At 67.6% G+C, this 57,671-nt stretch carries 53 protein-coding genes (1 of these 53 running past the window's edge); 10 read left to right on the top strand and 43 right to left on the bottom strand.

Annotated features, from left to right (window positions below; all coding sequences use genetic code 11):
* Positions 1-4, top strand: the 3' end of a protein-coding gene (locus TU34_RS08915; protein ID WP_045822521.1) for a glutamate ABC transporter substrate-binding protein. Its footprint begins 1,049 nt before the window's first position; the window shows 4 of its 1,053 coding nt (coding positions 1,050-1,053); its start codon lies beyond the left edge, outside the window; the stop codon is at positions 2-4.
* Positions 1-684, top strand: coding sequence for an amino acid ABC transporter permease (locus TU34_RS08910; protein WP_045822520.1), 684 nt, complete (start codon positions 1-3; stop codon positions 682-684). The genes TU34_RS08915 and TU34_RS08910 overlap by 4 nt, the downstream gene beginning before the upstream one ends.
* Entirely contained in the window at positions 681-1,547 is an 867-nt protein-coding gene (locus TU34_RS08905) for an amino acid ABC transporter permease (protein WP_045822519.1), read from the top strand. The genes TU34_RS08910 and TU34_RS08905 overlap by 4 nt, the downstream gene beginning before the upstream one ends.
* Positions 1,548-1,577: 30 nt before the next feature.
* On the opposite strand, the gene TU34_RS08900 is transcribed toward TU34_RS08905, so the two are convergent.
* The 8 genes from TU34_RS08900 to pgsA form a co-directional block, all read right to left on the bottom strand.
* Entirely contained in the window at positions 1,578-2,231 is a 654-nt protein-coding gene (locus tag TU34_RS08900; protein WP_082080059.1) for a regulatory protein RecX, read from the bottom strand.
* Positions 2,200-3,240, bottom strand: coding sequence for a recombinase RecA (gene recA, locus TU34_RS08895; RefSeq protein WP_045822518.1), 1,041 nt, complete (start codon positions 3,238-3,240; stop codon positions 2,200-2,202). Before recA ends, TU34_RS08900 begins: the two co-directional genes overlap by 32 nt.
* A gap of 322 nt (positions 3,241-3,562) precedes the next feature.
* The gene (locus tag TU34_RS08890; RefSeq protein WP_045822517.1) at positions 3,563-3,757 is read right to left on the bottom strand and encodes a DUF3046 domain-containing protein; all 195 of its coding nucleotides are present in this window, start codon (positions 3,755-3,757) and stop codon (positions 3,563-3,565) included.
* 11 nt (positions 3,758-3,768) lie between these two features.
* Positions 3,769-4,977, bottom strand: a complete 1,209-nt coding sequence (locus TU34_RS08885; RefSeq protein ID WP_045822516.1) for a glycosyltransferase — start codon at positions 4,975-4,977, stop codon at positions 3,769-3,771.
* Positions 4,978-5,019: 42 nt separating this feature from the next.
* Positions 5,020-5,202 carry a hypothetical protein gene (locus tag TU34_RS08880; RefSeq protein ID WP_045822620.1) on the bottom strand — a complete coding sequence of 61 codons (183 nt, stop codon included), beginning with the start codon at positions 5,200-5,202 and terminating at the stop codon, positions 5,020-5,022.
* 171 nt (positions 5,203-5,373) lie between these two features.
* Positions 5,374-6,177: a PspA/IM30 family protein gene (locus TU34_RS08875; protein ID WP_045822515.1), complete on the bottom strand. Its 804-nt coding sequence runs from the start codon at positions 6,175-6,177 to the stop codon at positions 5,374-5,376.
* Between the two features lie 136 nt (positions 6,178-6,313).
* Positions 6,314-6,646, bottom strand: a complete 333-nt coding sequence (locus tag TU34_RS08870) for a helix-turn-helix domain-containing protein (protein WP_045822514.1) — start codon at positions 6,644-6,646, stop codon at positions 6,314-6,316.
* A gap of 171 nt (positions 6,647-6,817) precedes the next feature.
* The gene (pgsA, locus tag TU34_RS08865) at positions 6,818-7,417 is read right to left on the bottom strand and encodes a CDP-diacylglycerol--glycerol-3-phosphate 3-phosphatidyltransferase (RefSeq protein ID WP_203225431.1); all 600 of its coding nucleotides are present in this window, start codon (positions 7,415-7,417) and stop codon (positions 6,818-6,820) included.
* Between the two features lie 217 nt (positions 7,418-7,634).
* Here pgsA and TU34_RS08860 point away from each other — a divergent pair, with 217 nt between their 5' ends.
* Both TU34_RS08860 and TU34_RS08855 read left to right on the top strand, forming a co-directional pair.
* Positions 7,635-8,180, top strand: coding sequence for an amino-acid N-acetyltransferase (locus TU34_RS08860; protein ID WP_045822513.1), 546 nt, complete (start codon positions 7,635-7,637; stop codon positions 8,178-8,180).
* Between the two features lie 35 nt (positions 8,181-8,215).
* Positions 8,216-8,500 carry a YciI family protein gene (locus tag TU34_RS08855; protein WP_045822512.1) on the top strand — a complete coding sequence of 95 codons (285 nt, stop codon included), beginning with the start codon at positions 8,216-8,218 and terminating at the stop codon, positions 8,498-8,500.
* 98 nt (positions 8,501-8,598) lie between these two features.
* Here TU34_RS08855 and TU34_RS08850 read toward each other — a convergent pair whose 3' ends face one another.
* The 22 genes from TU34_RS08850 to TU34_RS08755 all read right to left on the bottom strand — a co-directional run bounded on the left by TU34_RS08850 (position 8,599) and on the right by TU34_RS08755 (position 35,778).
* Complete coding sequence (locus TU34_RS08850) at positions 8,599-9,603, bottom strand: TerC family protein (RefSeq protein ID WP_045822511.1); 1,005 nt, start codon at positions 9,601-9,603, stop codon at positions 8,599-8,601.
* A gap of 240 nt (positions 9,604-9,843) precedes the next feature.
* The gene (locus TU34_RS08845) at positions 9,844-12,813 is read right to left on the bottom strand and encodes a DNA translocase FtsK (protein ID WP_150116466.1); all 2,970 of its coding nucleotides are present in this window, start codon (positions 12,811-12,813) and stop codon (positions 9,844-9,846) included.
* A 124-nt stretch (positions 12,814-12,937) separates the two neighbouring features.
* Positions 12,938-13,558 carry a TIGR03085 family metal-binding protein gene (locus TU34_RS08835; protein ID WP_045822509.1) on the bottom strand — a complete coding sequence of 207 codons (621 nt, stop codon included), beginning with the start codon at positions 13,556-13,558 and terminating at the stop codon, positions 12,938-12,940.
* Between the two features lie 152 nt (positions 13,559-13,710).
* Positions 13,711-14,841, bottom strand: coding sequence for a hypothetical protein (locus TU34_RS23530; protein ID WP_150116465.1), 1,131 nt, complete (start codon positions 14,839-14,841; stop codon positions 13,711-13,713).
* The gene (locus TU34_RS23525; protein ID WP_150116464.1) at positions 14,838-15,437 is read right to left on the bottom strand and encodes an HAD family hydrolase; all 600 of its coding nucleotides are present in this window, start codon (positions 15,435-15,437) and stop codon (positions 14,838-14,840) included. The genes TU34_RS23530 and TU34_RS23525 overlap by 4 nt, the downstream gene beginning before the upstream one ends.
* On the bottom strand, positions 15,434-16,243 hold the full coding sequence (locus TU34_RS23520; RefSeq protein ID WP_150116463.1) for a hypothetical protein: 810 nt from the start codon (positions 16,241-16,243) through the stop codon (positions 15,434-15,436). The genes TU34_RS23525 and TU34_RS23520 overlap by 4 nt, the downstream gene beginning before the upstream one ends.
* Positions 16,244-16,990: 747 nt before the next feature.
* The gene (locus TU34_RS22670) at positions 16,991-19,060 is read right to left on the bottom strand and encodes a ribonuclease J (protein ID WP_045822508.1); all 2,070 of its coding nucleotides are present in this window, start codon (positions 19,058-19,060) and stop codon (positions 16,991-16,993) included.
* A complete protein-coding gene (gene dapA / locus TU34_RS08825; protein WP_045822507.1) occupies positions 19,057-19,962 on the bottom strand; it encodes a 4-hydroxy-tetrahydrodipicolinate synthase in 906 nt (301 codons plus the stop codon). The genes TU34_RS22670 and dapA overlap by 4 nt, the downstream gene beginning before the upstream one ends.
* Positions 19,963-20,024: 62 nt before the next feature.
* Entirely contained in the window at positions 20,025-20,777 is a 753-nt protein-coding gene (gene thyX, locus TU34_RS08820; protein WP_045822506.1) for an FAD-dependent thymidylate synthase, read from the bottom strand.
* Positions 20,778-20,873: 96 nt separating this feature from the next.
* Positions 20,874-22,100 carry a winged helix-turn-helix domain-containing protein gene (locus TU34_RS08815; protein WP_045822505.1) on the bottom strand — a complete coding sequence of 409 codons (1,227 nt, stop codon included), beginning with the start codon at positions 22,098-22,100 and terminating at the stop codon, positions 20,874-20,876.
* Entirely contained in the window at positions 22,097-22,615 is a 519-nt protein-coding gene (locus TU34_RS08810; protein ID WP_045822504.1) for a dihydrofolate reductase, read from the bottom strand. The genes TU34_RS08815 and TU34_RS08810 overlap by 4 nt, the downstream gene beginning before the upstream one ends.
* Positions 22,612-23,409 (bottom strand): thymidylate synthase, encoded by a 798-nt coding sequence (locus TU34_RS08805; protein WP_045822503.1) that lies wholly within the window; start codon positions 23,407-23,409, stop codon positions 22,612-22,614. The genes TU34_RS08810 and TU34_RS08805 overlap by 4 nt, the downstream gene beginning before the upstream one ends.
* 45 nt (positions 23,410-23,454) lie before the next feature.
* The gene (locus TU34_RS08800) at positions 23,455-23,856 is read right to left on the bottom strand and encodes a flavodoxin family protein (protein WP_045822617.1); all 402 of its coding nucleotides are present in this window, start codon (positions 23,854-23,856) and stop codon (positions 23,455-23,457) included.
* Positions 23,857-23,906: 50 nt separating this feature from the next.
* Entirely contained in the window at positions 23,907-24,410 is a 504-nt protein-coding gene (locus tag TU34_RS08795) for a hypothetical protein (RefSeq protein ID WP_045822502.1), read from the bottom strand.
* A 9-nt stretch (positions 24,411-24,419) separates the two neighbouring features.
* Positions 24,420-25,178: a 4-hydroxy-tetrahydrodipicolinate reductase gene (dapB, locus tag TU34_RS08790; RefSeq protein WP_045822501.1), complete on the bottom strand. Its 759-nt coding sequence runs from the start codon at positions 25,176-25,178 to the stop codon at positions 24,420-24,422.
* 24 nt (positions 25,179-25,202) lie between these two features.
* The gene (locus TU34_RS08785; protein ID WP_045822500.1) at positions 25,203-26,810 is read right to left on the bottom strand and encodes a GMC family oxidoreductase; all 1,608 of its coding nucleotides are present in this window, start codon (positions 26,808-26,810) and stop codon (positions 25,203-25,205) included.
* Between the two features lie 4 nt (positions 26,811-26,814).
* Entirely contained in the window at positions 26,815-28,365 is a 1,551-nt protein-coding gene (locus TU34_RS08780) for an APC family permease (RefSeq protein WP_045822499.1), read from the bottom strand.
* 103 nt (positions 28,366-28,468) lie between these two features.
* Positions 28,469-29,953 (bottom strand): aldehyde dehydrogenase family protein, encoded by a 1,485-nt coding sequence (locus TU34_RS08775; protein WP_045822498.1) that lies wholly within the window; start codon positions 29,951-29,953, stop codon positions 28,469-28,471.
* Between the two features lie 10 nt (positions 29,954-29,963).
* On the bottom strand, positions 29,964-31,112 hold the full coding sequence (locus TU34_RS08770) for an aromatic ring-hydroxylating oxygenase subunit alpha (RefSeq protein ID WP_045822497.1): 1,149 nt from the start codon (positions 31,110-31,112) through the stop codon (positions 29,964-29,966).
* Positions 31,109-32,341 (bottom strand): N-methyl-L-tryptophan oxidase, encoded by a 1,233-nt coding sequence (solA, locus tag TU34_RS08765; RefSeq protein WP_045822496.1) that lies wholly within the window; start codon positions 32,339-32,341, stop codon positions 31,109-31,111. The genes TU34_RS08770 and solA overlap by 4 nt, the downstream gene beginning before the upstream one ends.
* On the bottom strand, positions 32,338-34,815 hold the full coding sequence (locus TU34_RS08760; protein ID WP_045822616.1) for a GcvT family protein: 2,478 nt from the start codon (positions 34,813-34,815) through the stop codon (positions 32,338-32,340). The genes solA and TU34_RS08760 overlap by 4 nt, the downstream gene beginning before the upstream one ends.
* Before the next feature lie 165 nt (positions 34,816-34,980).
* On the bottom strand, positions 34,981-35,778 hold the full coding sequence (locus TU34_RS08755; protein ID WP_045822495.1) for an IclR family transcriptional regulator: 798 nt from the start codon (positions 35,776-35,778) through the stop codon (positions 34,981-34,983).
* Positions 35,779-35,924: 146 nt separating this feature from the next.
* Here TU34_RS08755 and TU34_RS08750 point away from each other — a divergent pair, with 146 nt between their 5' ends.
* Together TU34_RS08750 and TU34_RS08745 are read left to right on the top strand one after the other, a co-directional pair.
* Entirely contained in the window at positions 35,925-36,329 is a 405-nt protein-coding gene (locus TU34_RS08750) for a bifunctional 3-phenylpropionate/cinnamic acid dioxygenase ferredoxin subunit (RefSeq protein WP_052688820.1), read from the top strand.
* 10 nt (positions 36,330-36,339) lie between these two features.
* Positions 36,340-37,563, top strand: a complete 1,224-nt coding sequence (locus TU34_RS08745) for an NAD(P)/FAD-dependent oxidoreductase (protein WP_052688819.1) — start codon at positions 36,340-36,342, stop codon at positions 37,561-37,563.
* Positions 37,564-37,595: 32 nt separating this feature from the next.
* On the opposite strand, the gene TU34_RS08740 is transcribed toward TU34_RS08745, so the two are convergent.
* Positions 37,596-38,090, bottom strand: coding sequence for an Lrp/AsnC family transcriptional regulator (locus TU34_RS08740; RefSeq protein WP_045822494.1), 495 nt, complete (start codon positions 38,088-38,090; stop codon positions 37,596-37,598).
* A gap of 149 nt (positions 38,091-38,239) precedes the next feature.
* Here TU34_RS08740 and ald point away from each other — a divergent pair, with 149 nt between their 5' ends.
* Complete coding sequence (gene ald / locus TU34_RS08735; protein WP_045822493.1) at positions 38,240-39,352, top strand: alanine dehydrogenase; 1,113 nt, start codon at positions 38,240-38,242, stop codon at positions 39,350-39,352.
* A 2-nt stretch (positions 39,353-39,354) separates the two neighbouring features.
* Here ald and TU34_RS08730 read toward each other — a convergent pair whose 3' ends face one another.
* The gene (locus TU34_RS08730; RefSeq protein WP_082080056.1) at positions 39,355-41,193 is read right to left on the bottom strand and encodes a DUF294 nucleotidyltransferase-like domain-containing protein; all 1,839 of its coding nucleotides are present in this window, start codon (positions 41,191-41,193) and stop codon (positions 39,355-39,357) included.
* A gap of 177 nt (positions 41,194-41,370) precedes the next feature.
* Here TU34_RS08730 and TU34_RS08725 point away from each other — a divergent pair, with 177 nt between their 5' ends.
* On the top strand, positions 41,371-42,867 hold the full coding sequence (locus tag TU34_RS08725) for an amino acid permease (RefSeq protein WP_045822612.1): 1,497 nt from the start codon (positions 41,371-41,373) through the stop codon (positions 42,865-42,867).
* On the opposite strand, the gene TU34_RS08720 is transcribed toward TU34_RS08725, so the two are convergent.
* From TU34_RS08720 to TU34_RS08705, 4 genes are all read right to left on the bottom strand, one after another.
* Complete coding sequence (locus TU34_RS08720) at positions 42,868-44,187, bottom strand: M16 family metallopeptidase (RefSeq protein ID WP_045822492.1); 1,320 nt, start codon at positions 44,185-44,187, stop codon at positions 42,868-42,870.
* An 8-nt stretch (positions 44,188-44,195) separates the two neighbouring features.
* Positions 44,196-46,478: a polyribonucleotide nucleotidyltransferase gene (locus TU34_RS08715; RefSeq protein ID WP_045822491.1), complete on the bottom strand. Its 2,283-nt coding sequence runs from the start codon at positions 46,476-46,478 to the stop codon at positions 44,196-44,198.
* A gap of 420 nt (positions 46,479-46,898) precedes the next feature.
* Complete coding sequence (rpsO, locus tag TU34_RS08710) at positions 46,899-47,168, bottom strand: 30S ribosomal protein S15 (protein WP_045822490.1); 270 nt, start codon at positions 47,166-47,168, stop codon at positions 46,899-46,901.
* A gap of 132 nt (positions 47,169-47,300) precedes the next feature.
* Positions 47,301-48,302 (bottom strand): bifunctional riboflavin kinase/FAD synthetase, encoded by a 1,002-nt coding sequence (locus TU34_RS08705; RefSeq protein ID WP_045822611.1) that lies wholly within the window; start codon positions 48,300-48,302, stop codon positions 47,301-47,303.
* Positions 48,303-48,419: 117 nt separating this feature from the next.
* Here TU34_RS08705 and TU34_RS08700 point away from each other — a divergent pair, with 117 nt between their 5' ends.
* Positions 48,420-49,178 carry a metal-dependent transcriptional regulator gene (locus TU34_RS08700; protein ID WP_045822489.1) on the top strand — a complete coding sequence of 253 codons (759 nt, stop codon included), beginning with the start codon at positions 48,420-48,422 and terminating at the stop codon, positions 49,176-49,178.
* Positions 49,179-49,203: 25 nt separating this feature from the next.
* Here TU34_RS08700 and truB read toward each other — a convergent pair whose 3' ends face one another.
* The 7 genes from truB to infB form a co-directional block, all read right to left on the bottom strand.
* Complete coding sequence (truB, locus tag TU34_RS08695; RefSeq protein ID WP_275041742.1) at positions 49,204-50,133, bottom strand: tRNA pseudouridine(55) synthase TruB; 930 nt, start codon at positions 50,131-50,133, stop codon at positions 49,204-49,206.
* Between the two features lie 7 nt (positions 50,134-50,140).
* Positions 50,141-50,809: a 4'-phosphopantetheinyl transferase family protein gene (locus tag TU34_RS08690; protein WP_045822488.1), complete on the bottom strand. Its 669-nt coding sequence runs from the start codon at positions 50,807-50,809 to the stop codon at positions 50,141-50,143.
* Entirely contained in the window at positions 50,806-51,801 is a 996-nt protein-coding gene (locus tag TU34_RS08685; protein WP_045822487.1) for a metallophosphoesterase family protein, read from the bottom strand. The genes TU34_RS08690 and TU34_RS08685 overlap by 4 nt, the downstream gene beginning before the upstream one ends.
* A 59-nt stretch (positions 51,802-51,860) precedes the next feature.
* The gene (locus TU34_RS08680; RefSeq protein ID WP_045822486.1) at positions 51,861-53,213 is read right to left on the bottom strand and encodes an MATE family efflux transporter; all 1,353 of its coding nucleotides are present in this window, start codon (positions 53,211-53,213) and stop codon (positions 51,861-51,863) included.
* Positions 53,210-54,193, bottom strand: a complete 984-nt coding sequence (locus tag TU34_RS08675; RefSeq protein ID WP_045822485.1) for a DHH family phosphoesterase — start codon at positions 54,191-54,193, stop codon at positions 53,210-53,212. Before TU34_RS08675 ends, TU34_RS08680 begins: the two co-directional genes overlap by 4 nt.
* Positions 54,194-54,261: 68 nt before the next feature.
* Positions 54,262-54,798: a 30S ribosome-binding factor RbfA gene (rbfA, locus tag TU34_RS08670; protein WP_045822484.1), complete on the bottom strand. Its 537-nt coding sequence runs from the start codon at positions 54,796-54,798 to the stop codon at positions 54,262-54,264.
* 199 nt (positions 54,799-54,997) lie between these two features.
* Positions 54,998-57,658, bottom strand: coding sequence for a translation initiation factor IF-2 (gene infB / locus TU34_RS08665; RefSeq protein ID WP_082080053.1), 2,661 nt, complete (start codon positions 57,656-57,658; stop codon positions 54,998-55,000).
* Positions 57,659-57,671 lie beyond the last annotated feature (13 nt).

Genomic DNA, 57,671 nt, shown 5'->3' with positions numbered 1-57,671 from the left:
ATGAACGAACTGTGGTCCGACATCGGACCCGCGCTGTGGCCCGCCTACTGGGTCACCCTCAAGCTCACGTTCTTCGCCGCCATCGGGTCGCTGGTGTGGGGCACGATCCTCGCCGGCATGCGGGTGTCGCCGGTGCCGGTGATGCGGATGTTCGGGACCTGGTACGTCAACATCGTCCGGAACACCCCGCTGACGCTGATCGTCATCTTCTGCTCGATCGGGCTGTATCAGAATCTCGGTCTCACGTTGGCGCCGGAGAACGCGAACTTCATCAAGAACAACAACTTCTGGCTCGCGGTTCTGGGGTTCGTGGTCTACACCTCGACCTTCGTCTGCGAGACGCTGCGGTCGGGGTTCAACACCGTCCCGCTCGGGCAGGCCGAGGCGGCCCGGTCGCTGGGTCTCGGGTTCTCGAAGGTGTTCGGGATCATCGTTCTCCCGCAGGCGATCCGATCGGTCATCGGCCCGATGGGCAGCGTCCTGATCGCACTGACGAAGAACACCACGATCGCCTCGGCGATCGGCGTCGCCGAGGCGTCGCTGCTGATGAAGGAACAGATCGAGAACCACGCCGACCAGATCGTCGCGATCTTCGCCATCATCGCGGTCGGCTTCATGATCATCACGTTGCTCGAGGGCTACGTGTTCGGCTTCCTCGCGAAGAGATTGGCGGTCCGACGATGAGCGGCAGCGCGACAGTCCTCTACGACGCCCCGGGCCCCAAGGCGCGGCGTCGGTACCAGGCGATCGCCGTCGTGTTCGCCGCGGTGCTCATCGCGGCCGTGGCGTTCGTGATCGTCACCCTGGCCGGCAACGAGCAGCTCACGGCCGAGAAATGGAAGCCGTTCGTCGAGGTCAACACCTGGACGACGTACCTGCTGCCCGGACTGTGGGGCACGCTCAAAGCGGCTGCCCTGTCGATCGTGTTCGCGTTGGTCCTCGGTGCGGTCCTGGGCATCGGGCGACTCTCCGAGCACCGCGCCGTGCGCTGGATCAGCGGTGGTGTCGTCGAGATCTTCCGCGCCATCCCCGTCCTGATCCTGATGATCTTCGCCTACTACCTGTTCGCGCAGTACGCGGTGTTCCCGTCGCAGCAACTGGCGTTCGCGGCCGTGGTCACCGGACTCACGCTGTACAACGGGTCGGTGATCGCCGAGATCCTGCGATCGGGCATCAACTCGTTGCCGTCGGGACAGCTCGAGGCGGCGAACTCGTTGGGTCTGCGCAAGTCGCAGACCATGCGGATCATCCTGCTCCCCCAGGCCATCACCGCGATGCTGCCGGCCCTGATCTCACAGATGGTGATCGCACTGAAGGACAGCGCGCTGGGGTACGCCATCGGCTACATCGAGGTCGTGCGTTCGGGCATCCAGTCCGCCTCGTACTACGGCAACTACCTGCCGGCGCTGGTGGTCGTGGCCGTCGTCATGATCGTCATCAACTTCGGTCTGTCCGTGCTGGCCACCACCGTCGAGCGTCGTGTGCGCGAGGGACGCCGCAAGGAACCGACGGTCACCCCGACCCAACCCGATCCCCTGCCCGTCTGACGAACGAGTCCCCCGGTCTCCCCGACCTCGTCAGTCGGGGTCCGGGAGGTCGTCAAGCGCGGTGCGAACGATCTCGAAGGCGTCCGACGACCCGTAGCCCCGGCGCGCGAGCATGGCGACGAGGCGACGGGTCCGCCGGTCGCGGTCGTCACGGTCGGCGATGACATCAGAGGTCCAGCCACTGACCTTGCGCGCGACGAGATCGGCCGCACGCGAACGTTCGTCGTCGGCATCGATCGTGGCCAGCGCGGCCTCCGCGACGGCGGGATCGACGCCCTTCGTACGCAGCTCGTGCCGCAGGGCGGTACGACCGCGGCCGCTGTGCTCGTGTCGTGCCCGAACCCACTGCAGGGCGAAGTCCGCATCGTCGACGAGGCCGACGGCGGCGAGCCGGTCGAGAACCGAGTCGACCTCGGCGGGCTCGAACTCCTTGCCCAGCAGTCGGGTTCGCAACTCCGACCGGCTCCGCGCGCGCACCCCGAGCAGTCTCAGAGCACTGTCGTAGGCGGTCGCCTCGGGCCGCGACCCACCGCGTGTCGGCGACTGCTTCTCGGGACGGGCAGGGGCCGACGACGAACGGGAGAGGATCTCGCGGGTCGCACCCTGCAGGCGCGCCCGGACATCCTCCCCCGTTCGGGAGTCGTGAGACCGATCAGAAGTCAACGGGCGCAGGCGCCACGTCATCGGTCAGGACAGCACCGATGCCGAGCTTCTCCTTGATCTTCTTCTCGATCTCGTCGCGCACGTCGATATTCTCGAGCAGGAACTTGCGGGCGTTCTCCTTGCCCTGGCCGAGCTGATCACCCTCGTAGGTGAACCACGATCCGGACTTGCGGATGAAGCCCTCGTTGACGCCGAGGTCGATCAGCGAGCCCTCCTTGCTGATGCCGTGACCGTAGAGGATGTCGAACTCGGCCTGCTTGAACGGCGGCGACACCTTGTTCTTGACGACCTTCACGCGGGTGCGGTTGCCCACCGCGTCGGTGCCGTCCTTCAGGGTCTCGATGCGGCGGATGTCGAGGCGGATCGAGGCGTAGAACTTGAGAGCCTTACCGCCGGTGGTGGTCTCGGGCGAGCCGAACATCACACCGATCTTCTCGCGGAGCTGGTTGATGAAGATGACCGTGGTGCCCGAGTTGCTCATGGCACCGGTGATCTTGCGCAGCGCCTGGCTCATCAGACGGGCCTGCAGGCCGACGTGACTGTCGCCCATCTCGCCCTCGATCTCCGCACGGGGCACCAGGGCGGCCACCGAGTCGACGACCAGGATGTCGAGCGCACCGGAACGGATCAGCATGTCGGCGATCTCGAGGGCCTGCTCACCGGTGTCGGGCTGCGACACCAGCAGCGCATCGGTGTCGACACCGAGCTTCTGTGCGTAATCGGGGTCGAGCGCGTGCTCGGCGTCGATGAAGGCCGCGATGCCACCGTTGGCCTGTGCGTTGGCGACCGCATGCAGGGCCACGGTGGTCTTACCCGAGGATTCCGGGCCGTAGATCTCGACGACGCGGCCGCGGGGCAGACCGCCGATGCCCAGCGCGACATCGAGTGCGATCGACCCGGTGGGGATCACCTCGATCGGTGCACGCACCTCGTCGCCCAGGCGCATCACCGAGCCCTTGCCGAAGTTCTTGTCGATCTGCGCGAGTGCGAGGTCGAGCGCCTTCTCGCGATCCTGCGGTGCTGCTGCCATGGGGGTTCTCCTGTGTCTCTGGGAGGCCGATTCTGTACGTGTCGACAGGCCGGTGTCCTCGGTGTGCGCCACGCTAGGCGGGACCACCGACAACGACATCGATCGTGCGTGCCACTCTGTGCACCGACGTCATCTGTGGACCGATCCACCCGATCGGGATCGCCTCGCGTAGTCGAACAGGGTCCAGACTAGACGAACATCTGTTCGATGCGCGGATTCGCCACGCCGACACGCCGCCGGATCGGACGACGGGTCACCATCGGATCGGGTGACACGTCACTGTCGGATCGGGTGACACGTCACTGTCAGATCGGGTGACACGTCACCAGCGGTCGCGGGGGACGTCGAAATCGCGGCAGTAGGCCTGCCACACCTGTTTCGGGTCGTATCCCGCATCGACGGCGTCGGCGCCGTTGCGCCCACCGAACTCGGGGAACACGTGGTCTCGCAGCATGGAGTACGCGGCGGTGGAGCCGAACTCGGTCTCCATCAATTCGGTGAACTCGGTCAGACGCATCGTCGACCAGCCTAGCGACGATCCCCCGCCGGGTCGTCCCGGTGCGCACCGACCACGGCACGACACACCGCGACCGGATCGGTGAGGTCACCGGACGCACCGGCCGCGCGGGCGGCGGCGCGGATCGTCGGGACGTCGAGAACCTGCGCGACGGCGCTGCGCAGCGTCGCGGGGGTCAGCGGCCGCACGCAGACACCGACACCGGCCCGCTGGGCCCGGTTGGCGAGTTCCCACTGGTCGCCGCCACCCGGGACGGTGACCACCGGCACCCCCGCGGTGAGACATTTGGCGAGCATCCCGTGGCCTCCCCCGCAGATCGCCACCGACGCCGCCGCCAGCAGTGCGTCCTGGCGACCGGTCGTGGCGATCGCCCAGTCGGGCAACGGGATCGACGGCTCGGCGAGCGCGGATACGACCAGTCGTAGGGGTCGACCGGTCGCCTCCGGATCGAGCGCCTCGAGCGCGGTCTCGAGGAGGTCGGCGACACCGGTGTGGGCCGTGGAGGGTGCCACGACGACGAGCGGGCCGTCGCCGGCGGGCGGTTCGGTGGTGAGATCGGTCGGTTCCCACAGGAGCGGACCGACGACGTGGGCGTTGTCGGGCCAGTCGGGTCGCGGCACCTCCAGCGCCGGCAGCGTGGCGACCAGACGGGCACCGGGGCCCGGGTCGTCGCCCGGGAGACCGACCGACTCCCGCGCCACCGCCCGTTGGCGTTCGCCGAGCCGGCGCGACCGCGCGGTGGCCGCGCGCATCAGCGTGTCACGCACGCGTCCGCCCAAACCGGTTCCCGGTGCCAGCCCGCTGCCGATCGGCGGCAGTCCGCGCGACGGTTCGTAGAGCGGGTGCGGCGACAGTTCGATCCAGGGCAGTCCCAGCAGTTGCGCCGACCATCCGCCGCAGACGGTGATGACGTCGCACACCACCAGGTCGACGCTCTGCGCCTCGAGAAGCGGGGTGAGCGCAGTGGTCATCCGCGCCGCCCGCACACTCAGGCGCGCACCGGCATCGGTGTCGTCGCCGTCGCTGTCGACCAGGTCGAGCCCGGGCAGTTCCGCGATCGCGACGGGCGGGAGCCCATCGGCGCGCGCGGCACGGATGTCGGCCCACCGCGTGCCGGTGAAGACGATGACCTCGTCACCCGCGGCCGACAGTCTCTCGGCCAGCGCGATCGCCGGGATCGCATGTCCTGCATCGGGTCCCGCGACGACCGCGATCCGCACGTGAAGGCTCCTCGCTGTCGGTCCGTCGGTCGTCGCGCCTGCCTAGCGGTCGGCGGGCAGGTCGGCCGAGGGCTGTCCGGATCGGCTGAACCACTTGACCACCGTCATGGCACCCAGTGCCAGGAGGCCGAGGACGGCCAGCGCCGCCACGCCTTTCACGAGCGCCACGATCAACCCGAAGGCCAACCACACCACGACGATCGCCACCGCAATCTTCCACCACATGTCCCGCACCTCTCCATCGGATGTCCGGGCCGATCGGTGTGCCGGCCCGTCACCCTCGACAGTGCCGGTCACCACGGGTCCGAGTCACCCCTTCACGATGGAGTCGGGGGAAAGATCCGGGATGACCCCGACGCCGGAGACGGGGATCTCAGGGCACCGGCAACCCGGAGGTCAGGACTGCTCGGGACGCTTGTTCAGATCGGGGGTTGCCGGGTCGATGGCCGGGTTCGACGAGGCTCCACCGGGCAGGGCGTCGTTCTTCATGCCGGCACGGATCTGCTCGAGTCGTGAATGTCCGGCCATCTGCACCGAGGCCTGCTGGACCTCCATCATGCGACCGCCGACGGTGTTGCGCGAGAGCTCCGCCGAGCCGAGGGCGGTGGCGTAGCGGCGCTCGATCTTCTCGCGCACCTGCTCGAGATTGGGGGTGTTGCCCGGCGCCGAGAGTTCGCTCATCTGCTGCAGCGACGAGCTGACCTGCTCCTGCATCTTCGCCTGCTCGAGCTGGCTCAGCAGCTTGGTGCGTTCGGCGAGCTTCTGCTGCAACATCATCGAGTTCTGCTCGACGGCCTGCTTGGCCTGGGCCGCCGCCTGCAGCGACTGGTCGTGCAACGTCTTGAGGTCCTCGACACCCTGCTCGGCGGTGACGAGCTGGGCGGCGAAGGCCTCGGCGGCGTTGGTGTACTCCCCTGCCTTGGCGGAGTCGCCGTGGGACGCGGCCTGGTCGGCCAGCGTCAGGGCCTGACGGGTGTTGGCGTTGAGCTTCTCGACGTCCTCGAGCTGACGGTTGAGCTTCATCTCCAGCTGGCGCTGATTGCCGATCACCGCGGCGGCCTGCTGCGACAACGCCTGGTGCTGACGCTGTGCGTCCTCGATGGCCTGCTGGATCTGGATCTTGGGGTCGGCACGTTCATCGATCGTGGCGTTGCCCGCGGCCATCATGTAACGCCAGGCCTTCACGAATGGGTTCGGCATCTTTCCCCTGTCGTCGGTGCTCGTGCGTGATGTCCTGCCCGGCCGATCTCACGAGGATTCCGACCGTGCGGTGGACACCAATCTAGCCGTTGACGTCACCTCAGGGGGCGACGTCCGCCTCGGCGGGTGGTGCGGGTCAGGCTGCCGACAGGGCGGAGGTGCCCCGGGCGCGCCCGGCGCCGGTGGAGTCGGCGGGCGGCGGGATGACGACCTTGGTGTCCTCGGCGATGGTGGTGCGACGACGCATCGCGGTGCTGACATCGAGGAGGAGGTCGGCGACCTCGACATCGAGGGCGTGGCAGATGGCCGAGAGCAACTCGCTCGATGCCTCCTTCTGTCCACGCTCGATCTCGGACAGGTAGCCCAGGCTCACCCGCGCGTCGGTCGAGACCTCTCGCAACGTACGACCCTGATCCGTCCGGACCCGCCGCAGACTGCCACCGAGAGCCTCACGAAGTAGTGCTGCCATTGGAGTCCTCCTCACTTACTGACGTACAACGCGATCACACCCCGTGGAAGTTCCCGATTCGCTCGCACCGGCCGTTCCGACGACCCTAATCGACGTCCGACGACACCGCCGGTCGGATGTGCGACCGCGCGCCGTCACCCGTCGGGGGTGACACCGGAGGAGCCGTGACCCCTATGCGCGGCGGCCGGCCGATCGCAACTGGAGTGCGCGCCAGACGTAGTCGAGGCCGGTGACGATGGTCGCGACGATGGCGGTGACCATCACCGCGACCGCGACCCAGTGCACCGCGCCGGGCAGGGGAAGGATGTAGAGGCCGATCGCGATGACCTGCAGCAGCGTCTTGAGCTTGCCGCCGCGACTGGCCGGGATGACCCCGTGCCGGATCACCCAGAACCGCAGCAGGGTGACGCCGACCTCGCGGGCGATGATCACCGCGGTGATCCACCACGGCAGGTCGCCCAGGAGGGACAGACCGATCAGGGCCGAACCGATCAGGGCCTTGTCGGCGATCGGATCGGCCATCTTGCCGAAGTCGGTGATCAGACCGCGGTTGCGTGCGATGCGGCCGTCGTAGCGGTCGGTGATCGCCGCGATAGCGAACACGGCCCACGCGGCGATCCGCCAGCCCGATTCGTGGCCGTCGCCGGCGAAGAGCGCCGCGAGGAACACCGGCACGAGCACGATGCGGAACACCGTGAGGATGTTGGCGATGTTGACGACCGGGACGTTGCTGACCGGGTCGGCGATCGGATCGTCGGCCACCGGCTTCATGGAGTTGCGCAGCCGTTCGGCCACCGGCGAATCCTCTGCCGCAGCTCGTCCGACGACGCCGCGGCGCCGATCATCGGTGCGTCCTGGATCACCCACGCCCATGACGATATCCGTCACACGGCCGCGTCCCGAGCGCAGGTCACGCGAGCACGTCGAACGCGTGTCGCGGTGCCCCGCGACGACGACCGCCCCGGGGCCGTCGTACTACTGTTTCCCCATGGCAGCCGCCGAGGGGTCCGCCGACACCGGGGGCGTCACCGATGCCGTGCCGGTGACGATCCGGCGGGCCCGGACCTCCGACGTCCCGCGCATCAAAGCGGTCATCGACATGTACGCCGGACGCATCCTCCTCGAGAAGAACCTCGTGACCCTGTACGAGGCGGTGCAGGAGTTCTGGGTCGCCGAGATCGACGGCGAGGTGGTGGGATGCGGTGCGCTGCACGTGCTCTGGGCCGATCTGGGTGAGGTCCGCACGGTGGCCGTCGACCCGGCGTGGGCGGGACACGGCATCGGACATCGCCTGGTCGGCCGACTCATGGACGTCGCACGCGACCTCCAACTGACCCGCGTGTTCGTGCTGACGTTCGAGACCCACTTCTTCGCCCGACACGGTTTCGCCGAGATCGACGGGACGCCGGTCACCGCCGAGGTCTACGAGGAGATGTGCCGGTCGTACGACGCCGGTGTCGCCGAATTCCTCGACCTGAGCTACGTCAAGCCCAACACCCTGGGCAACACCCGCATGTTGGCCTCACTGCGCTGACATCCCCACCCACCACAGGTCCAGGAGCGCACACCATGACCGTCTTCGCCGTCGAGTACACCTACGTCGACGCCACCTCCGACACCCGCGACACCCACCGGGCGTCGCACCGCGAGTGGCTCAAGGGCCTCGTCGACACCGGGGTGGTGCTCGAGACGGGCCCCTACCCCGACGGCAGCGGAGCCCTCCTGATCTTCCGCGCCGACGACGCCGACGCATTGACGGCCATCCTCGCCGACGACCCCTTCCACGCGGTGGACGCCATCACCGCGACCCGGATCACGGAGTGGAAGCCCCTGTTCGGGCCCCTGTCTGACTGAGACCGGCGAGTCCGACTGAGACCGGCGCGTCGGCCTGATACGGGCGAACCCCGCACCACCGGGTGGGTGGGCGGGGTCCGCGACGTGCTGGGTGCAGGTCAGGCGCTCGGTATCGAGTCCTGCTCCTTCTTGTCGTTCGACTTCGCCTTGATGAGGCTGGCCACCGTCGTGACCACCAGGACGCCGACGATGATGCTCAGCGACAGGCCGGTCGAGATCTCGGGGACCTTGATGTGCTCGCCGCCGTTGAGGAACGGCAGCGTGTTCTCGTGCAGCGCATGCAGCACGAGCTTCACACCGATGAAGCCGAGGATGATCGACAGACCCCACGAGAGGTACACGAGGCGGTCGAGCAGGCCGTCGAGCAGGAAGAACAGCTGACGCAGACCCATCAGAGCGAAGGCGTTCGCGGTGAACACGATGTACGGCTCGGTGGTGAGGCCGTAGATGGCGGGGATCGAGTCGAGGGCGAACAGCACGTCGGTGAAGCCGATGACGATGAGCACCATGAGCATCGGTGTCGCGAGGCGCTTGCCGTTGGCCTTGGTGAACAGCTTGTCGCCGTTGTACTCGTCGGTGGTGCGCAGGTACTTCTTGACGAACTTCATGATCGCGCTGTCTTCGTCGTCGTCGGCCTCCTCCGAGGCCGTGGCCTCGCGGATGAGCTTGACGGCGGTGTAGATCAGGAAGGCGCCGAACAGGTAGAACACCCAGCTGTAGGCGTTGATCGCCGCGGCACCGACCGCGATGAAGCCACCGCGCATCACCAGGGCCATCACGATGCCGAGCAGCAGCACCTTCTGTTGGTACTCACGGGGAACGGCGAACTTCGCCATGATGATGACGAAGACGAAGAGGTTGTCGACCGACAGCGCCTTCTCGGTGATGAAGCCGGCGTAGTACTCGCCGCCGTAGGTGCCGCCCCACTGCCACCAGACGTAGCCGCCGAAGATGAGGGCGATGGTGATGTAGACCGCCGACCAGGCCCCGGACTCCTTGAGCGACGGGGCGTGCGGGGTACGGACGTGGGCGAAGAAGTCGAAGATGAACAACCCCAGGATCACCACGAGCGTGATGATCCAGGTTGTCGCGGACACGTTCATGTACTCGTAAACCTCCAGCTAACCGAACACGGGTGCCAGAGGTCTCTCCCGCCGTGTGGATGACCACACGGCCGACGTCCCGGAACGCCACACGAACCCGGTGATGGCACCGGCTCGGTGACGAACGTATTGACGAGATCGCCGCGACAGGGATACTCCCCTCGAAAGCAAAATTTACTTTACCTTTGCCGTGGGGGGCTCGCCATAGTCGCAGGTCAGCGAGTTCAGGTTCCGGGCAATTCAGTCACCGACCGTCGCGCCGTTGATCGAGGCGATCACGCCGGCGAGGTCTTCGGGCTTCACCAGGACCTCCCGCGCCTTGGAGCCCTCGCTCGGTCCGACGACGCCTCGGGTCTCCATCAGATCCATGAGTCGCCCGGCCTTGGCGAACCCGACGCGCAGCTTGCGCTGCAGCATCGACGTCGACCCGAACTGACTGCTCACCACGAGCTCGATGGCCTGCAGCAGATCGTCGAGATCGCCACCGATGTCGCCGTCGATGTCCTTGGAGTCCGACACCTTCTGGGCGGTGACCCCCTCCTGGTACTGCGGATCGCCCTGTTCCTTGGCGAACTCGACGACCGCGGAGATCTCCTCGTCGGTGATGAACGCGCCCTGCATGCGGATCGGTCGATTCGAGCCCATCGGGATGAACAGTCCGTCACCCATACCGATCAACTTCTCGGCGCCGGGCTGATCGAGGATGACCCGCGAGTCGGTGAGGGACGACGTCGCGAACGCGAGCCGCGAGGGCACGTTGGTCTTGATCAGACCGGTCACGACGTCGACCGACGGTCGCTGCGTCGCCAACACCAGGTGGATCCCTGCCGCTCGCGCCTTCTGCGTGATGCGCACGATGGCGTCCTCGACGTCCTTCGGCGCGGTCATCATCAGGTCGGCGAGCTCGTCGACGATGGCGAGGATGTACGGGTAGGGCCGGTACACGCGCTCGGATCCCAGCGGGGTGCTGATCTCCCCGGAACGCACCTTCGCGTTGAAGTCGTCGATGTGCCGGACCCGCGACGCCTTCATGTCCTGGTAGCGCTGCTCCATCTCCTCCACCAGCCACGCGAGAGCGGCCGCGGCCTTCTTCGGCTCGGTGATGATGGGGGTGATGAGGTGCGGGATGCCCTCGTACGGAGTGAGTTCCACCATCTTGGGGTCGATGAGGATCATCCGCACGTCGTCGGGCGTCGCGCGGGTCAGCAGCGACACCAGCATCGAGTTCACGAAACTCGACTTGCCCGAGCCGGTGGAACCGGCCACCAGGAGGTGCGGCATCTTGGCGAGGTTGGCGCTGACGAAGTCGCCCTCGATGTCCTTGCCGAGCCCGATCACCAACGGGTGGGAGTCCTTCCGCGTGCTCGGTGACTTGAGCACGTCGGCGAGGCGCACCATCTCGCGGTCGGAGTTGGGCACCTCGATACCCACCGCGGACTTGCCGGGGATCGGTGCGAGCAGTCGCACGTTGTCGGTCGCCGCGGCGTAGGCGATGTTGCGGGCCAGCGCGGTGATCTTCTCCACCTTCACGCCCGGGCCGAGTTCGACCTCGTAGCGCGTGACCGTCGGCCCACGGGTGAAACCGGTGACGGCGGCGTCGATCTTGAACTGCTCGAGCACCGCGGTGATGCGGTCGATCATGTCGTCGTTGGAGGCGCTGCCCATCTTCGGCGGGTCGCCGTCGATCAGCAGCGACGCCGGGGGCAGGCGGTAGTCACCCTCCACGGTGCGCTCGACGAGTTCGGTGAAGTCCTCGGCCACCGGTGCCGGGGCCGGCGGCGCCTTCTTCGGTACGGCGGCACGGCGCGGTTTCGCGACCACCTCGGTGGGGCGTGTCGCTAGGGCCTCGGCCGGGTCGGCGTCGGTGATGAGCGGCTCGGTCAGCGCCTCACCGGCGGTGACCCCGGTGGGTCGCCGCAGACGCGTCGTCGGTGCCGGGACGTCCTCGATGTCGTCGGGCGGGTAGTTCTCCCACGGGTCACCGCCACGACCCGCCACGTGTTGCGGGTCGTCCCACTCGTCCGGCATCTCGTCGAACTCGGCCGGATCGTGGGCGTCGTGACGCGTCCCGTGCCCCACCCCGAAGTAGTCCGATGCGAGCGCGACGACCTCACGCACCGTCATGCGGACGGCGAGCAGGATCCCGGCGACGATGCAGATCACCAGGATCGGCACCGACACCCAGGCGGTGAGCCCGGTCGTGAGCGGGCCGGCCGCGGCGAATCCCAGGAAGCCGCCCGCGTCGAGGCGGCCGTCGAACTTCACGGGGGCACCGGCGACGAGATGCCAGATCCCGAGCACGGGCAGGCCGATGAGCGCGCAGGCGGCGATGTTGCGCCCGCGGCTGCGCGGATCGGGCCCACGCCGCATGAGTCGGACGGCGACGGCCATGGCCAGGACGGGAACGACGACGGCCGCCCCGCCGACGACGGAGCGCACGGCGGTGTCGATGAAGGCGCCGATCGGTCCGGCAGCGTGGAACCAGACACCGACGGCGACCAGGATCGCGACGGCCACGAGCGCGAGGGCGGCACCATCTCTGCGGCGTCCCTCCTCCGACGACCGATCGAACGGGGCCGGCGACTCACGGCGCGAACGGCGGACGGGCGTGTCGTCGAACCCGTCGACGTCGTCGGGGTGGTGGTCGTCGGTATAACCGTCGTCGGCGAGATCGTCGGCGAAGTGGTCGTCCGCGTAGGTGCGATCCGGGTCGAAACGCTCCGGACCCAGGTCGTCGGGATACATCTCGTCGGCGTAGCGGTCCTCGTGCCCGCGTGACGTGCCCGACCCGACGCGGGCGAGTCCACCCACACCGCGGGCGAGCAGGACCCAACTGGTGCCCACTCCCCGACCGATCGCACGGACCACCGAACCGTGCTCGGCGGTCTCCTCCGCCACGGTGGCCCTGGTGGCCGCGGTCGAGCGCGACCGCGTGGTGGCCGTCGACCGCGTCGAGCCGCGACCCGACGTGGTGGACCGGGCGCCCGCGCCACGCCCCGCGGCCGCGGACTTGGTCGACGACCGGGTCGTACCGCCCCCGGCCTTGGTGCCACCGGACTTCCTGGCGCTTCCGGACTTCTTCGCGGCTCCGCTACGGGCAGGCGTGCGGGTCGTCGCGGACGACGTCGCCGCAGCTCGACGCGTCGAGGAACCCGACGAGGTGCGCTTCGCGGCCGCGCGGGAACCCCGGGCCGTGGACTTGGAGCTCATGCGCTCACCATAAACCGCATCAACCCCATAAGCCTCGTGCACCTCACCGGTCCCACCGAAGGCGTGTCTCTATCGTGACCGAGCCCGTGGTGACGGAGCCGAACGGACGTCGCTCGGGGCAGCGTCAGAGGCCGCGCTCGGCCGCCTTCACCGCTGCGACCGCGTCCGGATCGCCGTCGAAGGCCAGGTCGAGTTGGTCGCGGCCGAAGACGAACAGGACCAGATCTCCCAGGTCACCGGTGACCGTGACCGACGGACCCGACCCCGCGGTCAGCACCGTCGCCCCGTCGCCGGTCGTCAGCGCGACCCGCGCTCCTGCCGAGCGCAGGCCCTTCTTGCCGATCATCTTGAGGGGCGCCATCAGCGCCGACTCGAGCGCGGGGTCGAGTACTCGGGGCGTCCACCCCGGCGACGCACGACGGACGTCCTCGTGGTGGACGAAGAACTCCGCCGGGTTGGCGAACCGGTCGAGCACCGCGAACGGCGAGTACCACGGCGGCCCGGAGGCGAACTGGTCGACGAGCCGGCCGTAGTCGCGGCGCGCGTAGGAGTTCTGCACATGCTCGGTGTAGCCGGCCAACGGCGGGATCACGATGCCCGCGGACGCGTCGAGACGCGCCTCGCGGACCACCATGTGAGCGGTCAGGTCACGCGCCGTCCACCCGTCGCAGAGGGTCGGGGCGTCAGGCCCGACCGAACGCAGTGTCTCGGCCAGGGCGGTGCGTTCGGTGCGTGCAGCGGTCATCGACAGAGCCTATCGACTCCGGCGACACCCGCGGACCCGGCGCTACCGGGGCGACTTCGCGCGCACCGACAATGGTCGTAGCGACAAGGGCGCAGTGACCGACGATCCAAACCGCGACAGACCTGGTAACTCGGTTTTGCCTCGTCTGACTCCTACGACAGTCGCTTGCGCTCCAATAGCAATTGTCGAACCGAAAATGCGCTAGGAGCGCTGACCACTCCAAGTAGGCCCAAGAACCATCCCCAATCAGGGGAGAATATTGAACCCAAAACTACAATAAAGAGCATAGACGTGGCGAGTGACACGTAAAAAGAGATGCGCAAGAATGATCCGTGCGAAAAGGCAAGCAACTTCGCGTCGATAGTGGCCTGAAGTCCATCCGCCTGAGTTTCGGCGGCCTCAAATAGGTCACCTAGATCGTGGATACCCATTTCAATCTTCCGAATTGTTGAAACCGAACTGAGGGCCAAAAGCGCCCAACTACTTTCCCAGCTGTCGTGGTACCAGCTGCCGTCTTGGCGAAAACCATCCGAGAAGATCTCCCCAACTCTCACCGACACATACGTTTTATGATTCGGACGTAGACTTGTACCGAGCCCCATCAGGGCAGCACAGAACTCCACGAAATTTGCCTTAGTGACCGTTGCTGAAGACAACCACTGATACAGATCATCGTATTGAGCACGAGCCGAGGAGTCCGCATTAATCGCTAAGACCGAACGCGCCCAAACTACCTGGCCAAGTGAATACGCGGATGTCGTCTCCAATGATTCGGACGAGATCTCTCGGATCCAGTCGGCGCAGGCAGCCCTGCGCAGTTCCTCCGGTCTCAACTCGTGGATCGTCACGAGAAGCTGCGCTATGTGGTGTGACTTTAAGCGCGTCGGTGACTCTCCGCGTGAGGCGTCATCTATTAAAAAGCCAAGGGCCGACTCGCTCCAGTGCAAATCGTGGCCGGCACACGCCCGTATCGCCACCGCCGTATCCCAAACAGTTTCCAAACGGCCACCAGGTTCGGCGTGACGTAACAAAGCCTCTGCGGCCTCATGGCAACGAGTTGTCGATTGCCATTCGGGACGCCATCTTGTAATCGAATTGACCGCTATTGCTGTATAAGCCGCACTGCCGTTGCCGAATCCACCGCCCGACATCTGATTGTCGATCATCCAATCCACCGCTGCGTCAATACGTGCGTCGCTTGACGAGAATACGTCGACCTGAACGACATGATTCATAAGTTCAGAGCGGAGACTCGCGATTAAGCCCTTAACGTCTGAGCTCACGCCTCGATCCCCCACATCTCGAAAGCTTCCGCGAGCCACCGACCCGTGGAGTCTCCCCGAATCGAGATGATGCCAGCACCTATCGCTGCTTCCACATTCTTAGGGTCGTCATCCACAAAAATAATAGAAGAGTCCGGAAACGGTTTTTTAAGTTCCTCGAAATACGCAACATCGGGCTTTCGGGACCGCATCTCGGATGAACAGTAATAACCGGAAAGCTCACCGAACCAATCGAACTCTCCCTCCCATATCTCCAACCAAGGCGCATAGTGGTTTGTCGCAAGGACTACACCGATATTGCGGGCGAGACACGCTCGAACGCCTGCAACGCCGGCCGGCAATTCCGAAAAACCGGATAGAAAAGCTGCCCTCACAACGTCAGGCCTTAGGTCCGCAATCTTCGAAAGCCTATTCCAAACCTCAGACTCGTCAAGATCTCCATTTTCAAGACTAAACCGGAGGTCCGTGAACCACGCATGACGCATAGCTCCCTCAACTCTTGCATTGCCCCTTGCAATCGTGGTCCAGAATTTACCTAGGGTCGGATCGGTCAGTAGAATTCCACCCAGATCAACCGCAAGCAGTGGCACCTTCACCTGTCCAGCTCCTTCTGCACCTTTTCCAAATTCAGTATGAAATGGTTAAGAATCGAACGCCGACCTTCCAAATCCCGATCGCTAGATACAAGGCCTCCGCGCAAAACCTCCGACAACTCTGGAACTATGATCCGACGTATGGTGTCGGCTAGGATTTGTGGGCTGCCAGCGAAAGCGACCTCCTCCACTCGCTTTCTGAGCTCCGGCGACATGCGGCGTTCCGAACGTCGAGAAGGTTCCCTGAAGCGCGGAGTACCGACCGTTCTTCGCTCGCAAACACAGATGTAAGCTTCCAACAGGCCACTTGCTCTGCTGCGAGCATTAATGTACTCACCCCGGAGAAGCTGGATAAGGATGTTTGAGGAGTGAAAGAAGAGAGCGTCCCATGTATTCAACATGTCGGCGGCAGAGGCCCCTGTGCGATCTTTTAGAGCAGCGGAGACTTCGCCGTCACGGTCCACGACTATGCTGTCGTGGGTGAAGAATAGCGTAGGCCAGCGACGTATTTCGTTGATATACGCTGATGGATAGACCGAGAGGTCGACACCGACACCACTCAGAATTGCATGAAACTTCTGCAGACCGGTCCAATAACAAATATCAACGGGACCACAGTGCGTCTCGAAAGCCGCCACCATGTTCTCACGATTCCACGCACCAATGTCTGTTACATAAACGAAGAAGTCCAGATCCGACATTTCGTCACTTTCGCCCATCGGTCCGGATCCGACACGAAGCGCCGCGCGCACTGTGTCGCGTGAGGCCAGATAGTTACTGAAGCGATAGTCCAATTCAGCCGCGTCCAAGGCTAAATCCCTCCTCGCGCGAACCCTCGCAGATACTCCGCAATCTTCATAAGTAGGGCGTCTGGAGTGGGTTGAATATTGCGAGGAAAATCCAGAAAAAAGGGCCAGTCATCGTCAGTCCATTTGGTGTTGCGGAAAGTAACTGGCGAGTCATACCGCGGAATTGCATGGAAGTGAACGTATGGATCGTGCTGCATCGACACCACATAGTTGAAATGGACTGGGTGGAACGCCCTTGTAACTACCGTTTCAAACTTCGACACAGCATTTCGAAAGTCGCGCAACTCACCGGCCTTCAGGTCAGATAGTCTGCCTGCAGGGCGACACAAAAGCAGGGCGCATGAACCCAGTGTGATTTGCTGCGGACGTACAACTATCAACCAGTGCCGCGTGCGTGAGACAATGTTAACTTCGACATTGAATCGATCCCAGTTGCCATCCGGGTCTAGGTCTTTCGTCATTCCGTATGGAGCTTTCCCTGAAGTTGGGCTGGCACTTACTGACCAGGCACACCAGATTATATGGGAAACGCCGCAGGAATGGAGCACGAACCGAAAGATTCCGGCTGATCAGGCAACTAGCGGACGCGCCTACGCCGACCACCGAAAGGGGCTGGGAGTGCATCCATGCGGGTGTATCTGAAGGTCAAGCGCGAGTTTTCAGTTGTCGGGTTTGGCCAAACGAACACATTGCATCAAACCTCGTCATTTTGACTGTGCGTGACGGTCAGTTTGTTACCGAACCGCATTAGCTGCAGACGGCATCGCTGCTCGCATGTAGATCCATCAACACAGCAATTATCACGGGTTCGCGTCCGTACTTAGCTTTTACCCATCTGCGAGATATGCTCTCTACTCGGCGTTGTAGAATCTCTGCCGTCGAGTAACTCGACAGAAGACCATCAATTTCCTTGGAAACAAACCGCGCAAGTTCAATATCGAGACTTTCCGATGATGTGAGTCCCCTGCTCTCCACCCTGACCGCACCGTTGATCAGCTTGTTGCCACTATCGTAATAGAACGCGACCACAACCGCCCCGCTCACTGTGAGTCTATCTCGCTCGTCGAGGACACGAGAGGTGATGTCGTCAAGCCGCCCCCCGTCCAAGTACACATTTTCGAGCTTGTGTCGGCCAGAAAAACTGGCAATCCCGTCTTCTAGGTCGACAACTACGCCGTCCTCTGCGATAAGCACTCTAGCCTCATCGACTCCTGCGGATACAGCAATATGGTGATTGGCAACTAAATGTTTCCATTCGCCATGGATTGGCAAAACATTTCTGGGCTTCAAAATATTGTATAGATACAAGAGCTCGCCCGCTGGCGCATGCCCGGTCACATGAACCTTGTCCTGCGCGGACGTTATCACCTTGGCTCCGCGCCGAGTTAGGTCGTTAAGCACACCGGTTACCGATTTCTCATTCCCCGGCACTACAGACGAAGAAAATATTGCCGTGTCGCCAGGTTCAATTTTCATCTGACGGTGTTGCCCACGCGAAATTCTTGAAAGCGCAGCCATCGGCTCACCCTGCGAGCCGGTGCAAACTATGATTGTGCGATTTGCCGGCAACCGCAGAAGTTCATCTACATCGATAAGATCAACGGACCTCTTGTTTAGGTACCCCTCATCGAGCGCGATCTGGGTGTTTCGGACCATTGACCTGCCGAGAAAACAGATTTTCCTGCCGTGTCTTTCTGCAGCGTCGATTACGCTTTGCACGCGATGAATGTTGCTAGCGAAAGACGCCAGAAAGATCCTTGCCGTCGCGGCACCGATTATTCGGTCGAGTGTTGCTGCGACATCTTGTTCGGAGGCGACAAAGCCTGGAATATCCGCGTTAGTTGAGTCGACGAGGGCAAGGTCCAGTCCGGCTTGGGCAAATAGCGCCATTCGATTGAGATCAGTGATACGACCGTCTATTGGCGTCGGGTCGATCTTCAGATCTCCACTATGAAAAATCCGAGTTTCGCCGCAAGTAATTCCAATAGAGAACGAGTGTGGAATAGAATGCGTCACGGAAATAAATTCGCTACTGAACGCCCCATGCTGCGTTCGGGTGCCATTCTCGACCGGAATCAAATTCGGACTGATTCGGTGTTCAGCGCACTTCGCCTTCAAGATTGCCAAGGTAAATACTGAACCGAAGATTGGAATATCTGATCGTAGACGAAGTAGGTAAGGTATCGCACCGATATGGTCTTCGTGCCCGTGTGTCAAAAGAATAGCTTCAATTTGGTTGATTCGTTTCGCTATCGGCGAGAAATTGGGAATCATCAAGCTGATCCCGGGCTCCTTGTCGGGAAACTGGACTCCACAGTCGACGATGAGCAGCTTGCCGTCGAACTCGAACACGGTCATGTTCCGGCCGATCTCGCCGATACCGCCGAGCGCCACGACACGCAAACCGTTGCGCGGCAACTTCTTCGGCAGCCCCAGGCGGTCGGTGACGTCACCGACGGGCTGCGAGGCGACCTGCGGGGACCGATCGCGGCGTGGCTCCGAGGAACCTCCCCCACCGCCGTTGCCGCGAGAGTTCTTGCCCCGACGACGTCCGCCACCGGAGGATTCCGCCGATCGGGCCGAGTCCTTGCCGGCCGAGTCCTTCACGGCAGGCCCGGAGGCCTTCTTCTGCGTAGGTGCCGACTTCTCCTGCGCCGGAGCGGCATTCGTCTTCACGGGTGCGGCCGCCGCCGTCGGCTGCTCGTGCGCCGGAGGCGTGGGGGCCGCCGGTTCGGGCGGACCGCTGCGGCGGGTGGCCGCGCGACGCCGACGTTTCGGAGCGGTGGGTTCGCCGTTCGCCTGCTCGGGACCGGTCACGAGAGAACCTGCGCTGCACGCAGATCCGCGATCAGCGACTCGATCTGCGGCCCGGTGGCCGGCATCTGCGGCAGACGCGGTTCCCCGACGTCGAGACCGGTGATCCGCAGTGCGGCCTTCACCATCGTCACACCACCGAGCCGCCCCATCGCGTTCACCAACGGTATGAGCGAGAGGTTGATCTCCCGTGCACGAATCATGTCACCCTTTTCCACAGCGTCGAGCAGATCTCTGAGCCGCTCCGGCACCAGGTGGCCGATCACCGAGACGAATCCCGACGCACCCACCGCCAGCCACGGCAAATTGAGCGCGTCCTCACCGGACAGGTATTGCAGACCGGCGTCGGCGATGAGCGACGCGGCCGAGTTCAGATCGCCCTTGGCGTCCTTGACGCCGACGATGTTGGGGTGCCTCGCCAGTTCCAGAAGCGTGCGGTGCTCGATCGGCACCACCGAGCGCGGCGGGATGTCGTAGAGCAGCACGGGCAGGTCGGTCGCGTCGGCGATCGCCGTGAAATGGGCCAGCAGACCGGTCTGCGGCGGCCGCGAGTAGTAGGGCGTCACGACGAGCAGACCGTGCGCCCCGCGCTTGGCCGATTCGACCGCGAAGCGCACGCTCTCGGCGGTGTCGTAGCTGCCGGCCCCCTGCGTGATGCGTGCACGGTCGCCGACCGCGTCGAGCACCGCGCTGAGCAGGTCGAGCTTCTCGGTCACGGTGGTGGTCGGTGACTCCCCGGTGGTACCCGAGATCACGAGGCCGTCGACCCCGCGATCGACGAGATGGGTCGCGAGTTCGACTGCCTTGTCGAGGTCGAGGCTGCCGTCGGCGGCGAACGGTGTCACCATCGCGACACCCACGGTTCCGAACGGATACAGCTCACGCTGCGTCTGGCCGCTGTTCATAGTGGTCAGGCTACCGCCCGGCGGCGGGGCCGAGCCGCACAACCCACCTGCGGCCGCGTCGGTCAGCTGTCCACCACGAACGGCGAGGTCGCGACCTCGGTGCCGTCGGCCAGGGTTCCGATCTCGAAATCGCCGAACACGGTCGGGGCGAGGCCCGACAGCTGTCGCAGACACTCGATCGCGAGCTGCCGGATCTCGACGTCGGCGTGCTCGGTGGCCCGCATCCCGACGAAGTGCCGCCAGGCACGCAGGTTGCCGCTCACCACGATCTTCGTCTCGGTCGCGTTCGGCAGCACCGACCGCGCCGCCTGCCGCGCCTGCTTGCGTCGCAGGATCGCGTTGGGCACGTCGGCGAACTTGGCCTCGAGCGCCTCGAGCAGTTCGGTGTAGGCCGCGCGGGCGGCGTCGGTGGCGGTCACGAACAGGTCCTCGAGCTCGGCGTCACCGCGGATCGCCGGCGGTGGGACCACGTTCGAGTCGTGCTCGGGGACGAAGCGCTGCGACAGCTGCGAGTACGAGAAGTGTCGGTGTCGGATCAGTTCGTGGGTGCACGACCGCGAGATCCCGGTGATGTAGAAGGTGACGGTCGCGTGCTCCAGGAGGGAGAGGTGTCCGACCTCGAGGATGTGACGCAGGTATCCGGCGTTGGTCGCCGTGCGGGGATTGGGCTTGTCCCAGCTCTGATAGCAGGCCCGCCCCGCGAACTCGACGAGCGCCTCGCCCCCGTCGACATCGGTCGACCACGGGATGTCCGCGGGCGGATGGAACTCGGTGTGCGCGATCATGTGCACCTGCAACGGGACCAACTGCGACACCTGACTGCACTCCTCTTCGACGGGCCGACCGGCGACTCGATCGGCTCCGATTGTCCCGTGCCGCACCTCGACGCAGAACGCGGGTGTCGGTGACGCCTATGCGAGAGCGCGACGCAGGAGCGTCGCAAGGTCGCCGCGCCTGCCGACGGTGACGTCGTCCATCCCGAGCCATCCCGCCATCGACCGCAGGTCTGCGGCCAGTCGGGTCGCGACGTGATCGCGGTCGACGCCGTCCTCGGCGAAGGCGCCGAGCACCCGCAGCACACCGGCGGATCGGTCGGTCTTGAGGTCCACGCGAGCGGGTATCTCTTCGTCGAGCAGATACGGGAAGACGTAGTACCCGTGCACGCGTTGCGGTTCGGGCACGTAGATCTCGATGCGGTAGTGCATGTCGAACAGGCGGTGCAGGCGCGGCCGGAAGAACACCAACGGGTCGAACGGGGCGAGCAGGGCCGACGCCTCCACCCGACGCGGGGTGCGTGCGGCGGGATCCAGGTAGGCGGTGCGGTCCCACCCCGCCACGGTCACCGGCGTCAGCTCGCCGGCATCGACGAGCTCGGTGACGGCGCGGCGGGCGTCGACGACCGGCAGTCGGTAGTAGTCGCGCAGGTCGGTCTCCGTCGCGACGCCGAGCGCACCGATCGATCGCCGAACGAGTTCACGGATCGCGACGTCCCGGTCGATGGTGGTGCTCGCGAGGTCCGGCCCCACGATGTTCTCGGCGAGGTCGTAGTACCGGGCGAAATTTCCGCGCCGTATCGCCGAGAGATCGCCCGCGGCGAGCATCACCTCGCACGCGTGCTTCACCTCGCTGCGATCCCACCAGCTGCCCCGGCGCGGTTGATCCCGGCGTCGACCGAGCAGTTCTTCGAGTTCGCCGCCGGTGGTCGGGCCCGTCTCGGCGAGGACGCGGGCGATCTCGGCACGGAGCGCCGTGCGTTCGGGCGGCTCGGCCACGGGCTTGCCGTACCGGCCGTAGCGGTAGTCGTCCATCCGCCAGCGGAACAGCGGCCAGTCCTCGACCGGGATCAGTGCCGCCTCGTGCGCCCAGTACTCGGCCAGCAGTCGAGGTGCCCGAGCCGTCGATTCGGCCGCCGCACGGTCGAGGAGCGCAGGGTCGTACGGCCCGAGTCGACTGAACAGCGGCATGTAGTGGGCGCGGACGGCGATGTTGACCGAGTCCATCTGCAGGAACCGGATCCGTCCGAGCACCCGCTGCAGGTGTCGACGCGTGACCACGCCGCCGGGGCGTGGATCGGCGAAGCCCTGTGCGGCGAGGGCGATCCGCCGCGCTCGCGCGATGGGCAGGGCGGCTGCGCTCACGATGTCGGCGGGGTCGCGGCCGGCGCGTCGGGGCGGGCCCGGTAGTCGAGGAACCGGTAGCGCAACCCGCTCGTCGACTCCTGCCACTCACCGTGCGTGGTCGCCACCCACCGCGTGGGGTCGATCTCCGGGGCGTGGGCATCGGCGCCGTCGACATCGACATCGATCTCGGTGACGTGCAGGACATCGGCGAACGTCATTGCCGCGTCGTAGATCTGGCTGCCGCCCATCACCATGACGGTCTCGTCTCCTGCGAGTGCCTCCGGCAGGTCGTGGGCGACCACCGCTCCCGGTGACGACCAGGTCCGGTCGCCGGTGAGGACGACGTTGACGCGGTCGGGCAGTGGCCGGAATCGTTCGGGCAGCGAGTCCCAGGTCCGGCGCCCCATCACCACCCGGTGGCCGCGGGTGAGTTCGCGGAAGTGCCGGGCGTCCTCGGGGACGCGCCACGGGATGGTGTTGTCGCGACCGATGGCGCGGTCGTTGCCCTGCGCCCAGATCAACGCGACCGTCATACGGCGACGGGCGCCTTGATACCCGGGTGGTGCTGGTAGTCCACGACCTCGATGTCGTCGAACTCGTAGTCGAACAACGACTCTCGTGGCGCCAGCCGCAGGGTCGGGTACGGGTAGGGATCACGCGACAGCTGCAACTGCACCTGGTCGACGTGGTTGTCGTAGATGTGGCAGTCGCCGCCGGTCCACACGAACTCACCGACCTCGAGCCCGGCCTGCGCGGCCATCATGTGGGTCAACAGGGCGTACGAGGCGATGTTGAACGGCACGCCGAGGAACAGATCGGCGCTGCGCTGATAGAGCTGGCAGGAGAGTTTGCCGTCGGCGACGTAGAACTGGAAGAACGCGTGGCACGGCGGCAGCGCCATCTGCGGGATCTCCCCCACGTTCCACGCCGAGACGATGTTGCGCCGCGAATCGGGATCCGACCGCAGGAGCGCCAGTGCGTTCGAGATCTGGTCGATGTGGTCACCCGAGGGGGTCGGCCAGCTGCGCCACTGCACCCCGTAGACAGGTCCGAGATCTCCGGAGGAATCGGCCCACTCGTCCCAGATCGTCACGCCGCGCTCCTGAAGCCACCGCACGTTCGAGTCACCGCGCAGGAACCACAGCAGTTCGTAGAACACCGACTTCACGTGTACCCGCTTGGTGGTGATGAGTGGGAAACCGGCCGCCAGGTCATACCGGAGCTGGTGGCCGAACAGGCTGCGTGTCCCGGTACCGGTGCGGTCGGCCTTGGGTGTCCCCTCGGCCAACACCTTCGCCAGCAGGTCCTCGTACGGGGTGTCGATCACGTGTCCGAGTCTAGGACTCCGGGCCGACGCCCGTGCTTAGGCGCCTCAGGACATCAGGTGGGCCGCGACGACGCCGCCGAGTTCCCGACACGCGGCGAGTGCGTCGGTGTCCGGTTTGTTGGAGGCGATCACGTACTCGGCAGCCTTGGTCCAGCCGAGGCCGGTGGTGATCGAGTCGATGGCGCGGACGGCACCCTCTGCGCCTTCGTTGCCGTGCAGGTAGACCCCGAACGGACGGCCCCGGGTGGTGTCGAGGATCTGGTAGTAGCTGGTGTCGAAGGCGTGTTTCAGGGCGCCGGCGATGTAGCCGAGGTTCACCGGGCAGCCGAGGACGTATCCGTCGGCGTCGAGGAAGTCCGATGCGCTGACCGACAACGCCGGGCGGCGGATCACCTCGACTCCGGTGATCTCCGGATCGGCCGCCCCGGCGAGCACCGCCTCGAACATCGCCTGGGTGTGCGGCGACGGGGTGTGGTGGACGATCAGGAGTCGAGCCGTCACGCCTGCGGCCCGCCGTGCTCGGCCTTCTCCTGTGCAACAGCGCGTTTCATCATCTCGCGGGCTCGCGAGCGGTCGCCGGCGAAGTCGTAGGCGCGGGCGATGCGATAGGTGTTGCGCCAGTTGTCGGGATCGGCCTCCCACTCGGTCTTGACCGTCGCGAACAGCTCGTCGGCCGCGTCGCGTTCCAGCCGGCCCGACGGCCGTCGTGGGAGGTCGGAGACGTCGAGTTCGCGGCCCTCCTCGCGCATCCGGCGACCCAGGCGTTGATGGGCGATGCCTGCCCGTACGGTCGTGAACGCCATCCAGACCCCGAGGAACGGCAGGATCAGCACGCCGATGCCCAGTCCGATCCCGACCACCGACCCGTCCTGGATCAGCTGGACACCGCGGACACCGAGCAGCCCGATGTAGAAGGCCAGCAGGATGAGGATGACCACGATCACGAGCACGATCGGTCGCGAGTCGCGGGAGTAGAAGTCGCGCTTGGAGCGCTCGCCCATCACGACGCCCTACAGGTCGAGCAGGTCGTCGAGACCGACCGTGAGGCCCGGCCGGTTGCCGATCTGGCGCACGCCGAGCAGCACGCCCGGGGCGAACGAGGTGCGGTCGAGCGAGTCGTGCCGGATGGTCAGCGTCTCCCCTTCGGTGCCCAGCAGCACCTCCTGGTGCGCGACCAGCCCCGCGAGTCGCACCGAGTGCACGCGGACGCCGTCGACGTCGGCACCGCGGGCGCCGTCGAGGGCGGTCGAGGTCGCGTCGGGCATCGGCGCCGCTCCGGCGTCGGCGCGCGCCTCGGCGATCAGGCGCGCGGTGCGGTACGCGGTTCCCGAGGGCGCGTCGGCCTTGTGCGGGTGGTGGAGCTCGATGACCTCGACCGAATCGTAGAACCGGGCCGCCGCAGCGGCGAACCGCATGCTCAGAACCGCGCCGATCGCGAAATTGGGGGCGATGAGCACACCGACGCCGGGTGCGTCGTCGAGCCAACCGCGGACCTGGGCGAGACGGTCGTCGTCGAAACCGGTGGTGCCGACGACGGCGTGGATACCGTTGCCGATCAGGAACTCGAGGTTGTCCATCACCACCGACGGGTGCGTGAAGTCGACGACGACCTGTGTGCCGGAGTCGACCAGCGACGACCGGTCGTCGTCCTTGTCGACTCCCACGGTGAAGGTCAGGTCGTCGGCGGCCTCGACCGCATCGACGATCGCCTGACCCACCTTGCCGCCACTACCGAACACCCCGACGCGGATCCCGTCACCACCAGCCATGACGTTCATGATCCCCCACGCGGGTCAGGTCGCACGCAGCAGGTCCGCGCACTTCTCGGCCATGGCCATCACCGAGATGTTGGGGTTGACCGTGGGCAGTTTCGGCATCGCCGAGGCGTCGACCACGCGCAGTCGCTGCGTCCCGCGGACGCGCAGTTGCGGGTCGAGGACGGCCATCGGATCGGCGTCGGTACCCATCTTCGCCGTGGCCGCCGGGTGATAGACGGTGTTGTGGGTCTTGTGCATGTAGTCGATGAGATCGTCGTCGGTGACGGCGTCGGGACCGGGTGCGAGTTCCCGGGCGATCCACGGTCGCAGCGCTTCCTGCGCCGCGATCTCGCGGGCGAGGCGGATACCGGCGAGCATCACCGTCTCGTCGTGGTGACCGGCGTCGGTGAAGTAGCGCGGATCCACTCGAGGGCGATCACGGAAGTCGCGGCTGCGCAGCCGCACCGTTCCGCGGGACAGACCCTGCGTGACGTTCGGGGTCAGGCAGAACCCGTTGTCGGTGGTCGGGTATCCCCACCGCAGCGTGTTCATGTCGAACGGCACACTGCCGTAATGCATCATCAGGTCCGGTAGGCCCAGGGCGTCGGTCTCCGGGGAATGACCGGTCGAGGCGAACAGCCCGATCTCCCACCACTGGCTCGACGTGGTGACCATGGGCTGCGCCGCCTCCCAGAACACGAGGCCCTCGACGTGATCGTCGAGGTTCGAGCCCACCCCGGGCGAGTCGACCCGAAGGTCGACACCCATCGAACGCAGGTGGTCGGCCGGACCGATCCCCGAGAGCATCAGCAGCTTCGGGGTGTCGATGGCGCCGGCGGTCACGATGACCTCACGGTCCGCGCCCACCACGTCGAAGCCGGTGAGATCGGGGCGTTGGTAGCGGGCACCGACGGCGGTGGTGCCCGAGCCGTCGTCGCCGTCGAACAGGATCTCCTGCGCCCAGCAGCCCGTGCGGACCTCGAGATTGGGGCGGGTCCCGATGATCGGGTGCAGGTAGGCATGCGAGGTCGACATGCGCAGACCGTCCTCGCCGGCGTTGATCTGGAACCACCCGGCGCCGGTGCGCACCGTCTCGCCACGGTTGAATCCCACCGTGGGCAGTCCCGCTGCCGCGGCCGCGTCGAGAACCGCAGCTCCACAGGGATCCTCGGCGGGAACGTCGCGCAGCCGGACGGGTCCGTCGTGACCGTGGTCGCCCGGTGCGTCGTTGTTCTCGAGTCGCCGCACCAGCGGGTGCACGTCGGCGGCCCCCCACCCGGTCAGCCCCATCCGCTCCCACTCGTCGAGGCTCTCCGCGGGCGGCCAGAAGGCGATACACGAGTTGTGCGAGGAACACCCACCGAGGACCTTGGCGCGGGCGTGCCGCATGAAATCGTTCCCACGCTCCTGCGGTTCGATCGGGTAGTCCCAGTCGTAGCCGGAATCGAGCAGGTGCATCCATTCGCTCAGCACCAGCACGTCGTCGTTGCCGACGTCGGTGGGGCCGGCCTCGATGAGACAGACGGTCACCTCCGGGTCCTCGCTCAATCGGGCGGCGAGCACACATCCGGCGGTGCCGCCGCCGACGATCACGTAGTCGAACCGCCCTGCGGTGACCTCGTTCTCGTGCAGTGGATCAGCCATGTGGTCAGACTCCCTCGGGTCCGGGGAACGGTACGGCGTCGGACTTGGTCTCCGAGGCGTGTGACCTCAGCGTCCCCATGCCCCGGCTGCCGACGGTGAAGTACCAGAGCAGACCGACTCCGCCGATGACGCCGATGTAGATGAACGCGGCCCACGTGTTGTACCAGGGAGCGCCGTACACCGCCTCGCGCGGCCACGCGAGGTTGATCGCCATCCCGATCCCCCACAGCACGGCCACGATGTTCACCGGGAGTCCCCAGCGCCCCATCGAGAAATACCCGCCCGCCTTGAGATCCGGCGGCGGCCACTGCCCTCGAAAGCGCTGCAGAAGAAGCGGACCCGTCACCATCAGGTACGCGATGTAGATCATGATGATCGCCACCGACGTCAGCAGCAGGAAGATGGTCGGCTGGTTGATGTTGATCACGAGGATCAGGATCGACAACACACCGATCAGGACCGACGGGATGACCGGAGCCTGGGTGCGGGGGTGCACCTTGGCCAGCGATTCGCCGAAGGGCAGCGCGTTGTCGCGAGCCATGGCGAACGTGAGCCTGATGGCGGCGGTGTGGACGGCGAGGGTGCACACGAACACCGCGACCACGATGCACATCAGGAAGATCTTGCCGACCGGGCCGTACATGACGTCGAGCACGATCTGCTGGAGTCCGCCCTGCGCGGCGAGCGCCGGATCGGAGAGGTTCGGTGCGGCGAGGATGGCGAACACGAGGATCGCCCCACCGATCACGAACGAGGCGAGGATTGCCCTTAGGATCGCCGACGGCGCGGTCTTACGGGGATTGACCGTCTCCTCACCGAGCGACGAGGCGGTGTCGAACCCGTACATGACATACCCCGACGCCAGCGAGGCGATGAGGAACGCGCCGAGATACCCGCCGCTCTCCCCTGCGCCGTAACCGTTGGTCGAGAAGAACACCGCCGGGGTGCGGTCGATGTTGAACGCCAGGATGACCGCGATCAGCACCGCGGCGATGAGTTCGATGAACACGCCCGTGCTGTTGATGATCGACATCAGCCGGACGCCGAAGGCGTTGATGGCCGTCGTCGCGAGCACCAGGATCGACCCCAGCAGAACGGCATTCGACGGCGACACCACGGTGAGGTCGTCGGATCCGATGAGCCGGAAACCACTCCAGATCTTCGGCAGTGTCGAGTCGATCGCCAACACGACCGCCGACATCGTGACGATCGAGGCGGTCAGCATCATCCAGCCCGAGAACCACCCGACCACCTTGTTGCCCAGGATCTTGGCCCAGTTGTAGACCGACCCCGCGATCGGGTACTTCGCGGCGAGCTCCATGAAACACAGTGCGACGGCGAGCTGTCCGACGAACACGATGGGCCAGCTCCACAGATACGCCGCGCCCGCGGTGCCGAACCCGAAGTAGAACAGCTGGAAGGTGCCGGTGAGGATGGAGATGTAACTGACCCCGGCGGCGAAGCTGGCGAATTTGCCGATGCTGCGGTCGAGGCTCTCCTTGTAGCCGAAATGTTCCATCCCGTTGTCGGGATCGATGGGTTTCTCGATGGTCATGCTGCCCCCTCGGGCGAAGCGGAATCGGATCTCGTGGTGACGACTGCTCTCGTGATGTCTGTGGCGCGGTACGACGTGGGCCCTGACCTGCAGGCGGGGACTCTCAGGGCGGGAACCACCCCGCCGGCGGGGCGGTGGTGTTGGTCCAGATGTGTTTGAGCTCCTGATATTCGGCGAGGCCCGAGGGACCCAGCTCGCGACCGTTCCCGGACCGACCGAAGCCACCCCACTCCGCGGCCGGGGTGTAGTAGCCGAAGTCGTTGACCCACACCGTGCCGTGGCGCAGACCGCGCGCCATCCGTTCGCCGCGTGCGGCATCGGAGGTGCGGACACCGGCGGCGAGGCCGTAGGCGGTGTCGTTGCCCAGTTCCAGGGCGTGGGCCTCGGTGGTGAACCGTTCGACGGTGAGGATCGGGCCGAACGTCTCCTCGGCGACGATGCGCATGGAGCGGTCGCAGTGGTCGAACACCGTGGGTTCGAAGAAGTAGCCCTCGGCCAGACGCGGCTCGGTCGAGCGGTGGCCGCCGGTGACCAGCGTCGCTCCCTCGGCCACGCCCACCGCCACGAAATCGACGATCTTGGCCAGCTGCTGTGCCGAGACGAGCGGGCCGGTGAGGCTGGCCGGATCGACACCGGGCCCCATCGGGATCCGGCCGGCACGGTCGGCGACCGCGGCGACGAGGTCGTCGGCGACGGATTCCTCGACGATCAACCTCGTCCCCGCCGAGCAGACCTGACCCGAGTGCAGGAACACCCCCGTGAGGACCTGGTCGACCGTCGCCGACATGGCCTCGGGGGTCGCGCAGGCGTCGGCGAACACCACGTGCGGGTTCTTGCCGCCGAGTTCGACGAGCACACGGGTGACGTGTTCGGCAGCCGTGCGGGCGATGACCTTGCCGGTCGCGAGTCCGCCGGTGAACGAGATGAGGTCCACGTCGGGGTCGTCGGTGAGTGCGGCCCCCAGATCGGATCCGGCGCCGAGCACCAGGTTCACGACACCGGCGGGCACACCGGCCTCGGCGATGAGCCGGGTCAGCTCGATCGTCGACAGCGGCGTCACCTCGCTGGGCTTGAGGACCATGGTCGCGCCGGCCGCCAACGCGGGGGCGATCTTCCACGAGATCTGCAGAAGCGGGTAGTTCCAGGGCGCGATCATCACGCACACACCGACGGGTTCGGCGACCACACGGCTGATCACCGCGGGGTTCCCGACATCGACGAGTCGGTCGGAACTGGTGGTGACCAGGTCGGCGTAATAGCGGAACACCGCGACGACGTCGGTGATGTCGATTCGACTCTCCGCGAGCGTCTTCCCCGTGTCGCGGGTCTCGATCAACGCGAGCGACTCGATGTCGCGCATCAACAGGTCGGCGATGCGGTCGAGGATGGCCGACCGGTCGGCCACGGTCGTCGACCGCCACGGCGAGTCGTCGAAGGCGGCGCGTGCGGCGACGATCGCCGCGCGGACGTCGGCCGGTGACGCCTCGTCGACCGACCGGATCACCGTCCCGTCGGCCGGATCGATGCAATCGCGGGTGCGGCCGGAGGTCGCCGCGGTCCACGCGCCGTCGATGAAGAGGTCACTCACCTCCTCATCCTCACCCGTCGGCGCACATTTCGTTGATCCAATCGTGGAATTGCGCGATGTGGTGCTCGGCGGGTACGAGAACGCCGCCGGAGGCGTAGGCGCGCGAGGACATACCGGGCTGCGTGCGTTCACAGGCGTCGAAGTCCTGGACGTTCACACGGTGGAACAGCTCGACACCGCCTCGGGTGTCGCCACCTGACGCGATCACGTCGGGGTGATAGAGCCAGTCGCACACCACGACCGTCCGGTCGACCGCGGCGGGGAACATGCGGTGCACGATCACGTGATCGGGCACCAGGTTCACGAACACCGTCGGGTTGATCGTGATCGCGTAGTAGCGCCGATCCTGATCGGCGGTCAGGTCCGGTAGCGGTGCGAACCCGGATGACCCGTCGACGGTGAATCCCTCGATCTCGCCGCCGAACTCGGCGCCGTGTCCGACGTAGTACTGGGCGGCGAGACCGTCGGCGAACTCCGGCAACACCTCGGTGAGTTCGGGGTGGATCGTCGCGCAGTGGTAGCACTCCATGAAGTTCTCGACGATGAGCTTCCAGTTGGCGGCGACCTCGTAGGTCTCACGGTGCGCCATCGCGAGATTGGCGACGCCGTAGCGATCGATCTGTTCGGGCGATCCCAGACGTGTTGTGACCGCGCCGATCACGGTCTCGGTGAACGACGGCGGTTCGTCGGCCAGGCACACCCACAGGTAGCCGAGCCATTCGCGGCTCGCGACGCCGATCAGTCCGTAGCGGGTGCGGTCGATGTCGCCCAGGCTGCTGAGGTTGGGTGCGGCGACGAGAGCGCCGTCGAGACCGTAGGTCCAGGCGTGGTACGGGCACTGGAGGTTTCGCCGGACCGCCCCCTGCGCCTCGGTGCAGATGAGCGCACCCCGGTGGCGGCAACTGTTGAGAAACGCACGCAGGGCGCCGTCACGCCCCCGTACCACCAGCACGCTCTCTCGGCCGATGTCGACGGTCGCGAAGCGCCCGGGGGCATCGAGATCGGCGCTGCGGACCGCGCACATCCAGCGCCGTTCGAGGATCGACTCCTGTTCGCGGGTGAAGGCGGCGGGGTCGGTGTAGGCGGCCCCGGCCAGTGTCGCCACGAGCGTGTCGGGTGGTGCCGGGTCGGTACGCCCTGTCTCGTCGAGGGCGGTCATCGGGCACCGGCTGTCGCGACTCGGTCCCCGCCGCCCGCGGCGAGCGCGGCGCGGGTCGGATCGAAGATGTCGATCGGGTGGTCGGTGTGACCGTCGACCACGAGATCGGCGAGGATCTCCCCGACCACCGGCACGAACTTGAACCCGTGCCCGGAAAACCCACAGGCCACGGTCACCCGATCGTGTCGGGGATGCCGTGCGATCACGAAATTGTGGTCCGGGGTGGTCGAGTACATGCACGTGGCGGCGTCGAGGGCGGGGCCGGCGACACCGGGCAGCAGCTGTTGCACCCGGGTTCGCATCCGTTCGGTCTCGTCGTCGTGGACCACACGGTCGATGGTCTCCGGCGAGCAGGTGTCGCCCCTGCGGAAGAAGGCGACCTTCACTCCCCCGTCGGGTCCGTCGATCGCCGGGAATCCGTAGATCTGCTCGATGTCGGCGTTCTCCTGGATGTAGATGGGCGCGTCGACCATCGCCGGGACGTCGTCGGAGGAGGGGTCGTCGGCTGCCGTCGGGGCGTCGAGGCCGAACCAGTACATGACCTGGCGCTCGATCTCGATCGAGACGCCGAGGTCGGCGAGGATCTCCGGCGCCCAGGCTCCGGGGCAGATCACCAGTTCCCGTGCCCGGAGGCGCCCGGAGTCGGTCACGACCTCCACGTACTGACCGTGATCGCTCCAGGATCGGACCGTCTCACCGAATCGGAGGTCGGCGCCCTCGCGTCCGGCGAGGTCGATGTGCGCGGCGACGGTCTCCTCCGGTCGCGCGAAACCGGCAAGCGGTTCGTACACGGCCACCTGACCGGCCTCGGGCACGAACCCCGGGAAGCGACGGGTGACCTGGCCGGCGTCGAGCACCTCGTGTTCGAGACCCCACAACTGCGCTGCGTGCAGCGAGCCCGACACGGTGGCGCATTCCGGTGGTCCGATGAACAGCCCGCCGGTGATGCGGTAGACCTCGCGGCCCGATGCGCGTGCGAGCTCCTCCCACAGTTCGTAGGCGCGCAACAGCAACGGCACGTACGCGGGATCCTCGAAGTACGACTGCCGGATGATGCGGGACCCGCCGTGCGACGACCCCCGATCGTGGGCCGGGGTGAACTGTTCGAGACCCAGCACCGAGACGCCGCGGCGGGCGAGGTGGTAGGCCGCGGCCGATCCCATGCCACCGAGTCCGATGACGATGACCTGGGCGTCGACGTCGCCCGGGTCGAGTGGTGCGTCGGTCATGCTGTGCGTCCTTTCAGGCGGGCGTTCTCCGGGTCGACGGTGGTGGTCGGCGACACCGTGAACGTCGCGGTCGTCGCGAGGTGGTCGACGTGCACCTGGTCACCGACACGCAGTTCGGGTGCGCCCCAGGCGTAGGCGATGGTGCGGTGCACGATCGGCGAGAACGCGGCCGATGTCACGTGTCCCACGGTCCCGTCGGGGCCGGTGACCGGTTCCCGACCGAGCAGGAGCGTGCCGGGGTCGTCGGCGACGAGTGTGTGCAGGCGCCGCCGCACCGGACGCTGCGACATCGCCGCGCGTCCGACGAAGTCGTGGTTCTTGGCGACGGCGAAGGCCAACCCGGCCTCGTCGGGCGAGTGCATCACGGTCATGTCGGTCCCCCACGACCGGTATCCCTTCTCGATCCGCAGGGTGTCGAGCGCGCCGCGTCCGGCCCACACTGCGCCCAGAGATGCGCCCGCGCTGGTCAGTTCGTCGGCAAGGGTGACGGCGTCGTCGGCGGCGACGTACAACTCCCACCCGAACTCCCCGACATAGGACACCCGCATGGCCAGGACCGAGACGTCGGCGATCCTGGTGCGCACCGTGCGATAGAAACCGAGGTCGTCGGGCCCGAGCGCGGCCTCGCTGAGGGGATCGACCAGGGCGAGCGCAGCCGGCCCCCAGACACCGAGACACGCTGTTTCGGCGGTGATCTCGCGCACCTCGACATCGGCGCCGTCGCGGCGGGCGACACGGGCGAGCGCGCGCAGACGTGCGAGATCGAGCGGACCGTTGATCCCGATCTGGAACGACTCGGCCGCGGTGCGTGCGACGGTGACGTCACTGAGCACGCCGCCCGAGGGGTCGAGCATGAGCGCGTAGATGACCGTCCCGACGGCGCGATCGGGGTCGCGGGTGAGGATGGGGGCGAGGAACGACACGGCGTCGGTTCCACTGACCTGCACCCTCATCAGCGACGTCATGTCGAACAAACCGACCCCTGCCCGGGTGGCGGCCGCCTCGGCGAGCACGATCGGCGACCAGTGGCGCGTGGAGAAGTCGTCGCGATGCGCCGACGCGGCGCTCGCCGTATCGATCTGAGGCAGTGCGGTATTGGCCTCGAACCACGCCGGGCGCTCCCAGTCGTGGGAGGTGACGAACACCGCAGCGCGTGCGCGGTGACGCTCGTGCAGTGGACTCACCGTGAGATCGCGCTGTATCGACCGTTGTTCGCGCGGATGGATGATGTCGTAGACCTCGTCGAAGGCGCGTGCACTCATCGCGGCGACGTGATCGGGGGCGGTCTCGCGGGCGGAGAACCGCGCGATGTCGCAGCCGGCGACACACAGATCCGGGCTGCCGTCGATCATCCAGTGCGCCATGGTGCGTGCCACGCCCGCCGACTGGGTGACCCAGACCGCCTCGGCCACCCAGAACCCGTCGAGACCCGGATGGGGTCCGAGGACGGGCCCGCCGTCGGGGGTGAAGGAGAAGATGCCGTTGAACCCGTCGGCGACCGACGCCGAGGCGAGGCTCGGGAGAACGCGGGTCGATTCCGTCCAGGCGGGCGCGAAATCGGCGGGGGTGAACGGCAACATCGAGGGCATCGGTTGTTCCCGCGTGTCACGGTAGAGACGATCCATGTCGACGGGCATCGCGTGGTGCCCGTAGTAGCCGATACCGATCCGGTCGCCGTGCTGACGGTAGTAGAGGTCGGCGTCCTGGTGGCGCAGGATCGGCAGTGTCGCAGCTGCTTTGCCCACACGCGGGTCGACGGATCCACGAAGCGGGTCCACCGTCGTCGTCTCGACGTACTGGTGTCCCATGGCGACGAGCGGCACGCGCAGATCGACCATCGCACCGATCTCGACGCCCCAGAATCCCGCGCACGACACGACGACGTCGGCGGGGTGGATGCCGTCGGCGGTCTCGACACCGGTCACCCGGTCGCCGGTGGTCACGATCGCGCGTACCCGCGTGTCGCCGACGAACCGTGCATCGGCGGCCTCGGCTCGTTGGCGCTGGACGTCCACGCATGCCAGCGCGTCGGCGAGACCGTCTGTGGGCGTGTGCAACCCGCCGAGCACGGTCGCCGGGTCGAGCAGGGGGTGCAGCCGGGCGCACTCGGCGGCGTCGACGATCCGCGCCGACACGCCCCACGCACGCGCCCATCCGGCCTTGCGGTGCAGATCGGTCATGCGTGCCTCGGTGGTCGCGACCTCCAGCCCACCGACCGGATTGAAACACAGGCGATCCGAGGTCTCCGCGAGCCCGCGGAACTTGTCGACGGTGTATTGCGCGAAGCGGGACAGCGTCTCCGACGGGTTGGTCGCGAACACCAGGCCGGGTGCGTGGCTGCTCGATCCGCCCGTGGCCGGCAGCGGTCCACGGTCGAGGACGGTGACGTCGGTCCATCCGCGACCGGTGAGCTCGTCGGCCAGCGAGGTTCCGACGATGCCTGCGCCGATGATGACCACGCGAGGACCGGTCATGACCACCTCGATTCCGTCCCGTTGTTCCGTGGGGTCGATTATTGTTGCGTTGATTGCAACACGTTGCCCTCTGTGCAACACATGGTGCGGCCGGGGATCGCAAACGTCAACTCGACGCGCGGCGTGTCACCGGGTCGGAGCAGGGGTCGATCAGGTGTGGGCGAGTCAGGCGCGGTGGCCGAGGCGGACGCTGATCGCGTCGGCCGCATCGACAGCCTCGGCCGACAAGGTCGGAAGTCGGTCGTCGGACATCCGGAAGGTCGGACCGGAGATGCTCAACGCAGCGACGACATCGCCCGTGTGATCACGGATGGGGGCGGCCACCGCGGTCAGCCCCTCCTCGAGTTCTTCTCGCGCATGAGCCCATCCGCGCCGACGGATGTCGCCGAGTTCGGCGCGCAGGGCATCGAGGTCGCCGATCGTCGACGCCGTGAAGCGCTCCAGCGTCGTACCGACGGCCATGTCGAGTCGGGTGTCGTCGAGCGCCGCGAGCAACACCTTGCCGCTCGACGTGGCGTGTGCGGGGCAGCTCTGGCCGACCCAGGTGCGCAACGAGATCCCCGGGGAGCCGTTGGCCTCGGTGACGTTGACCGCGCGCCCGCTGTCGAGGATCGCGAGGTTGACCGTCTCACCGACGGCCTCGGCGAGCGGGCCGGCGATGTCGCGACTCTCTCGTCCGAGGTCGCGGGTGGCCATCGTCGCACCGGCGAGTCGGACGATGGTGAACCCCAGCCGGTACTTGCCGCGATCGGCGACCTGCTCGACGAATCCGCGACCCTCCAGCACCGATACCAGCCGCGAGATCGTCGACTTGTGCACGCCGAGGGTGTCGGCGATGTCGGACACGCCGCCCTCCCCGTGTCGAGCCAGGATCTCGAGGACCTCGAGCGCGCGATCGACCGACTGGATCGAGGCGGGACGGTTCCGATCGGGTGAGATGTCGGCCGTGTCGTTGATGTCCATGTCGCTCCCCAGCATAGTTGCGGCCGCGAAGGGTCCGACACGCTTGACGGACGCACGCACCGATGCGACTCTGTTGCGCACAATGCGTTATGTTGCCCTCAACGCAACGCCGCGCGTCACTGATCCCGCCGTCTCGAGGTGAACCCATGTCCGTTGTCCACACCCCTGCGACCGCCACACCCCACGGTGTCGCCACCGTGGTGGACGTCGCCGCCGCCGATCTCGCGGTCGACGTGCCGATGCGCATCGAGCCCGCCGACCACCCGCCCATCGCGGTGATCCGCACCGTCGAGGGCGTGTTCGCCATCGACGACACCTGCACCCATCAGGACACCTCACTGTCGGACGGATGGGTGGAGAACTGCACCGTCGAGTGCCCGCTGCACGAGACCTGCTTCGACCTCCGCACCGGGATGCCGACCGGCCCGCCGGCCACCCGCGCCGTGGCCACCCACCCGGTGACCGTCGTCGACGGTCGGGTGCACATCACCCTCCACGACCGCTCGCTGTCCGTACCCGCTCCGGTCGAGGACGTCTCGGGCGCCGCATGATCGGCTCCACGTGATCACCGTGGTCGGGGCGTCGCTCGCCGGCCTCACGGCGGCGCGCGAGCTGAGGGCCTCCGGCGTGACCGGCACGATCGCGTTCGTCGGCGCCGAGTCGTGGCTGCCCTACGACCGCCCGCCGCTCTCCAAGGACGTTCTGCTGGAAACGTTTCCGAACAGCGCCGCCGTCGCGCACGGCGCCCACCCGGGACCGACGGCACTCCTTCTCGACGGCGAGGCCGAGACCTTCGACTGGCACCTCGGTGTCGCGGCCGACGGCCTGTCGGTCGACGCCGAGGGCATCAGCGTCCGACGCGGACAGCACCACCCCGTCGGGCCGGCCGACGCGGTGATCCTCGCGACCGGCGCTCGAGGCCGCACGCTGATCGGCGCCGACCTCGACGGTGTCCACGTGCTCCGCACCCTCGACGATGCCCGCGCCCTCGCTGCCGACCTGCGGACCGCCCGTCGGGTGGTGATGATCGGCGGCGGTTTCATCGGCGCCGAGATCGCCTCCACCGCTCGCACCCTCGGCGCGGAGGTCGCCATCATCGAGGCGACCGAGATCCCGGGTGCTGCGGTCCTCGGAGTCGACGTCGCCCGGTGGTCGATGGCGCGCCACGCACTCGCCGGGGTGTCGATGAACACCGGGGCGGCGGTGGAGACCATCGACGGGACCGAGGGACGGGTCCGTTCGGTGACCCTCGGCGACGGACGCGTCCTCGACGCCGACGTGGTGGTGGTCGGGATCGGATCGGTCCCGGACACCGAATGGGCGGCCGCGTCCGGTATCGCACTCGACGACGGCTTCGTCACCGATGCCGGGGGTGCGACCTCCATGCCCGGGGTCTACGCGGTCGGCGACTGCGCACGCACCTTCGACCCGATCACCGGAACCCATGTGCGGCGCCAACACTGGAGTTCAGCCGTCGACCAGGCGCGCACGGTCGCACGCCGCATCGCCGGTCTCGAACCCCCACCGCAGCGGGCGCCCTCCTTCTGGAGCGATCAGTACGGTCACCGCGTACAGGTCTGTGGGCACATCCCCGTCGGCGTGGAGCCGCAGCTCGTCGACGGGTCGATGGACCCGGGGGCGACCGAGGGTTTCCTCGCCGTGTTCGGCGACCGCGACCGTCCCGCTGCGGTGGTCGCCGTCGACCGTCCCCGAGACTTCCTCCGGCTGCGCAAGACGATGGATCGCGCGCTCACCGGCTCGGCGACGTCCGTCGCGCACGCCTGAGTCGACCACCGCCCCACGGGTCGGGCGCAGGGTCAGAAGACCGGCGCGGCCGCCCGGAGGTGTTCGAACACCAGCGATGTGGTGGTGCCCGCGACCTCGGGTCGAGAGTTCAGCCGTTCGACGAAACCGCGGAGCGCCTCGGTGTCGGCCACTGCGACGTGCAACAGGTAGTCATCGGATCCGGCGAGAAAGAAGACGTCGATGATCTCGTCCTGTGCGCCGATCTGGCCGACGAACCGACGGATCTGACCCCGCGCGTCGGATTGCAGGCTGACCGCCACCATCGCGCGCAACGTCCGACCGACCGCGGCCGGGTCGATGTCGGCGAAGAACCCGCGGATCACCCCGAGTTCGATCAGGCGCCGCACCCGACCGTGACACGTCGACGCGGCGATCCCCGCCCGTTCGGCGAGTTCGCGGTTGGGCATCCGCGCATCGGCCTGCAGCAACGCCAGGAGCAGGCGATCGGTCTCGTCGAGATCGCGACGACCGACGACGGTCCGAAGATCCTTCGATTCGACGCTCACCCGCGCAGCATATCTCGCCGGATCTTCCAGATGGTCCCTGTACAGAGAATCTTGTTCGGAAGAATTGATGATGCACCGAAGGGTGTTCACGCTGGGAGGCACACCATCGTGGCGACGACGCCGCGCCGCAGCGAACGAGAGGCAACGTCATGCGTGTCGGAATCCCCCGCGAGATCAAGAACAACGAGTACCGCGTCGCCATCACACCCGCCGGCGTCGCCGAACTGACGCGACGCGGACACGAGGTGGTCATCGAGGCCGGTGCGGGCGCCGGATCGGCGATCACCGACGTCGACTTCAAGGAGGCCGGCGCGCAGATCCTGGCGACCCCCGACGCCATCTGGGAGCAGGCCGACCTCGTGGTGAAGGTCAAGGAGCCGATCGCCGCGGAGTACGCGCGGATGCGTTCGGGGCAGACCCTGTTCACCTACCTGCACCTGGCGGCGAGCCGTCCGTGCACCGACGCGCTGCTCGCGTCGGGCATCACCTCCATCGCCTACGAGACGGTCCAGGCGCGTGACGGGTCTCTGCCGTTGCTCGCCCCGATGAGTGAGGTCGCCGGTCGCCTGGCACCGCAGGTCGGCGCCTACCACCTCATGCGGTCGGCGGGCGGACGCGGCCAGCTGATGGGTGGTGTGCCCGGCACCGAACCCGCCGACGTCGTGGTGATCGGCGCCGGGGTGAGCGGCGTCAACGCCGCGACGATCGCCATGGGCATGGGCGCGCAGGTCACCGTCTTCGACCTCGACATCGCGAAACTCCGTGCCGTCGACGCCCGTTTCGCCGGGCGGGTCCACACCCGCTACAGCACCGCCCTCGCGCTCGAGGAGGCCGTGAAGAAGGCCGATCTGGTGATCGGCGCCGTGCTGGTTCCCGGGGCGAAGGCCCCCGTGGTGGTGTCCAACCACCTCGTCGCGTCGATGAAGCCCGGATCGGTGCTCGTCGACATCGCCATCGATCAGGGTGGGTGCTTCGAGGACTCGCATCCGACCACCCACGACGACCCGACCTTCACCGTGCACGACTCGGTGTTCTACTGCGTCGCGAACATGCCCGGATCCGTCGCGCGTACGTCGACCTCGGCATTGACCGGTGCGACCCTCCCCTACGTCGTCGCCCTGGCCGAGAAGGGGTGGCAGCGGGCATGTTCCGACGATGCGAGCCTGGCCGCGGGACTCAGCACGCACGCAGGCGCTCTGTTGGCGCCGTCGGTGGGTGCCGCACTGGACCTGCCGGTGGGCGCGTCGCCGCTGGGCGTCTGAGGTCAGTCCTGCTCGCCGATCGGCGCGTAGTGGGAGAGGTTGATCATCCGGCGTTGGATACCCGACACCTCGCGGACCGCCTGTGCCACCAGACTCCGGTCGAGTGGTGAGAGCCTGCGCATGGTGAGCACGTCACCGGCGGACTCCCGGCGGTCGAGCTGTGCGACCTGGTAGGTGATCCGGATCTTCTGCAGCACATCGAACACCTCGATGAGCACTCCGGCGTTCTCCTCGGTGAGCATCGGGCTGCCGCCCGCGACACGAAGGCGCGAGCGGGTGTCGAGTTCGAGGGACTCCACGCTCAACGAGGCCCACCGGGCGATGTTCACCAACGGTGTGAGGGCGTGGGTCTTGATGTCGAAGGTCCCGCCGCGGCGGGCCAACACGTCGCGCATCGAGCGGATCCGGGCCTTGTGCGACAACGACTCCGCGAGGAGAAGGCGCAGGGTCCCCGGGTGCGACCGCAGATCGCCGAACACCTCGGCCACCCCGGACAGGCCGCGGTCGCCCCAGATGGGACGGCCGTCGAGCATGAGCGAGGTCATGATCATGCCCTTGTTCTCCAGCGGTGCGGCCAACCACTGCGCCGCCGCCGCACGCCATTGGGCATGGGTCCGGGCGAACAGCGGCGACGACGCCACCGCCCCGTTGACGTCGATCGTGAGTCCGCACGCCCGCAGGACGTCGTCGACCTCGGCGAACGCTGCCCGGTAGACGGCGATCTGCTCGGGGTCGGACACCGACTCGTCGAACGCGACCGCGCTGTCGACATCGGAGCTCAGCACGGCCTCACGACGTGCGTTGCTGCCCAACGACAACCACGTCAGTTTGTCGGGGTCGACGTCGTCGTGGCGCTCGAGCACGAGTTCCAACGCCCTGCGCACGACGGCGTCGTGCACGAGGGACAGCATCGCGGTCACCTCGTGTGAGGGCTGCCCGCGCCGGACGAGGTCGGCGACGACGAACGGCATGCGCCCCGCCTGCTCGGCCAACGTCTCCACCGACCGTGCGCGGCCGATCTGATGCCGCAGCGACACGCTCGCCCCGCCCGGCGCCGAGATGAAGTCACCCGGGCCCACCACACCGACGAGTCGTCCACCCGGTTCCACCACGGGAAGACAGCCCAGTCCGTGTTCGAGGATCTGCAGCAGCGCGTCGGCCGCGGGTGTGCCGGTGACGACGGTGCGGGCGCGGGGTGTGACGACACGGCTCACGGGGATGTCCCCGGATTCGCCGGCCGCCACCACCCGGGATCTGATGTCGGAGTCGGTGAGGACCCCCACGGTCCCGTCGCCCGCCGGGATCACGACGTAGTCGCGGCGGCGCTCGGTCATCAGACGCGCCGCCTCGCTCACCGACATCGTCGGGGTTCCCACCACCGGTGCGGTGCGGATCAATTCGTCGACGATGCCCCCGCGCGGGCGTACGGGATCGATCCTCCGCGGCAGTCGGAGCTGGCCGGCCAAGAACCGCGCGCCGGCCATGCTCGAGAAGACCGCGTGCACCGAGTCGCTCGGGATGCGGCACACGGTGCTGGCCGACATGGCGACCGCCCGTGGGCCCCGTGCGGCGTTGGTCAGCAACGAGAAGTAGCCGAACACCCCGCCGGGGCCGAGGATCTCGTCGGGTTCACCGTCGAGATGGTCGGGCAGACTCCACAGGCCCACCTCGCCGGTGATCACCACGCCGAGTTCTTCGACGGTGTCGCGGAACCCGTCGAAGATCTCCGCGCCGGCGGCGAACTCGCCGATCGTCGCCCGCGCGGCCAGGCGGTCGAGTTCCGCGGGAGCGAGCGCGTCGAACGGCGGGTGGAGCCCCAGGAATTGCGCGACCGCGGTCATCGGGACATCTTCGCAAGTGCGCGACATCCGCGCCACGCCGGACCGAAACGAACAAACCCGGCAGGAATGTCCGTTTCGTCGTGATCGGCAACATCGCCTGACTCCCAATGTAATCCGCGCGAAACCCGGTTGCCGCTACTGTTCAAGCCGGTGAACATCCGGGGTACGGAGGGCGACATGAGCACGGACATCGGTACGTCGGGTCTCGACGCGGAACAGGTCGGGTACAAACAGTCGCTCGGGCGACGGCAGGTGCAGATGATCGCCATCGGCGGCGCGATCGGCACCGGACTCTTCCTCGGATCGGCCTCACGCCTCAACGCGAACGGTCCGGCCCTGCTGGTCAGTTATGCCGTCGCCGGACTCGTCGCCTACTTCCTCATGCGCGCCCTCGGCGAACTCGTGCTGCACCGCTCCACCAGCGGCGCGTTCGTCTCCTACATGCGCGAGTTCTTCGGGGAGAAGGCCGCATACGTGACGGGCTGGATGTACTGGCTGAACTGGGCCCTGACCGGCATCGCCGAACTGTCGGCGGTCGGCGTCTACGTCAACAACAACTTCCCCTCGATGCCCAACTGGGGTTCGGCACTGATCGCCCTCGTGGTGGTCCTCGCGGTGAACCTGCTCAGCGCCAAGGCGTTCGGCGAGTTCGAGTTCTGGGCCTCGATCCTGAAGGTCGGTGCGATCGTCCTGTTCCTCATCGTCGGCCTCGTCGTGGTCCTCGGCTCGGTACACGTCGGCGACCACCAGGCCGGGTTCTCGAACCTCTGGGACAACCCAGGCGGTTTCTGGCCGACCAGCGGCGCCTACAACTGGTACGGACCGATCCTCGTGATGTCCGGCGTGGTCTTCGCCTACGCCGCCATCGAGATGGTCGGCGTCGCGGCCGGCGAGATGGAGGACTCCGACAAGGAGGTCCCCCGCGCGGTGAACGCCGTCATCTTCCGTATCGCGGTGTTCTACATCGGCTCGATCCTGCTGCTGTGCGCCATGTTGCCGACCACCTCGTACACATCGGGCACCAGTCCGTTCGTGACGGTGTTCAACAAGCTCGGATTCGGCTGGATGGGCGACGTGATCCAGGTCGTGCTGATCGTCGCGGCGATGAGCAGTTTGAATTCCGGCTTGTACTCCACCGGCCGAGTCCTGCGCAGCCTCGGGATGAGCAAGCAGGCACCGGGATTCACCACCAGGATGAGCAACGGCGGTGTGCCGTGGGCGGGCATCGCGATGACCACGGTCGTCTACGTGCTCGGCGTCATCCTCAACGTCCTCGTGCCGGGTCGTGCCTTCGACATCGCTCTCGAGGCCGCGTCACTGGGCATCGTGTTCACGTGGGGCACCATATTCGCCTGTCAGCTCAAACTGCGGTCGCTGGTGAACAAGGGCATCATCCCGAAGAGCAAATTCCAGGCACCCGGTCACCCCTACACATCGATATTCGGACTCGTGTTCCTCGTCGCGGTCATCGTCGGTCTCGGCGTCTCGGGCTGGCTCGACAAGGAGGGTGGTCGCGTCGACTTCTACGTCGTCGTCATCGGGATCCCGTTCATCGCAGCGTTGTTGATCGGCGGCTGGTACCTCATCCGCGACAACGTGAAGGCCAACACCGACGGCAAGATCGAGTCGACGTGGGCGGCCAAGGAACGGGAGTTCACCGCTCGTAAGAGCTGATCAGCGTGTGAGCGCCCGCACCGATGCGGGCAGGTCGCGCGTACGTCGGTAGGGCCCGACGACCGCGACCGCCGGGGCGGCCCCGAGCAGGCGTGACGCGAGGGCAGAGACCTGTCGGGTGCGCACCGACTCGATCTGCCGGAGTGAGCGCGCGACCGGACGCCTGCGCCCGAAATCGAGCTCCGCACTGCCGATCCGGTGCATCCGCGACTGGGTGTCCTCGAGACCCAGGAGCAGTGAACCGCGCAGCGCTCCCTTCGCGCGAGCGCACTCGGTGTCGGTGATGCCGTTGGTCGCGACGTCGCGGAGGATCTCGACCGCCACCGAGGTGACATCGGCGAGCCGATCGGGGTTGCACCCGGCGTACACGGAGAACGTGCCGACGTCACTGAACGAGTCGACACCGGAGTAGACCGAGTAGGCCAGTCCCCGTTCCTCGCGGATCTGTTGGAACAGACGCGAACTCAGTCCTCCACCGATGGCGGCGTTGAGCACCGACAGAGCCCACCGATCGTCGTCGGCGAGTCCCGCCGTGGGTACGCCGAGCATGAGGTGGGTCTGCTCGCTGTCGCGGTGGATCACCTCGAGGCCGGCGCGCGTGGGCGGTCGGTGACCGCTCCGTCGCGGTGGTGTCGCGGAGACGCCCTGCTGAAGGTGTGCACCGAACGACTCCCGCACCTGGGCCAGCACGTCGCGGTGGGCGACGTTGCCCGCCACGGCCAACACCATCTTGTCCGGGGTGTAGCGGCGGGTGTGGAACGACTGGATCTGCCTGCGGGACATGGCCGCGATGGACTCCGCGGAGCCGATCACCGGGCGACCGATGGGGTGGTCACCGAAGGTCGCGGTCATGAAGGCGTCGGCGAGCAGGTCCTCGTGGTCGTCGTCGCGCATCGCGATCTCCTCGAGGACCACGTCTCGCTCGGTGTCGACGTCGTCGGAGGTGCACCGTCCGCGCAGCACCACGTCGGCGACCATGTCGATCGCCATGTCGGCGTGTTCGTCGAGGACGTGGGCGTAGAAGCAGGTGTGTTCCTTCGAGGTGAACGCGTTCAGTTCCCCGCCGATGGCGTCCATGTCCTGGGCGATCGACGACGCGGTGCGCGTCGGGGTCGCCTTGAACAGCAGGTGCTCGAGGAAGTGCGCGGCGCCGGCGACACTGGGCTTCTCGTCGCGGGAGCCGACGCCGACCCAGAGGCCGATCGATGCCGATCGGACCCCGGGGATGTGTTCGGTGACAACACGCAGCCCACCGGGCAGGACGCTTCTCCGGACGGAGTCGCGGGTCCCGGTGGGCTGCGTGGGTGTGGTGTTGTTCAGCGCAGGTCTTACTCGGCCGCCGCGGTGTCCGCGGTGGCCGCGTCGGACACATCCGACACCGGCACGAGGCTGATCTTGCCGCGGTCGTCGATGTCGGCGATCTCCACGCGGAGCTTGCTGCCGACGGTCACGACGTCCTCGACCTTGTTGACGCGCTTGCCCTGGCCGAGCTTCGAGATGTGCACGAGGCCGTCACGACCCGGAAGCAGCGACACGAACGCGCCGAATGCCGTTGTCTTCACGACGGTTCCGAGGAACCGCTCCCCGACCTTGGGCAGCTGCGGGTTCGCGATCGCGTTGATCCGATCGATCGCCGCCTGCGCCTTGATGCCATCGGTCGCGCCGACGAACACGGTGCCGTCGTCCTCGATGGAGATGTTGGCGCCGGTCTCCTCGGTGATCGCGTTGATGTTCTTGCCCTTGGGCCCGATCAGCTCGCCGATCTTGTCGACCGGGACCTTCACGGTGGTGACGCGAGGAGCGAAGGGGCTCATCTCGTCGGGCTCGTCGATCGCCTCCGCCATCACCTCGAGGATGGTGGTGCGCGCGTCCTTGGCCTGGCTCAGTGCGCCGGCCAGCACCGCCGACGGGATGCCGTCGAGCTTGGTGTCGAGCTGCAGGGCGGTCACGAAGTCCTTCGTGCCGGCGACCTTGAAGTCCATGTCGCCGAACGCGTCCTCCGCACCGAGGATGTCGGTGAGGGCGACGTAGCGGGTCTCCCCGTCGACCTCGTCGGAGACGAGACCCATGGCGATGCCGGCGACCGGGGCCTTGAGCGGCACACCGGCGTTGAGCAGCGACATGGTCGACGCGCAGACCGAGCCCATCGACGTCGATCCGTTGGAGCTCAACGCCTCCGAGACCTGACGGATCGCGTACGGGAACTCCTCGACGCTCGGCAGCACCGGCATGAGCGCACGCTCGGCGAGCGCTCCGTGGCCGATCTCGCGACGCTTCGGCGATCCGACGCGACCGGTCTCACCGGTCGAGTACGGCGGGAAGTTGTAGTGGTGCATGTACCGCTTCGACGTCTCGGGTCCGAGCGAGTCGATCTGCTGGGCCATCTTGACCATGTCGAGGGTGGTGACGCCCATGATCTGGGTCTCGCCGCGCTCGAACAGGGCGCTGCCGTGGGCACGCGGGATCAGGGCGACCTCGGCCGAGAGCGACCGGATGTCGGTGATGCCACGGCCGTCGATGCGGAAGTGGTCGGTGAGGATGCGCTGACGCACGAGCTTCTTGGTCAGCGAGCGGTACGCCGCGCCGATCTCCTTCTCGCGCCCGGCGAACTGCTCGCCGAGCGAGGCGAGGATGTCGCCCTTGAGCTCGTCGGTCTTGTCGTCGCGCTCGGTCTTGCCCGCGATCGTCAGGATCTCCGACAGACGATCCTTGCCCGCCGACTCGACGGCGTCGTAGACGTCGGACTGGTAGGCGGGGAACAGCGGGAACTCGCCGGTGGCCTTGGCGGCCTGGGCGGCGAGCTGCTTCTGCGCCTCGCACAGCGAGCGAATGAACGGCTTCGCGGCCTCGAGGCCCTCGGCCACGATCGCCTCGGTGGGCGCCTGAGCACCGCCCTCGATGAGCTCGATGACGTTGTCGGTGGCCTCGGCCTCGACCATCATGATCGCGACGTCGGCCGTGTCACCCTCACCGACGATGCGGCCGGCGACGACCATGTCGAACACGGCGCCCTCGAGCTGCTCGACGGTCGGGAACGCGACCCACTGGCCGGCGCGGTTGGACTCGGTCGGGATGAGCGCGACACGCACGCCGCCGACGGGGCCGGAGAACGGCAGTCCGGCGAGCTGGGTCGACGCCGAGGCGGCGTTGATGGCGACGACGTCGTACAGGTCGTTCGGGTCGAGGCTCAGGACGGTGATGACGACCTGGATCTCGTTGCGCAGGCCGTCGACGAACGACGGGCGCAGCGGCCGGTCGATGAGGCGGCAGGTCAGGATCGCGTCGGTCGACGGGCGGCCCTCGCGACGGAAGAACGATCCGGGGATGCGGCCGGCGGCGTACATCCGCTCCTCGACGTCGATCGTGAGGGGGAAGAAGTCGAACTGGTCCTTGGGGTGCTTGCCGGCGCTGGTGGCCGAGAGCAGCATGTTCTCGTCGTCGAGGTAGGCGACGACGGCGCCCGCGGCCTGCTGCGCGAGGCGGCCGGTCTCGAAACGGACGGTGCGGGTACCGAAGGAGCCGTTGTCGATGACGGCGGTCGCCTCGGTGATCTCGTCGTCGTACTCGGCTCCCGAATCGTCGGCCGGGGGGGCGGTGGTGACATCGGTCATGTGTGGATGAATCCTCTCGTTCGATGCGCGCGTGTCATCGCTGCGCAACGGTGTAGCAGCGCCTGTCCAGACGGACGGGTGCTGTGGGTCGATGCCCGAGAGGAGGATTTCCGAACAGGTGCGGATGTCCGCGATGGAAGGCGGAGGAGGTTCGGCGACGGCCGTCGATCGAAGCGGTCGGAACCCTGCGGAACAGTTCCGCGGATTCCGGCAGCCACTACCGAAGACCGATCGTCCGAACTCGGGGCACGCGTGAAGCGAAAACCATCTCGTGGCATCGGGTCCAAGGCGAGGGTAGCACCAGGCGTCGGCCGACCGGTTCATCGCGTGACGCGTCGCGCGACACGGGCGCAGACGACACGAACCGCGTGTCCGATCGGGACACGCGGTTCGTGGAGGTGTTCGAGAGCGCCGGCAGCGTCAGCGACGCAGGCCGAGGCGCTCGATGAGCGTGCGGTAGCGGTTGACGTCGACCTTGGCGACGTACTTCAGCAGACGGCGGCGACGGCCGACCATCAGCAGCAGTCCGCGACGGCTGTGGTGATCGTGCTTGTGGGTCTTGAGGTGCTCGGTCAGGTCGCTGATGCGCTTGGTGAGCATCGCGATCTGCGCCTCGGGGGATCCGGTGTCGGTCTCGTGCAGGCCGTACTCGGAAAGGATCGACTTCTTCTGATCCGTGGTCAACGCCATGGTGTTCTCCTGTGATGGAGTTCGCGTGAGGAATGGGCCCAGTGCCCCGGCACAGCCACCGCGAACCGCAGCATGCGCCGATCGGCCAGGCTACCAGCGCTTTCGCACCCCACCCAAATCGTCCGGCCGCGGTCAGTCCGCGAGCGCCTCGCGGGTCTTGACCACGTCGTCGTTCATCTGCTCGATCAGCGGCTCCATGCCCTCGTACTTGATCATCCCGCGGATCCGAGTGACGAAGTCGACGGCGACGTGCTGTCCGTACAGGTCGGCGTGGGTGTCGAGGACGAACGCCTCCACCGTGCGTGTGCGACCGGAGAACGTGGGGTTCGACCCCACCGACACCGCGGCGCGGTAGCTCTCCCCCGGCACCACCTGTCCCACGACCGGTCCGGCGCCGAGCACCGTGAACCATGCCGCGTAGACGCCGTCGGACGGGATCGCCGAATACATCGGCGGCGCGACGTTGGCGGTCGGGTACCCCATCTCCCGACCCCGACCGTCGCCGCGCACCACGACACCCTCGACCCGGTGGGGGCGGCCGAGTGCCTCGGCGGCGGCCTCGACATCACCCGCCGCGACACAGGAACGGATGTAGGTCGAGGAGAAGGTGACCGACGGGCGGTCGGTGACACCGGAATTCGGGGCCTCGGCGCCGGCCCCCTCGCCGAGGAGTGAGACGGCGTGGACCTCGAACCCGAAGGTGCGGCCCAGCGACGTCAGCACGTCCACCGTGCCCGCCGCTTTCTTGCCGAAGGTGAAGTTGGCGCCCACCACCACGTCGGCGGCGTGCAGACCCTCGACGAGGACCTCGTGGGCGAAGTCCTTGGGCGACTGCGCGGCCAGCACCGGGGTGAACGGCATGACACAGAAGACGTCGATGCCCAGTTCCTCGGCGAGCTCGGCACGCCGGGTGAGTGTGGACAGCTGCTGTGGGTGGCTGCCGGGGCGCACGACCTCGGCGGGGTGCGGGTCGAACGTCATCAGGACCGCGGGCACACCGCGCTTCTTCGCGATCGAGGTCGCGGTGGCGATCAGTTGGGCGTGCCCTCGGTGCACACCGTCGAACACCCCGATGGTCACGACACATCGGCCCCAGCCCGCGGGGATATCGTCCAACCCTCGCCATCGCAACACGGGGCCAAGCGTACGGGGACGTCCCACGGCGTACCAGACCCGCGTCCGGTCGCGGCACGAGATCGCCTCCGGCGAGTGCTCGTCGATCATCGACTTGCCCTGCCCTAAGCTCGTGGGGTGCCTTCCACCGGCGGCGAGCCGAGCCGCGATGTTCCGCCCACCGCGACAACGGTCGGCCCGAACGCCGCGCCCGCCACGCCCGTCACCGAACTCAGTTCGGTCACCCAGGACTATCTGAAGGTCATCTGGACCGCGCAGGAGTGGTCGTCGACCAAGGTGACCACCAAACTGCTGGCCGAGAAACTCGCCGTGTCGCCGTCGACGGTGTCGGAGTCCGTGCGCAAACTCGCCGACCAGGGCCTGGTGTCGCACGCCCGCTACGGATCGGTGACGCTCACCGAGTCGGGACGTCGTGCCGCGGTGTCGATGGTCCGCCGACACCGGCTGATCGAGACGTTCCTGGTCCGCGAACTCGGTTACGGCTGGGACGAGGTGCACGACGAGGCCGAGGTGCTCGAGCACGCGATGTCGGACCGGTTCATGGAACGCCTCGACGCGAAACTCGGCCACCCCACCCGCGATCCGCACGGCGACCCGATCCCCGATCCCGACGGCGACGTCCCGGAGTCGCCCGCGTGCCAGCTCGCCGACGTGCAACCCGGCCGGTCGGGGCGGGTCGCGCGCATCGCCGACACCGATCCGGCGATGCTGCGGTATTTCGACTCGGTCGGCATCGCGTTGGACCGCCGGATCGAGGTCGTCGAGCAGCGCCCCTTCGCCGGAACGGTCGCGGTGGCCGTCGACGGTTCCGAACCGATCGACCTCGGCGACATCGCGACCCGGGCGATCTGGCTCGACATCCCGCCGGCGACCTGACCGTCGGCCGGCGTCGTCGCGTCGGTCAGCGCATCGTCGACGGGCGGACCACCATCACCGACGCGGCCCGCTTGCCCTTCTCCTCCAGCAGTCCGATCGCGCGACCGTGCCGGTCGACCGCGGCGTAGACACCGCGCATGCCGATGGGGTCGAGCCACCGTCCGTTGCTGACGGTCTGGGCCTCGACGTCGTCGACGGGGCGGGTCGGGAAGGCAAGGGTGACCGCCGCGTCGATGTCGAGTGTCGGTGTGGGAGAGGGATCGTCGACGATCGCCGCAAGCGGGGTGGCCTGGGCGAGGGTGAAGGGGCCGACCGCGGTGCGGCGCAACGCGGTCAGGTGCCCCCCGACGCCCAGGGCGGCGCCGAGGTCGCGGGCCAGCGACCTGATGTAGGTCCCCGAGGAGCAGTCGACCTCGACGTCGACGTCGAACCATCCGTCGTCGATCCGGTGCTCGCCGATGTCGAAGCGCGACACGGTCACCCGGCGCGACGCGAGCGCGAACTCCTCGCCGCTGCGCGCGAGATCGTGGGCGCGACGGCCGTCGACCTTGATGGCGCTGACCCTCGCCGGCACCTGATCGATGTCACCGACGAAGCGCTCGACCGCCGCGGCGACGGTCGCGATGTCGAGCCCGGAGACGTCGGCCCGGTCGCCGAGGACCCCCTCGCGGTCGTCGGTGTCGGTGCCCGCGCCGAGACGGATCGTCGCCGAGTACGACTTCGTGGTGAGTGCCAGCAGGCCGAGCAGTTTGGTCGCACGCTCCAGACCGAGGATGAGCACGCCCGTCGCCATGGGGTCGAGGGTGCCCGCATGCCCGACCTTGCGGGTCCGGAATGCCTTGCGGCACTTCGCGACGACGTCGTGACTGGTCATGCCGCCGGGCTTGTCGACCACGACCAGACCGGCGGTCGCGATGTGCTTGTTCTCGGAGCGTTCGGCTCCGTCGGGGTTCACCGAGGGCTCACAGACATATCGAGGTGACCACCAGTCCGTTCTCGATGCGCCAGCGACCGTCGAATGACCGCAGCGGTGGTCCGCCGTCGATCACCGCGCCGTCGACGAGCAACTCCGAGTGGAAGGTGCCCGCCGCGGTGGCGTCGCCACCGGACGCGTCCCGCTCGAAGGTGATATGGGCGTCCTCGAAGCCCAGCCACCGTTCGGTCAGCGGGAACCATGCCTTGTACGTCGCCTCCTTGGCGCAGAACAACAACCGGTCCCAGTGGATGTCCCCCGGCCGGGTGGCGAGAACGTCGCGCTCGGGAGCGAGGGTGACGTGGTCGAGGACGCCGTCGGGCAGCTCGCCGTGCGGTTCGGCGTCGATGCCCACCGAGCGACACTGCAGCTTGTAGGCGACGACCGCGGCGCGGTAGCCGTCGCAGTGGGTGAGGCTGCCGACCACACCGCGGGGCCACAGGGGTTGCCCTTTCTCGCCGCGCAGGATCGGTACCGGTTCGACCCCGAGCGTGCCCAGCGCGCGACGCGCGAGGCCACGGGCGGTGGTGAACTCCGACCGACGTTTGTCGACGGCGCGTGCCACGAGCGAGGTCTCGGCGGGCAGCAGCTCGAGGTCGTCGGGATCGGCGAACGCCTCGGCGGCCGCGACCCCCGGTGCGAGCATCGCGTCGATCATCGCGCTCCCCCTCCGTCGCGCTCGGCACGGGCGGCGAGCCTGCGCGCCCGCGCCTCACGCTTGGCGACGACACTCGCCTTGAAGGCCTCGGCGCGCTCGCGGTAGTCCGGCGGGAGGTCGAAGCGGGCGCCGTGCTCGGGCAGGTGTTCGGGACGCAGTCCGCCGTCGGGGATGATCTTGCGCAGCAACGGGTCCGGCAGCCCGCGCCGTTGCCATTCGCGCGGATACCCGACCGAGACCTCTTCGAACCGGACGTCGTCGTACCAGGTGGTCCGGGGGATGTGGAGGTGCCCGTACACGCAGCAGGCCGCGTTGTAGCGGGTGTGCCAGTCATGGGTCAGTTCGCTGCCGCACCACAGCGCGAACTCCGGGTACATCAGCGCGTCGGTCGGCTCGCGACGCAGCGGCCAGTGGTTGATGAGAACGGTGCGCTCGGCGGGATCGATGGCGTCGAGCCGGGTCCGGGTCCGTTCGATGCGGTCCCTCCCCCACGCATCGCGGGTGGCGAACGGCTCGGGCGAGAGCAGGAACTCGTCGGTCGCGACCACGTCGTGCTCACGCGCCAGCGCGAGCGCGGCGAACTTGTTGGTCGTCCCCTCGGGTCGGAACGTGTAGTCGTACAACAGGAACATCGGGACCACGCGCACCGGAGGGGTGCCGTCGCCGGGGTCGAACTGCGGGTAGATCTCCTCGGGGGTGATGACGCCGAGGTCGCGGCAGGCCTGCACGAGGTAGTCGTAGCGGGCCACGCCGTGGATCTGCAGGGGGTCCTTGGCGGTGGTGTAGAGCTCGTGGTTGCCCGGCACCCACACCACGGTCGCGAACTTGGCCTTGAGCCGCCGCAGCGTCTCGAGGATGTCGTCGGTGCGCTCGGCGACGTCTCCGGCGACGATCAGCCAGTCGTCGGGGTCGGCGGGGTGGATACGGTCGAGCACCTCGTCGTTCCCGCGGTGACTGACGTGGAGATCGCTGATCGCCCACAGGGTCGGCACACAGACCTCCTCGTCCTCGCCGCTGTCGGACGCGGTCGGTCTCCGAGTCTATCGACGCCTCATCGGATCTCCACGAGGGTCCACCGGCCACCGGCCATACGGGCCGACAACGCCGCGAGGCGACAGATCATGAACAGGGCGAGTCCGGTCCAGATGCCGGCCAGACCCCAGTCGAACACCAACGAGAGCCAGATGGTCGGCAGGAAGCCGATGAGCGCGCTCGCGACGGTCGTGGTGCGCAGGTAGGCGGCGTCGCCGCTGCCCAGGAGCACACCGTCGAGGGCGAACACCACTCCTGCCACCGGCAGCATCCCGACGAGGAACCACCACGGCGTGTCGAGCGCGGCGAGGACGTCGGTGTCGTCGGTGAAGATGCGGCCCATCGGGGTGCGGGCCACCGCGAACACGGCGGCGACCCCGACGGCGACACCGATCGACACGACGGTGACCCGGCGTGCGACCACCCCCGCCGCCCCGATCGCCCGGGCGCCCAGCGCGGCCCCGACGAGGGACTGCGCGGCGATGGCCAGAGCGTCGAGGACGAGGGACACGAAGTTCCACAGCTGCAGCACCACCTGGTGCGCGGCGAGCGAGGCGACCCCGAAGCGCGCGGCGACGGCTGCGGCGGAGAGGAAACAGACCTGGAACGACAGGCTCCGCACGACGAGATCACGCGCCATCGACAGCTGTGCGGTGATGATGCGGCGACGGGGCGCGAGCAGCTCGGCCCACGGCTCCTCGGGGGCCGATCGTCGGGCCGCGACGACGACCTGTCGCGCGAACAGCAGCCCGGCCACCGACTGGCCGGCGACGTTCGCGACGGCGCTGCCGTGCAATCCCATCTCGGGGGCACCGAGCAACCCGTGCACGAGGACCGGACACAGCACCGCGCTGAGGCCCAGTCCGATCACGACGAAGACCACCGGCCTCCGGGTGTCCTGGACGCCGCGCATCCACCCGTTGCCCGCCATCGACAGCAGGATCAGGGGAACGCCGCAGACGGCGATACGCAGCCATCCGACGGCCTCGGAGTCGACGCCGTCGCCGGGCGCGATCACCCCGACGACCCAGGGGGCGATGACCGTCATCACCACCGCGATGACGACGCCGACCCCGATGGCGAGCCAGCTCGCCGCGACACCCTCGGCGATCGCCGCACGCCGGTCGCCGCGACCGAACATGCGCGCCGACCGGGCCGTGGTGCCGTAGGACAGAAAAGTGAGCTGGGTGCTGACGACGCCCAGGATCAGCGATCCGACACCGAGCGCGGCGAGCGCGACGGCACCGAGTCGGCCGACCACGGCCAGGTCCTCCATCAGGTAGAGGGGTTCGGCCACCAGGACGATGAGCGCCGAGGAGGCCAGACGCAGGATGGCGCGCCCTGTGGGCGCAGCGGAATCCGGTCCGGTCACACCGCGGTCAGGAACTTCTCGATGACCTCATCGGCCGGACCCGACGCGCTGAACCCCGCCGCGTGGGGGTGGCCGCCGCCGCCCTGGGAACGCGCGAGGGGCACCAGGTCGGTGTGCGAGCGTGCGCGCATCGACACGGTCCACTCGTGCGGCGCGGATTCCTTGAACACGACGGCCACGTCCGCGTCACCGACGGTGCGGACGAGGTCGATGACGCTCTCGGCCTCGTCCCAGTCGATGGTCCGGCTGCAGCTGTGGTCCACCACCGCGTACACCAGGCCACTGCCGCCGAACGCCTCCGGGACGAGAACCGCCGACTGCAGCGCCCCGGAGACCATCGTGAGCCACCCGAACTGGTGGGTGTCGAGCAGCGTGCGGGTCCATCCCTGGCCGTCGACACCGGTCTCGAGGAGTCGGGCCGCGAGCAGGTGCGAGTTGGGCCGGGCCCAGCGGAACGACCCGGTGTCGGTCACGAGTCCGGCGAACAGGCAGGTCGCGATGTCGCGGTCGACGGGCATATCGGCCTCGTCGAGGATGCCGAGCACCAGTTCGGCAGTGCAGTCGGCGGCGGGGTCGATCAGGTCGATGTCACCGAATCCACGATTGGATGCGTGGTGGTCGACGACGATGCCGGTCTCCGCGGCGGTCAGGATCGCGGCGAGGTCACCGAGACGCTCGGAACTGGCGCAGTCCATCGCGACGGCGACGGGATGACCGACGAGGTCGCCGGGTTCGACGATGAGCTTCGCGCCGGGGAGCGAGCCCAACGCCTCGGGCAGCGGCCAGGGACCCGGGAACGCGACCTCCACCTCGACGCCGATCGCGTCGAGCGCGAGCGCGAGGGCCAGACCGCTGCCGATGGTGTCGGCGTCCGGGCGGACGTGACAGAGCACCGTGACCGCGGGAGCGGCGCGCAGCACCTCGGCCGTGCGCGCCCGCGGCGCCCCGAGCGCGTCGGTCGTCTGCCCTGGTCCGCTCACGCCTGCTCCGTCCGACTCGTCGTGCCCTGTACCGACCGGCGGCCCAGGCGGCCGCTCGGCCGAACCCGTCACCGTCGGTCGGCCGCGTCCGGCCCATCGTAATCAGCGGGGTCGGCGCCCCGTGGTGAACTTCCGTCAGCCGCCGGTCCGGGGGCCGAGGCCTCATCGGAGATCGAGACGTCGTCGCGGTAGGGATCGGCGTCTCCGGCCGGGACGGCGTCGCGGGCCTGGCGGGCCAACATCTCGTCGTGTGCGCGGGCGCGGGCGACGAGTTCCTCCATGTGCCGCGCGGTGTCGGGCACGGTGTCGAGGACGAAACGCAGCGTCGGGGTGAACCGGACGCCGGTCCCGGCGCCGACCTTCGAGCGCAGGAGACCGGTGGCGCGGGCCAGTCCGGCGGCCGCACCCTCATAATCGGGCGCCACGTCCAGGGATTCACCCATCACCGTGTAGTAGACGGTGGCGTCGTGGAGGTCGTTGGTCACCTTCGTGTCGGTGACGGTGACGAAGTTGAGCCGCGGGTCCTTGATCTCCGAGCCGATCGCCGAGGCGACGATCGACGAGATCCGCTTGGCCATCCGTTGTGCCCGTGCCGGGTCGGCCATGGTGTCACTCCTTCGCGGTGGTGGGGATGTGTGCCGAGCCCGACGCCCGGGATCTCGCGGAAGCGAGACGCCCGGGCGTCGGGTGATCGAGCGGTGCAGGTGCGAACCGGCTACGCGCCCATCAACTGCGGGCTTTCTCCTGCAACTCGTAGGTCTCGATCACGTCGTCGACCTTGATGTCCGTCGACGTCGGGATCGATCAACTGCGGGCTTTCTCCTGCAACTCGTAGGTCTCGATCACGTCGTCGACCTTGATGTCGTTGTACGTGATCGTCAGACCGCACTCGTAGCCTTCGCGGACCTCGGTCGCGTCGTCCTTCTCGCGCTTGAGCGACGAGATGGTGAGGTTCTCGGCCACCACCACGTTGTCACGCAGGAGACGCGCCTTGGCGTTGCGTCGCATGATGCCCGAGGTGACCAGGCAGCCGGCGATGTTGCCGACCTTGGACGAGCGGAAGATCGCGCGGATGTCCGCACGGCCGAGCTCGACCTCTTCGTAGATCGGCTTGAGCATGCCCTTGAGCGCGCTCTCGATCTCGTCGATCGCCTGGTAGATCACCGTGTAGTACCGGATGTCGACGCCCTCGCGGTTGGCCAGCTCGGTGGCCTTGCCCTCCGCGCGCACGTTGAACCCGACGATGATCGCGTCCGACGCCGTCGCGAGGTTGACGTTGGTCTCGGTCACGCCGCCGACACCGCGGTCGATGACGCGCAGCTGCACCTCGTCGCCGATGTCGATGCCGAGCAGCGCCTCCTCGAGCGCCTCCACGGTGCCCGAGTTGTCACCCTTGAGGATGAGGTTGAGCTGCGACGTCTCCTTGAGGGCGGCGTCGAGATCGTCGAGGCTGATCCGCTTGCGGCTGCGTGCGGCCATCGCGTTGCGCTTGCGCGCATTGCGACGGTCGGCGATCTGGCGGGCGATGCGGTCCTCGTCGACGACGAGGAGGTTGTCGCCGGCACCGGGCACCGAGGTGAAACCGATGACCTGCACGGGCCGCGACGGGGTCGCCTCGGCCACGTCCTCGCCGTGCTCGTCGACCATGCGACGCACACGTCCGTAGGCGTCGCCGGCGACGATCGAGTCGCCGACCTTGAGCGTTCCGCGCTGCACGAGCACGGTGGCCACCGGTCCACGGCCGCGGTCGAGGTGCGCCTCGATGGCGACACCCTGGGCGTCCATGTCCGGGTTGGCACGCAGGTCGAGCGACGCGTCCGCGGTGAGCAGGACCGCCTCGAGGAGGGCCTCGATGTTGGTGTTCTCCCGCGCGGAGATGTCGACGAACATCGCGTCGCCGCCGTACTCCTCGGGGATCAGACCGTATTCGGTGAGCTGTCCGCGGATCTTCTGCGGATCAGCACCCTCCTTGTCGATCTTGTTGACCGCGACCACGATCGGCACGTCGGCCGCCTGGGCGTGGTTGATCGCCTCCACCGTCTGCGGCATGACGCCGTCGTCGGCCGCGACCACGAGGATCGCGATGTCGGTCGACTTCGCGCCACGGGCACGCATGGCGGTAAACGCCTCGTGACCGGGGGTGTCGATGAAGGTGATGAGCCGCTCGTCGCCGTTGAGCTCGGTGAGCACCTGGTAGGCACCGATGTGCTGCGTGATGCCACCGGCCTCGCCCTCGCGGACGTTGGCCTTGCGGATCGTGTCGAGCAGTCGCGTCTTGCCGTGGTCGACGTGACCCATGACGGTCACCACCGGCGGACGCTGCTCGAGCTCGTCCTCGCCACCCTCGTTCTCGCCGTAGCTGAGGTCGAAGCTGTCGAGCAGCTCGCGGTCCTCGTCTTCGGGGCTGACGACCTGCACGACGTAGTTCATCTCGCCGCCGAGCAGCTCGAGCGTCTCGTCGTTCACCGACTCGGTGGCCGTGACCATCTCGCCGAGGTTGAACAGCGCCTGGACGAGCGCGGCCGGATTGGCGTCGATCTTGTCGGCGAAGTCGACGAGCGACGCACCGCGGGCGAGCCGGATGGTCTGTCCGTCGCCACGGGGCAACCGGACGCCACCGACGGCCGGTGCCTGCATCGAGTCGTATTCCTGGCGCTTCTGACGCTTCGACTTGCGTCCCTTGCGGGGCGCTCCGCCGGGACGGCCGAAGGCACCTGCGGCGCCGCCGCCACGGCCGCGACCGCCGCCACCGGGACGACCCCGGAAGCCACCGGGAGGTCCACCGGTCGGGGCACCCGTGGGTGCGCCGCCACCGCGGTAGCCACCGCCACCGCCGCCGGGACGACCGCCGGGACCGCCCGGACGTCCGCCCGGACCACCGGGACGACCGCCCGGGGCGGGACGGGCCGACCGCGAAGGCATCGCGCCGGGGTTGGGGCGAGGAGGCATACTGCCCGGGCTCGGACGGGGTCCGCCGGCACCGGGTGCCGGACGCGGACCGCCGGGACCGGCGGCCGGACGACCTGCGCCGGGACGGGCGGCCCCGGGAGCCCCGGGGGCTCCGGGTGCTGCCGGACGCGCCGCCGGCGGCCGCGGTGCGGGCGCCGACGAGTACGGGTTGTTGCCGACACGCGGTGCACGCGGGCCGGGCTTGGGACCGGCCGGTGTGCGCGGGCCCGGAGCCGCGGCAGGCGCCTCGGTCGGGGCCGCGGACGCGGCGGCCGGGGCCTGCGGTGCGGGCGCCTCGGCGGGCGGGGTCGCAGCGGCGGGGCGCGGGGCCGGGGGCCGGGCGGGCGGGGGAGGGGGGGCCGGGGGGGGGGGGGGCGGGTTCCCGGAACCCGGGGCCCGGGGGAGGGGGGGGGGGGGCGGGGGGGCCCCCCACACGGGCGCGGGCCCCGGGGGCCCCCGGTTGGTTAAAAAGGGCCCCACGAGAGGGAACCGCGGGGGCGCCCCGGGGACCCCCACCCCCCGCCCGCGG

The organism is Williamsia herbipolensis, assembly GCF_000964005.1.
GTDB lineage: Bacteria > Actinomycetota > Actinomycetes > Mycobacteriales > Mycobacteriaceae > Williamsia_A > Williamsia_A herbipolensis.
This window is presented reverse-complemented; position numbering and strand designations above follow the sequence as displayed.

Coding starts and splice junctions, on each gene's coding strand:
- TU34_RS08855 (WP_045822512.1), top strand. CDS start 8,216: ATGACCGTCTTCGCCGTCGAGTACACCTACGTCGACGCCACCTCCGAC.
- TU34_RS08690 (WP_045822488.1), bottom strand. CDS start 50,809: ATGATCGACGCGATGCTCGCACCGGGGGTCGCGGCCGCCGAGGCGTTC.
- ald (WP_045822493.1), top strand. CDS start 38,240: ATGCGTGTCGGAATCCCCCGCGAGATCAAGAACAACGAGTACCGCGTC.
- TU34_RS08730 (WP_082080056.1), bottom strand. CDS start 41,193: ATGACCGCGGTCGCGCAATTCCTGGGGCTCCACCCGCCGTTCGACGCG.
- TU34_RS08715 (WP_045822491.1), bottom strand. CDS start 46,478: ATGACCGATGTCACCACCGCCCCCCCGGCCGACGATTCGGGAGCCGAG.
- TU34_RS08850 (WP_045822511.1), bottom strand. CDS start 9,603: ATGAACGTGTCCGCGACAACCTGGATCATCACGCTCGTGGTGATCCTG.
- TU34_RS08750 (WP_052688820.1), top strand. CDS start 35,925: ATGTCCGTTGTCCACACCCCTGCGACCGCCACACCCCACGGTGTCGCC.
- TU34_RS08780 (WP_045822499.1), bottom strand. CDS start 28,365: ATGACCATCGAGAAACCCATCGATCCCGACAACGGGATGGAACATTTC.
- TU34_RS08760 (WP_045822616.1), bottom strand. CDS start 34,815: ATGACCGGTCCTCGCGTGGTCATCATCGGCGCAGGCATCGTCGGAACC.
- TU34_RS08770 (WP_045822497.1), bottom strand. CDS start 31,112: ATGACCGCCCTCGACGAGACAGGGCGTACCGACCCGGCACCACCCGAC.
- TU34_RS08900 (WP_082080059.1), bottom strand. CDS start 2,231: ATGACGTGGCGCCTGCGCCCGTTGACTTCTGATCGGTCTCACGACTCC.
- TU34_RS08800 (WP_045822617.1), bottom strand. CDS start 23,856: ATGTTCGAGGCGGTGCTCGCCGGGGCGGCCGATCCGGAGATCACCGGA.
- rbfA (WP_045822484.1), bottom strand. CDS start 54,798: ATGGCCGACCCGGCACGGGCACAACGGATGGCCAAGCGGATCTCGTCG.
- dapB (WP_045822501.1), bottom strand. CDS start 25,178: ATGGCTGGTGGTGACGGGATCCGCGTCGGGGTGTTCGGTAGTGGCGGC.
- TU34_RS08810 (WP_045822504.1), bottom strand. CDS start 22,615: ATGACGGTCGCGTTGATCTGGGCGCAGGGCAACGACCGCGCCATCGGT.
- TU34_RS08890 (WP_045822517.1), bottom strand. CDS start 3,757: ATGCGTCTGACCGAGTTCACCGAATTGATGGAGACCGAGTTCGGCTCC.
- TU34_RS08875 (WP_045822515.1), bottom strand. CDS start 6,177: ATGCCGAACCCATTCGTGAAGGCCTGGCGTTACATGATGGCCGCGGGC.
- TU34_RS08880 (WP_045822620.1), bottom strand. CDS start 5,202: ATGTGGTGGAAGATTGCGGTGGCGATCGTCGTGGTGTGGTTGGCCTTC.
- TU34_RS08845 (WP_150116466.1), bottom strand. CDS start 12,813: ATGAGCTCCAAGTCCACGGCCCGGGGTTCCCGCGCGGCCGCGAAGCGC.
- TU34_RS08755 (WP_045822495.1), bottom strand. CDS start 35,778: ATGGACATCAACGACACGGCCGACATCTCACCCGATCGGAACCGTCCC.
- TU34_RS08795 (WP_045822502.1), bottom strand. CDS start 24,410: ATGGGCGAGCGCTCCAAGCGCGACTTCTACTCCCGCGACTCGCGACCG.
- TU34_RS08860 (WP_045822513.1), top strand. CDS start 7,635: ATGGCAGCCGCCGAGGGGTCCGCCGACACCGGGGGCGTCACCGATGCC.
- dapA (WP_045822507.1), bottom strand. CDS start 19,962: ATGAACAGCGGCCAGACGCAGCGTGAGCTGTATCCGTTCGGAACCGTG.
- TU34_RS08905 (WP_045822519.1), top strand. CDS start 681: ATGAGCGGCAGCGCGACAGTCCTCTACGACGCCCCGGGCCCCAAGGCG.
- TU34_RS08910 (WP_045822520.1), top strand. CDS start 1: ATGAACGAACTGTGGTCCGACATCGGACCCGCGCTGTGGCCCGCCTAC.
- solA (WP_045822496.1), bottom strand. CDS start 32,341: ATGACCGACGCACCACTCGACCCGGGCGACGTCGACGCCCAGGTCATC.
- rpsO (WP_045822490.1), bottom strand. CDS start 47,168: ATGGCGTTGACCACGGATCAGAAGAAGTCGATCCTTTCCGAGTACGGC.
- TU34_RS08835 (WP_045822509.1), bottom strand. CDS start 13,558: ATGACCGCTGCACGCACCGAACGCACCGCCCTGGCCGAGACACTGCGT.
- TU34_RS08725 (WP_045822612.1), top strand. CDS start 41,371: ATGAGCACGGACATCGGTACGTCGGGTCTCGACGCGGAACAGGTCGGG.
- TU34_RS08870 (WP_045822514.1), bottom strand. CDS start 6,646: ATGGCAGCACTACTTCGTGAGGCTCTCGGTGGCAGTCTGCGGCGGGTC.
- pgsA (WP_203225431.1), bottom strand. CDS start 7,417: ATGAAGCCGGTGGCCGACGATCCGATCGCCGACCCGGTCAGCAACGTC.
- TU34_RS08785 (WP_045822500.1), bottom strand. CDS start 26,810: ATGGCTGATCCACTGCACGAGAACGAGGTCACCGCAGGGCGGTTCGAC.
- recA (WP_045822518.1), bottom strand. CDS start 3,240: ATGGCAGCAGCACCGCAGGATCGCGAGAAGGCGCTCGACCTCGCACTC.